The 57,671-nt window shown below is 69.9% G+C and carries 46 protein-coding genes (1 of these 46 running past the window's edge); 20 read left to right on the forward strand and 26 right to left on the reverse strand.

The annotated features are described in order from the left end of the window. Positions 1-213: 213 nt before the first annotated feature. A complete protein-coding gene (locus VFK57_10555) occupies positions 214-2,427 on the forward strand; it encodes a DPP IV N-terminal domain-containing protein (protein HET7696138.1) in 2,214 nt (737 codons plus the stop codon). 35 nt (positions 2,428-2,462) lie between these two features. Here VFK57_10555 and VFK57_10560 read toward each other — a convergent pair whose 3' ends face one another. The 4 genes from VFK57_10560 to VFK57_10575 form a co-directional block, all read right to left on the reverse strand. After that, positions 2,463-5,021 carry a M14 metallopeptidase family protein gene (locus VFK57_10560; protein HET7696139.1) on the reverse strand — a complete coding sequence of 853 codons (2,559 nt, stop codon included), beginning with the start codon at positions 5,019-5,021 and terminating at the stop codon, positions 2,463-2,465. Positions 5,022-5,145: 124 nt separating this feature from the next. Then, the gene (locus tag VFK57_10565; protein ID HET7696140.1) at positions 5,146-6,096 is read right to left on the reverse strand and encodes a cyanophycinase; all 951 of its coding nucleotides are present in this window, start codon (positions 6,094-6,096) and stop codon (positions 5,146-5,148) included. Between the two features lies 1 nt (position 6,097). Then, on the reverse strand, positions 6,098-6,628 hold the full coding sequence (locus tag VFK57_10570) for a DinB family protein (GenBank protein HET7696141.1): 531 nt from the start codon (positions 6,626-6,628) through the stop codon (positions 6,098-6,100). Then, positions 6,628-7,239 carry a YdeI/OmpD-associated family protein gene (locus VFK57_10575; GenBank protein HET7696142.1) on the reverse strand — a complete coding sequence of 204 codons (612 nt, stop codon included), beginning with the start codon at positions 7,237-7,239 and terminating at the stop codon, positions 6,628-6,630. The genes VFK57_10570 and VFK57_10575 overlap by 1 nt, the downstream gene beginning before the upstream one ends. Positions 7,240-7,301: 62 nt before the next feature. Here VFK57_10575 and VFK57_10580 point away from each other — a divergent pair, with 62 nt between their 5' ends. Further along, positions 7,302-9,803, forward strand: a complete 2,502-nt coding sequence (locus VFK57_10580) for an ABC transporter permease (GenBank protein ID HET7696143.1) — start codon at positions 7,302-7,304, stop codon at positions 9,801-9,803. Positions 9,804-9,825: 22 nt separating this feature from the next. Here VFK57_10580 and VFK57_10585 read toward each other — a convergent pair whose 3' ends face one another. Together VFK57_10585 and VFK57_10590 are read right to left on the reverse strand one after the other, a co-directional pair. Further along, on the reverse strand, positions 9,826-12,549 hold the full coding sequence (locus tag VFK57_10585) for a prolyl oligopeptidase family serine peptidase (protein HET7696144.1): 2,724 nt from the start codon (positions 12,547-12,549) through the stop codon (positions 9,826-9,828). 106 nt (positions 12,550-12,655) lie between these two features. After that, positions 12,656-15,127: an ABC transporter permease gene (locus tag VFK57_10590; GenBank protein HET7696145.1), complete on the reverse strand. Its 2,472-nt coding sequence runs from the start codon at positions 15,125-15,127 to the stop codon at positions 12,656-12,658. Positions 15,128-15,197: 70 nt separating this feature from the next. On the opposite strand from VFK57_10590, the gene VFK57_10595 reads away from it, so the two are divergent. Both VFK57_10595 and VFK57_10600 read left to right on the forward strand, forming a co-directional pair. After that, positions 15,198-15,542, forward strand: a complete 345-nt coding sequence (locus VFK57_10595) for a helix-turn-helix transcriptional regulator (GenBank protein HET7696146.1) — start codon at positions 15,198-15,200, stop codon at positions 15,540-15,542. Further along, positions 15,539-15,916 carry a hypothetical protein gene (locus VFK57_10600; protein HET7696147.1) on the forward strand — a complete coding sequence of 126 codons (378 nt, stop codon included), beginning with the start codon at positions 15,539-15,541 and terminating at the stop codon, positions 15,914-15,916. Before VFK57_10595 ends, VFK57_10600 begins: the two co-directional genes overlap by 4 nt. 27 nt (positions 15,917-15,943) lie before the next feature. Here the strand turns inward: VFK57_10600 and VFK57_10605 are convergent, their stop codons facing one another. From VFK57_10605 to VFK57_10615, 3 genes are all read right to left on the reverse strand, one after another. Further along, positions 15,944-17,383: a serine hydrolase domain-containing protein gene (locus tag VFK57_10605; protein HET7696148.1), complete on the reverse strand. Its 1,440-nt coding sequence runs from the start codon at positions 17,381-17,383 to the stop codon at positions 15,944-15,946. After that, positions 17,380-18,267, reverse strand: coding sequence for a DMT family transporter (locus VFK57_10610; GenBank protein HET7696149.1), 888 nt, complete (start codon positions 18,265-18,267; stop codon positions 17,380-17,382). Before VFK57_10610 ends, VFK57_10605 begins: the two co-directional genes overlap by 4 nt. A gap of 111 nt (positions 18,268-18,378) precedes the next feature. After that, a complete protein-coding gene (locus VFK57_10615) occupies positions 18,379-21,846 on the reverse strand; it encodes a PDZ domain-containing protein (GenBank protein ID HET7696150.1) in 3,468 nt (1,155 codons plus the stop codon). A 45-nt stretch (positions 21,847-21,891) separates the two neighbouring features. On the opposite strand from VFK57_10615, the gene VFK57_10620 reads away from it, so the two are divergent. The 5 genes from VFK57_10620 (at position 21,892) to VFK57_10640 (ending at position 28,098) form a co-directional block, all read left to right on the forward strand. After that, the gene (locus VFK57_10620; protein ID HET7696151.1) at positions 21,892-22,728 is read left to right on the forward strand and encodes an alpha/beta fold hydrolase; all 837 of its coding nucleotides are present in this window, start codon (positions 21,892-21,894) and stop codon (positions 22,726-22,728) included. After that, positions 22,725-25,307, forward strand: coding sequence for a phosphoenolpyruvate carboxylase (gene ppc / locus VFK57_10625; GenBank protein ID HET7696152.1), 2,583 nt, complete (start codon positions 22,725-22,727; stop codon positions 25,305-25,307). Before VFK57_10620 ends, ppc begins: the two co-directional genes overlap by 4 nt. Before the next feature lie 6 nt (positions 25,308-25,313). Then, positions 25,314-25,736: an alternative ribosome rescue aminoacyl-tRNA hydrolase ArfB gene (gene arfB, locus VFK57_10630; protein HET7696153.1), complete on the forward strand. Its 423-nt coding sequence runs from the start codon at positions 25,314-25,316 to the stop codon at positions 25,734-25,736. A gap of 189 nt (positions 25,737-25,925) precedes the next feature. Then, on the forward strand, positions 25,926-26,354 hold the full coding sequence (locus VFK57_10635; GenBank protein ID HET7696154.1) for a plastocyanin/azurin family copper-binding protein: 429 nt from the start codon (positions 25,926-25,928) through the stop codon (positions 26,352-26,354). Between the two features lie 295 nt (positions 26,355-26,649). Continuing rightward, positions 26,650-28,098: an aldehyde dehydrogenase family protein gene (locus tag VFK57_10640; GenBank protein HET7696155.1), complete on the forward strand. Its 1,449-nt coding sequence runs from the start codon at positions 26,650-26,652 to the stop codon at positions 28,096-28,098. 10 nt (positions 28,099-28,108) lie between these two features. Here the strand turns inward: VFK57_10640 and VFK57_10645 are convergent, their stop codons facing one another. Genes VFK57_10645 through VFK57_10655 form a run of 3 tightly spaced genes read right to left on the reverse strand, consistent with a single transcriptional unit; the run spans position 28,109 to position 30,858 of the window. Beyond that, positions 28,109-28,687 (reverse strand): DinB family protein, encoded by a 579-nt coding sequence (locus VFK57_10645; GenBank protein HET7696156.1) that lies wholly within the window; start codon positions 28,685-28,687, stop codon positions 28,109-28,111. Between the two features lie 11 nt (positions 28,688-28,698). Beyond that, entirely contained in the window at positions 28,699-29,538 is an 840-nt protein-coding gene (locus tag VFK57_10650) for a hypothetical protein (protein ID HET7696157.1), read from the reverse strand. A 42-nt stretch (positions 29,539-29,580) separates the two neighbouring features. Continuing rightward, positions 29,581-30,858: a M20/M25/M40 family metallo-hydrolase gene (locus VFK57_10655; GenBank protein ID HET7696158.1), complete on the reverse strand. Its 1,278-nt coding sequence runs from the start codon at positions 30,856-30,858 to the stop codon at positions 29,581-29,583. 30 nt (positions 30,859-30,888) lie between these two features. Here VFK57_10655 and VFK57_10660 point away from each other — a divergent pair, with 30 nt between their 5' ends. From VFK57_10660 to VFK57_10685, 6 genes are all read left to right on the forward strand, one after another. Then, positions 30,889-31,800 (forward strand): VWA domain-containing protein, encoded by a 912-nt coding sequence (locus VFK57_10660; GenBank protein HET7696159.1) that lies wholly within the window; start codon positions 30,889-30,891, stop codon positions 31,798-31,800. Between the two features lie 82 nt (positions 31,801-31,882). Then, entirely contained in the window at positions 31,883-33,253 is a 1,371-nt protein-coding gene (gene argG, locus VFK57_10665) for an argininosuccinate synthase (GenBank protein HET7696160.1), read from the forward strand. Positions 33,254-33,388: 135 nt separating this feature from the next. Beyond that, positions 33,389-33,889, forward strand: coding sequence for a hypothetical protein (locus VFK57_10670; GenBank protein ID HET7696161.1), 501 nt, complete (start codon positions 33,389-33,391; stop codon positions 33,887-33,889). After that, the gene (locus VFK57_10675; GenBank protein HET7696162.1) at positions 33,886-34,524 is read left to right on the forward strand and encodes a hypothetical protein; all 639 of its coding nucleotides are present in this window, start codon (positions 33,886-33,888) and stop codon (positions 34,522-34,524) included. Before VFK57_10670 ends, VFK57_10675 begins: the two co-directional genes overlap by 4 nt. Before the next feature lie 335 nt (positions 34,525-34,859). After that, positions 34,860-39,050, forward strand: coding sequence for a DEAD/DEAH box helicase (locus VFK57_10680; GenBank protein ID HET7696163.1), 4,191 nt, complete (start codon positions 34,860-34,862; stop codon positions 39,048-39,050). Continuing rightward, a complete protein-coding gene (locus VFK57_10685) occupies positions 39,047-39,472 on the forward strand; it encodes a CBS domain-containing protein (GenBank protein HET7696164.1) in 426 nt (141 codons plus the stop codon). Before VFK57_10680 ends, VFK57_10685 begins: the two co-directional genes overlap by 4 nt. A 39-nt stretch (positions 39,473-39,511) precedes the next feature. Here the strand turns inward: VFK57_10685 and VFK57_10690 are convergent, their stop codons facing one another. Genes VFK57_10690 through VFK57_10700 form a run of 3 tightly spaced genes read right to left on the reverse strand, consistent with a single transcriptional unit; the run spans position 39,512 to position 42,177 of the window. Beyond that, complete coding sequence (locus VFK57_10690) at positions 39,512-41,110, reverse strand: hypothetical protein (GenBank protein ID HET7696165.1); 1,599 nt, start codon at positions 41,108-41,110, stop codon at positions 39,512-39,514. 4 nt (positions 41,111-41,114) lie between these two features. Then, positions 41,115-41,723, reverse strand: coding sequence for a helix-hairpin-helix domain-containing protein (locus tag VFK57_10695; GenBank protein ID HET7696166.1), 609 nt, complete (start codon positions 41,721-41,723; stop codon positions 41,115-41,117). 34 nt (positions 41,724-41,757) lie between these two features. Further along, complete coding sequence (locus VFK57_10700) at positions 41,758-42,177, reverse strand: hypothetical protein (GenBank protein HET7696167.1); 420 nt, start codon at positions 42,175-42,177, stop codon at positions 41,758-41,760. 53 nt (positions 42,178-42,230) lie between these two features. Between VFK57_10700 and VFK57_10705 the strand changes: the two genes are divergently transcribed. Then, complete coding sequence (locus tag VFK57_10705) at positions 42,231-43,133, forward strand: NAD(P)-binding domain-containing protein (GenBank protein ID HET7696168.1); 903 nt, start codon at positions 42,231-42,233, stop codon at positions 43,131-43,133. On the opposite strand, the gene VFK57_10710 is transcribed toward VFK57_10705, so the two are convergent. Further along, positions 43,090-44,508: an AsmA-like C-terminal region-containing protein gene (locus VFK57_10710; protein HET7696169.1), complete on the reverse strand. Its 1,419-nt coding sequence runs from the start codon at positions 44,506-44,508 to the stop codon at positions 43,090-43,092. The genes VFK57_10705 and VFK57_10710 overlap by 44 nt on opposite strands. A 52-nt stretch (positions 44,509-44,560) precedes the next feature. After that, positions 44,561-45,526 (reverse strand): threonine dehydratase, encoded by a 966-nt coding sequence (locus VFK57_10715; protein ID HET7696170.1) that lies wholly within the window; start codon positions 45,524-45,526, stop codon positions 44,561-44,563. 30 nt (positions 45,527-45,556) lie between these two features. Between VFK57_10715 and VFK57_10720 the strand changes: the two genes are divergently transcribed. After that, positions 45,557-46,741 carry a hypothetical protein gene (locus tag VFK57_10720; GenBank protein HET7696171.1) on the forward strand — a complete coding sequence of 395 codons (1,185 nt, stop codon included), beginning with the start codon at positions 45,557-45,559 and terminating at the stop codon, positions 46,739-46,741. Further along, a complete protein-coding gene (locus VFK57_10725; protein ID HET7696172.1) occupies positions 46,738-48,159 on the forward strand; it encodes a M24 family metallopeptidase in 1,422 nt (473 codons plus the stop codon). Before VFK57_10720 ends, VFK57_10725 begins: the two co-directional genes overlap by 4 nt. 3 nt (positions 48,160-48,162) lie before the next feature. Here VFK57_10725 and VFK57_10730 read toward each other — a convergent pair whose 3' ends face one another. After that, entirely contained in the window at positions 48,163-48,309 is a 147-nt protein-coding gene (locus VFK57_10730) for a hypothetical protein (protein ID HET7696173.1), read from the reverse strand. A 57-nt stretch (positions 48,310-48,366) separates the two neighbouring features. After that, positions 48,367-48,576: a cold shock domain-containing protein gene (locus VFK57_10735; GenBank protein ID HET7696174.1), complete on the reverse strand. Its 210-nt coding sequence runs from the start codon at positions 48,574-48,576 to the stop codon at positions 48,367-48,369. 127 nt (positions 48,577-48,703) lie between these two features. On the opposite strand from VFK57_10735, the gene VFK57_10740 reads away from it, so the two are divergent. Then, positions 48,704-50,224 (forward strand): phospholipase D-like domain-containing protein, encoded by a 1,521-nt coding sequence (locus VFK57_10740; GenBank protein ID HET7696175.1) that lies wholly within the window; start codon positions 48,704-48,706, stop codon positions 50,222-50,224. A gap of 6 nt (positions 50,225-50,230) precedes the next feature. Here the strand turns inward: VFK57_10740 and VFK57_10745 are convergent, their stop codons facing one another. The 5 genes from VFK57_10745 to VFK57_10765 form a co-directional block, all read right to left on the reverse strand. Then, complete coding sequence (locus VFK57_10745) at positions 50,231-50,743, reverse strand: VOC family protein (GenBank protein HET7696176.1); 513 nt, start codon at positions 50,741-50,743, stop codon at positions 50,231-50,233. Continuing rightward, on the reverse strand, positions 50,740-52,281 hold the full coding sequence (locus VFK57_10750) for a GMC family oxidoreductase (GenBank protein HET7696177.1): 1,542 nt from the start codon (positions 52,279-52,281) through the stop codon (positions 50,740-50,742). Before VFK57_10750 ends, VFK57_10745 begins: the two co-directional genes overlap by 4 nt. Beyond that, a complete protein-coding gene (locus VFK57_10755; protein ID HET7696178.1) occupies positions 52,278-53,243 on the reverse strand; it encodes a Gfo/Idh/MocA family oxidoreductase in 966 nt (321 codons plus the stop codon). The genes VFK57_10750 and VFK57_10755 overlap by 4 nt, the downstream gene beginning before the upstream one ends. Next, a complete protein-coding gene (locus tag VFK57_10760) occupies positions 53,244-53,588 on the reverse strand; it encodes a hypothetical protein (protein HET7696179.1) in 345 nt (114 codons plus the stop codon). A 117-nt stretch (positions 53,589-53,705) separates the two neighbouring features. Continuing rightward, positions 53,706-54,500 (reverse strand): SDR family oxidoreductase, encoded by a 795-nt coding sequence (locus tag VFK57_10765; protein HET7696180.1) that lies wholly within the window; start codon positions 54,498-54,500, stop codon positions 53,706-53,708. A 182-nt stretch (positions 54,501-54,682) separates the two neighbouring features. Here VFK57_10765 and VFK57_10770 point away from each other — a divergent pair, with 182 nt between their 5' ends. Further along, positions 54,683-55,831: a hypothetical protein gene (locus VFK57_10770; protein ID HET7696181.1), complete on the forward strand. Its 1,149-nt coding sequence runs from the start codon at positions 54,683-54,685 to the stop codon at positions 55,829-55,831. On the opposite strand, the gene VFK57_10775 is transcribed toward VFK57_10770, so the two are convergent. Next, positions 55,756-57,345 carry a HAMP domain-containing sensor histidine kinase gene (locus tag VFK57_10775; protein ID HET7696182.1) on the reverse strand — a complete coding sequence of 530 codons (1,590 nt, stop codon included), beginning with the start codon at positions 57,343-57,345 and terminating at the stop codon, positions 55,756-55,758. The two genes, VFK57_10770 and VFK57_10775, sit on opposite strands and share 76 nt — an antisense overlap. Then, a protein-coding gene (locus VFK57_10780) for a S8 family peptidase (GenBank protein HET7696183.1) crosses the window boundary here: on the reverse strand, positions 57,342-57,671 show its end. 1,506 nt of this gene lie beyond the right edge of the window; the window shows 330 of its 1,836 coding nt (coding positions 1,507-1,836); its start codon lies beyond the right edge, outside the window; its stop codon occupies positions 57,342-57,344. The genes VFK57_10775 and VFK57_10780 overlap by 4 nt, the downstream gene beginning before the upstream one ends.

Here is a 57,671-nt window from a genome sequence, read left to right on the forward strand (position 1 = left end):
GCGTCCGGGACGGTGCCGCCGCCGCGGCCGAGAGCAGCAGCGCCGCGACACAGATTCTGACTCGTAACATCGGCGAGCTCCTGGTGAGCCCCGAGTATAGGCCCAGAGCCGGCTCGCCGAATACAGCCAACGGCTCGCGCCGCCGGAGCGACGGCCGTGGGCCGTCTCAGCCATCGCCGCTGTTGATCAATACTCGGACCCGGAGGATCCCGGATGAGAAGGGTTGCATTCATCTGTGCAGCGGCCGTGCTGTCGGTGTGCGCCGTGCTGCCGGTGACGGCGCAGCGTGCGGCGATGACCAACGCCGACTACGCCCGCGCCGAGAAGTTCATGGGCTACAACGTCACCCCGCTGGTCTACCGGTCGGGCGTGCGCGGCAACTGGTTGCCCGACGATCGCGTGTGGTACCGCGTCACGACGGCCACCGGAAGCGTCGCCACCCTGGTCGATCCGGTGACCGGCACGAAGACGGTGTGCGACCTTCCGGCCTGCGCGGCCGGCGCCGGCGGCCGCGGCGGTCAGGGCGGCCGCGGCGGTCAGGGCGGCGGACGCGGCGCCGCGCGCACCGACGTGCCGTCGCCCGACGGGAAGCGCACCGCGTTCATCCGGGACTGGAACCTGTGGGTGCGCGACGTCGCCACCGGCAGAGAAACGCCGCTCACCACCGACGGCGTCAAGGACTTCGGCTACGCGACCGACAACGCCGGGTGGGCGAAGAGCGACCGCGCGATCCTGCTGTGGTCCCCCGACTCGAGGAAGATTGCGACCTTTCAGCAGGACCAGCGCAAGGTCGGCGAGATGTATCTCGTCAGCACCGAGGCCGGCCATCCGCGGCTCGAGGCGTGGAAGTATCCGCTGCCCGGCGACGAGCACGTCGCCTTGATCCACCGGGTCGTCATCGACGTCGACACCGGCAGGATCACGCGGTTGAAGAAGGGCCCCGATCAGCACCGCTCGACGCTGTGCGACAACATCGCCTGCCGCGGCGGCGACTGGGCCGACGTCTACTGGAGCCCCGACTCGCGGAAACTGGCGTTCGTCTCGACGTCTCGCGATCATCGGCAGGAGCAGCTGCGCGAAGCGGACGTCGCCAGCGGCGAAGTCAGCGACATCCTCGCCGAGGAGGTGCCCACCTTCTTCGAGTCCGGCAACGGCGCGGTGAACTGGCGCTACCTCCCGGCGTCCAACGAGATCATCTGGTTCTCCGAGAAGACGAACTGGGGCCAGCTGTACCTGCACGACATGCGCGGCCGGTTGAAGAACGCGATCACGACCGGCGAAGGAAACGTCACGCAGGTGCTCAGGGTCGACGAAAAGAGCCGCACCATTCATTTCCTCGCCGTCGGACGCGAGCAGGGGCGCGACCCCTACTTCGTGCACCTCTATCGCGTCGGTTTCGACGGCACGAACCTGCAGCTGCTCACGCCGGAAGACGCGACGCACGACGTTTCGCTGTCACCGTCCGGGAAGTACTTCACCGACAGCTACTCGCGCCCCGACGTGCCGCCGGTCGCCGTGCTGCGCGATGCGGTCACCGGCAAGCTGATCGCCGAGCTGGAGACCGCGGACATCTCCAGGCTCACCGCCGCCGGATGGAAGCCGCCCACGCCGATCACCGTCAAGGCGCGCGACGGCCGCACCGATTTGTACGGGTTGATGTACACGCCGGCGAATCTGGATCCCGCGAAGAAGTATCCGATCGTCAATCACATCTATCCCGGGCCGCAGACCGGCAGCGTCGGCGGCCGCAGTTTCAATCCGGCGCGCAGCGACAACCACGCCCTCGCCGAGCTCGGGTTCGTCGTCGTCGAGATCGACGGCATGGGAACGCCGTGGCGATCGAAGAAATTCCACGAGGCCTATTACGGCAACATGGGAGACAACACGCTGCCCGACCAGATCGCCGGCATGAAGCAGCTGGCCGAGAAGTATCCGTACATCGATCTCGATCGCGCCGGCATCTGGGGGCACTCCGGCGGCGGCTATGCGGCGGCGGCGGCGATGTTCCGCCACCCCGACTTCTTCAAGGTCGGCATCGCCGAGTCCGGCAATCACGACAACCGCGCCTACGAGGACGACTGGGCGGAGAAGTGGATGCCGCTGCTCACCGACGCATCGAAGGCGGCCTACGAGGACCAGGCCAACCAGACGCACGCGAAGAACCTGAAGGGCAAGCTGCTGCTCGCCCACGGCATGATGGACAACAACGTGCCGCCCTACAACACGCTGCTGGTCGTGGACGCGCTGGTGAAGGCGAACAAGGACTTCGATCTGATCATGTTCCCGCAGGCGCGGCACGGCTTCGGCGACGCGTCGAACTACATGACGCGCCGCCGCTGGGACTATTTCGTCACGCACCTGCTCCACATGGATCCGCCGAAGGAATACCAGCTCCAGAGCGCCGGACGCGGAGGATCTCAGGACTGATCGCAGCCGGGGATGTGGGAGTGAAGCCCCTGAGGCTACCGCGTGCCGAACGCAGACGCGGGCACGCGCTGCGACGGACCGTGGAAGATCGCGTTGAACAGGAGCTTGAACGTCCCGCGCGGCTGGGTGCGGAAATCGATCTGGCTGCCGAGCGTGACGACGTAGCCGCTGCCGACGCGGAAGGCGACGGCGTTCGCCTGATCGCGGAGGAACTCTTCGCCGAGGAGCCATCCGCTCTGCAGGATCGGTCCCTTCGCCGGATACCGTGAGACGACTTCGCTCTGGATGGCGAACCCCGGCTTCAGCCGGTAGGCCTGATCCCCTTCGAAGAAGACCGGCCACGCGTCCGGCATGCCGAACGCAACCGGATGGGCGACGTTGAACTCGTTCTGCAGCAGCGATCCGGGACAGAAGAAGGCCAGCGGCGCGTTTGCCTGGCCGCGGCGCTGACGGGCGTCGGGCAACGCCGCTTCGATCGGCAGATCGAGCAGCGCCCGCGCGGTCTCGACCGCGGACCCGATCGCGACGAGCGTCCCGCCGCCGCGGACCCAGTCGCCGAGCTTCTTCCAGCCTGCGTCGCCGACGCCGTAGGCCCACGCCCATTCCTTGCCGTTGCGCTCGGCATTCAGGCCGCTGACGATCGTCGCGCGGCTCGTTCCGTCAGGCAGCACGATCGCGTCGTACTGCGAGGCCAGATCCTGCTCGAAGTCCTGCGCGGCAATCGCCTTGTGGTTGAAGCCGTACTGCTCGAACAGCCACTTCAGCCAACCCGCCGGCATGTTGTTGGCGCCGCGCCACAGGCCGATGCGGGTGTGCGGCTTCAACCGGTACAACTCGCCGCCCATCCGATCCGCGCCCTCGACGATCAAGCCGGTATCCTGCGCCAGCCCGGTGAGGATTCTGGTCGACTCGGCAGCAACCGGCACCACCCACGTCCCGGGCGTGACGGTCGTGCCGCCCGCCACCCGGAACACCGGAACGTTCGCTGCCTGCAGCCGCGCGACAGCCATGAACGCGGCGTTCTGCGCCGGCGGCATGATGTAGGCGCTCCGGGCCTGCGCCGGCAGCGGCGTCACGACCGGGCGCGGCGCCTTCACCGGCTCCAATGCGGCGTCGAATGGCTGATCGATCTGATCGACGTCGACGCCCATCAGCATGCCGAGCGTGTGTCCGGTCACGTCGTACGGCGGCTTGGGCGGACCGCCCGGGTAGAGACGCAAATCCGGATACTTCTGCCGCTCCAGCATCGTCTTCGCGAACGCGCCGTACGGCTGCGCGGTCCTGATCACCCATGAGCCGGCGCCGTAGTCCTTTCCGCCTGCCTTGAACGGGGCCTGCGCCTGGTGGATCTCCACCTCGGCGATGCGGAGGATGTCGAGCAGCTCGAACGTCTCGAACGGATCGCGCTGGGCGGCGGGCACGACGAAGGCGTAGGGTGCCTCCGTCCGGTTCACCCAGTCGGCGTGCACCTTGTAGAAGTTCTCGAGCCACGTCGTGCGGTACTTCGCCACGTGCGCCATGCCGGCGAACGCGACGGTGTTGCCGTAGTCGACGATGTCGCGCAGCCGCCAGTCGCTGCGGCGGTAGGGAAGCGGGAAGTTCCAGCGCGTCTCCTGCGGCCCCATCGGCGCGCCGTTCTGGTTGACGAGCGGATCGGCGAGATTGACGCTGGCGATCTCGGTGAGGATGCGCGGCTGGCCGTGGTAGACCATGTACTGCCGCGCCGGCGCCCACAGGTCGTAGCGCGACAGCCACTCGACGCCCCCCTTGCCTTCCGAGACCAGCGCGGACGCCATCGCCTGCCCCACGGTGCTGATCCCGGCGCGCAGGATCGCGTGCACGTTGGGATCGTAGGGATCGTCGAACGGCGGCACGAAGATTCGCGCGCCGCCCGATCCCATCTGGTGCATGTCGTGGGTGATGATCGGCTTGTAGCGGTTCTGGATCTGCACCGCCAGGCGCGTCTCTTTCTGCGTGAACATGAACCAGTCGCGGTTGTCGTCGTGCCCGACATACTTGTGGTACAGGTCCGGATACGTCCGGTTGAACGGCGTGCCGCGGGTCTTGTACCAGTGATCCACCACGAGATACTGGCCGTCGGGATTCTGAGACGGCACGAGCAGGACGACGACGTTGTCGAGAATCTGGCGCACGTCGGCGCCGTTGTCGGTCGCCAGCCGGTGCGCGATCTCGATCAGCGACTGCGTGTTGCCCACTTCGGTCGAGTGGATCGTGCCGTAGACGAAGTAGAACGCCCGCCCTTCCTGCGCCAGCTTCCGCGCCTCGGCCCCGCTGAGCCCGCGCGGATCGGCGAGCCGCCGGTTGATCTCGACCAGCCGGTTCAGCTTCGCCAGGTTCTCCGGCGCGCTGATCGTCGCCAGCACGTACGGATTACCCATCGTCGTCTTGCCGATCTCCTCGAACCTGACGCGATTGGTCGTCTTCGCCAGGTGCTGGAGGTACTCGACGATCTTCGGATACCGCGCCAGCTCGCCGTCGGCGCCGATCTTGATCCCGAAGTACGGGTCAGGCGCGATCGGACCCGCGGCCTGGAGCGTGAGCGCGACGACAGCGGCAACCAGCATGCTCTTCATACTGTCCCTTTCGCTACCTGCGGAAACGGCCCGACGGTCCACGCTCCGGCCGAAGATCACGGCGATGACGGGATTCCTTCGGTGACCTTTGTGGTCTTTGCGCCGGAGCTCGAGCCGTGCCGTCTCAGCGACTGCCGCGCTCGACGGGTCCGCCGGAGCCGCCGCCCCGTTGCGCGGGACGGGCGCCGATCCCGTATTTCTCGACGCGGCGGGTCTTCATGTTGTAGACGTCGCCGGCCGAGAGCACGAAGTACGGCTTCTCCCACGGCTGATACAGCCGCGTGTTGTCGTGCACGGCGACTTTCCAGGCGCCGATCACCTCGAAGCGATCCTGAGTGACGACAATCGCGGTGGCTTCCGACAGGCCGATGCCGAGCAGCCGGGGGAACTTCTGAATCACGGGGATCAGATGGTCCCAGCGGTTCCGCGTGTTGATGTGCTGATCGATGGCGGTGTTGCGCAGGAACTTGAACGCCGATTGATGCCCCGGCTCCGCCGTCATCATCACGTCCGGCCCCGAGGTGTCGCCGCGGACGAGATACTCGCCCTGGATCGTGGCGCCCGCCGAGCTGCCGCCGATCACGCCGCCGCGCTCGAGCAGCTTGTGAAACTCCCGATACGTCAGGGTGTTCGCGTACGAGTCGACGATGTTCCACTGGCGCCCGCCGTTGAACCAGACCGCGTCGGCGTCGCGCAGCGCCGCGGCGAACGCCTCCGTGTCGGCGACCCTGGGATCGTGGGTGTGCAGCATCCGCACGTGCTTCAGCCCGAGCCGGACCCACGGCGCGATGATCCGCTGCTCGTCGTAGGCGATCGGCTCCCCCTGGCCGTTGCGGTTGCCGCCGGCGGTCGGGACGATGACGAACGTCTTGTCCGGTCCGCCGGCCAGCTCGATGAACTTCTCGCTGATGCCCGAGCCGTTCAGGTTTCCGCCGCCGACGATGACCAGCGTGCCTTTCGCGGGCCCGTATTCCGGTGCTTCGGATCCCGCCTGCCGCGCCTGCGGCATCGCGGCGGACGCCAGCAGGGCGAACAGAACGGCGACACGAGCGGCGAGCGGGGCGGTGGCGCGCACGTCAGCGGCGCGACGACGGCGGGACGATGCCGTTGATGCGGAAATAGGTCACGAGGTTGCCGTAGTGCTCGTTGACGTGGCCGAGCTCGGCGACCAGGACGCCGGCGCGCGGCGCCTGGCCTTCGCCGAACGGCTGCTGCACCATCTGCCCGGCGCTCGCGTCGGTCAGCGCCGAGAACGCGGCGTCACAGTAGGCGATCGACTCGGACGTGGCCTTGATGATCGCCGCGCGCGTCTTCGCCGCCTTCTCGAAATGGTCTTCGGCGAACGGCGTCTTCTCCCCTTTGGCGGCGGCGCAGAACACGTAGTTGGCGCCGGCGAGGTGCGCCAGGATCTCGCCGAAATTGCGGACGCCGTCCACCGGACGGTAGTCGTAGCCGCTCTCCGGCATCATCTCCGAGGACTGCTGCAGGTTGCGCTTGGCGCCGTTCCACTGGCTTCGAATGCCGTCGCTGATCGGGTTGGCCGATTGCGCGGCGGGAATCGCCGCCGCGATCGCGCAGGCGATCGCCGTACTCACGATGGTTCGCATCATCTTCTCCTCGCGCCGGCGGTGTATTTCCAGTTCCGGCTCTTCCCTTCCGACATCCATTCCACCGCGGTGGCCAGCCGCCGGGCGCGCGTCTCGCCGGTCTTCGCCTCGGTGATCCACTCGATGTATTCGCGCCTGCACGACGGACTGAACGCCTGATAGTGCCGCAGCGCCTGCTTGTTCTTCCTGATCGCGGCGAGCACGTAGGCCGGCGCTCTCGGCGGCGGCTTCGGCGCCCTGGTCTGCCGCGGCGCCTTCACGCCGGCGTCGGCCAGCGCCGCGGCCTCCTTCACCATCCGCACCAGGGCCGTCTCGCCGGGCAGATCGGCGACGGACTCGAACCGCCCGAACCGCCCCTTCGCCTGGCCTTCCTTCCCCTCCGGCACGCTCTTCATCAGCGCGCCTTTCCAGAACCCGAAGACGCAATGCGCCTTGAACGCCGCCATGCCGGCGAGGGGCCCCTTGTAGTCGAACGCCGGCACGCTCCACTTGATCGTCTCGGCCACGCCCGGGCAGCCGGCGTGAACGGCGGCGCGGATGCGCCGGAGGATGGGCTGCGCAAAAGGCCGAGCCTTCGCGATGTATGCGTCGACGCGCGGATCCGTGGGCATGACGATACCGGGGGGCATATTATCGCGTAAACTTCTCCGTCCCGCCTTCCGTCCAACTCCCCATGCGCAGCCTCAAGTACGCGTTCCGCACCCTGTTCAAGACGCCGTTCGTGACGATTGTCGCGATTGTCTCGCTGGCGCTCGGCATCGGGGCGAACGCCGCGATCTTCTCGACCTTCAACCAGATGCTGCTCGAGGCGCTTCCCGTGCCGCAGCCGGGCGAGCTGGTCAACCTGTCCGCGCCCGGCCCGAAGCCCGGCTCGCAGTCGTGCGGCCAGGCCGGAGACTGCGACGTCGTGTTCAGCTACGCGATGTTCCGCGATCTCCAGAAGGTGCAGACCTCCTTCACCGGCATCGCCGCGCACCTCCTCTTCGGCGCCAGCCTCGCCTTCGACGGGCAGACGATGAATGCCGAAGGGCTGATGGTGTCGGGCAACTATTTCCAGGTTCTGCAGGTGCAGCCGGCGCTCGGGCGCCTGTTCGATTCGAACGACGATCGCCTCGTCGGCGAGGCGCCGGTCGCGGTCCTCAGCTACGGCTTCTGGTCGTCGAGGTTCGGCGCGGATCCGGGCATCCTGAACCGCACCCTCATCGTCAACGGCCAGACGCTCACCATCGTCGGCGTCGCCGCCCGCGGCTTCGAGGGGACGACGCTCGGCTCGCGGCCCAGCGTGTTCGTGCCGATCACGCTCCGCGGCGGGATGAATCGCGGCTGGCGGCAATGGGCCAACCGTCAGAGCTACTCGTTCTATCTGTTCGCGCGTCTGCGTCCCGGCGTGACGATCGAGGCCGCGCGGGAGGCGTTGAACGCGCAATACCGCGCCATCATCAACGACGTCGAGGTGCCGCTGCAGCGCGGGATGAGCGACGCCACGATGGCGCGCTTCAAGGTCAAGCCGGTCCTGCTCGAGCCCGGCGGCCTCGGGCAGAGCTCGGCGCGCGGCGTGGCGACGCGGCCGCTCTACATGCTGCTCGGCGTCACCGGCTTCGTGCTCCTGATCGCCTGCGCCAACATCGCCAACCTCCTGCTGGCGCGATCGGCGGCGCGCGCCACCGAGATGGCGGTGCGGCTGTCGATCGGCGCCAGCCGGTCGCGCCTGATGGGCCAGCTCCTCACCGAATCGCTGCTGCTCGCCGTTCTCGGCGGGGTGGCCGGACTCGCGGTCGCCAAGGGGACGCTCGCCCTGATCCTGTCGCTGATGCCGGCGGAAGCGGCGCAGACGATGGCGTTTTCGCTGAGTCCGCGCGCGCTGCTCTTCGCCGCGGTGGTGACGATCGGCACCGGCGTCCTGTTCGGCCTGTTCCCGGCGCTGCACAGCACGCGGCCGGATCTGGTGTCGACGCTGAAGGCGCAGGCCGGACAGCCGTCCGGGGCGAAGGGGGCCGCGCGCTTCCGGCTGGTGCTGGCGACCACGCAGATCGCGCTGTCGATGCTGCTGCTCGCCGCCTCCGGCCTGTTCATCAAGAGTCTGTTGAAGGTGAGCCGCGTCGACCTCGGCATCAAGGTGGACAACGTGATCACCTTCCGGCTGTCGCCGCAGCGCAGCGGCTACACCGGGCCGCGCACCCGGTCGCTCTACGAGCGGCTCGAGGAACAGCTGCGCGGCGCGCCCGGCGTCACCGGCGTCGCGGTCTCGATGGTGCCGGCGCTCGGCGGCAGCAGCTGGGGCAGCGACGTCGCCGTGCAGGGCTTCCAGGCGGGACCCGACACCGATTCCAACTCGCGCTACAACGAGGTCAGTCCCGGCTACTTCTCGGTGATGGGGGTGCCGCTGATGTCGGGGCGCGAATTCACCGCGGCGGACGTCGAAGGCGCGCAGAACGTCGCCGTGGTGAACGAAGAGTTCGTCAAGAAGTTCAACCTCGGACGCGACGCCGTCGGCAAGCTGATCGGATCGGGCAGCGGCTACCGCAGCAAGCTCGATACGGTCATCGTCGGGGTGGCGCAGAACGCGAAGTACAGCGAAGTGAAGCGGCCGGTGCCGCCGCTCTTCTTCCGTCCCTACCGGCAGGACGCCGATCTCGCCTCCGTCTCCTTCTACGTGCGCACTGCCGGCGATCCGGCGCAGTCGGCATCCACGATCACCGCAACGGTCAAGCAGCTCGACCCCAATCTGCCGATCGAGAATCTGAAGACGCTGACGCGGCAGGTGCGGGACAACACCTTTCTCGATCGCATGATGACAACGCTCTCGTCGCTGTTCGCGGGCCTGGCGACGCTGCTGGCGGCGGTCGGTCTGTACGGCGTGCTCGCCTACACGGTCGCGCAGCGGACCCGCGAGATCGGGCTGCGCATGGCGCTCGGCGCCGCGCCGGGGCGCGTCCGCGGCATGGTGCTGCGGCAGGTGGCCTGGATGACGCTGATCGGCGGCGCCGTCGGACTCGCCGGAGCGGTGGCGCTCGGCAGACAGGCGGGATCGCTCCTCTTCGAGATGCAGGGAACGGATCCGCTCGTCCTCGTGCTGTCCGGCGTCTCGCTCGCTGCCGTGGCGCTGATGGCCGGCCTGATCCCGGCGCACCGCGCGTCACAGGTCGATCCGATGCACGCGCTGCGCGAGCAGTGAGACCGCGACGCCGGGCGCCCGGCTAACGGACCACCGACGGCTGCTCGTTGGTCGTGGTCTTCCTCGGATCCGCCTTCTGCGGGTTCTTCACGTACTTGTCGAGCCACGCCCCCCAGCGCGCCCACAGATCGAGCAGCGTCTCCCGGGTCGCCGGGCCATGGTCCTCGAGCGGATAGAGATAGAGCGCGGTCGGTTTGCCGAGCCCGTTCAGCGCGTGATACAGCCGGATCGAATTGGTCGGGTCGGTGCCGACGTTCTGGTCGGCGAGCCCGTGATACATCAGCAGCGCGCCGGTCAGGTTGTTCGCGTAGAGGAACGGCGACATGCCGAGGTAGACGTTCGGCGCTTCCCACAGGTCGCGGCGTTCGGTCTGGAACCCGATGGGGGTGAGCGTGCGGTTGTAGGCGCCGTCGCCGGCGATGCCGGCCTTGAAGAACGGCGTGTGCACCATGGCGTTGACGGTCGAGAACGCGCCGTAGCTGTGGCCGCCGATCGCGAGCCGCTGGCGGTCGATGATCTGCCGCCGATCCAGCTCGTCGATCGTCGCGGCGAGATTGTTGCGCAGATCGTTGATGTAGTTGTTGTTCATCTGCCCCTGCGGGCCGATGATCGGCGCGTCGTTCGACACCACGGCGTAGCCGAGGCGCACGAAGTACTCCATCGAGCGCTGGTTGAAGGCCGTGAAGTCGTTCTTGTTCGAGGTGCGATCCGGGCGGTCGTACTCCTCCTGGCTCGAGTACTCCCGCGGATAGAACCAGAACAGCGCCGGCAGCCGCGTGCCGGCGCGGTAGTCGGGCGGCAGCGTCACCTTGACGCGGAACCTGAAGCCGTCGGCGCGCTCGGCGACGAACTTCTCCACCTTCGCCATGGTGAGATCCTCGTGCGGATCGACGTTCTTCGTGAGCTGGACGCGGCGGCCGCCGTCGAGCAGATGGTTCTGCGGGACCTCCTTCGGGCTCTCGCGCGACAGCACGAATTTCCTGGCGTCCGGATCGATGACGACGGCGACGCGTTCGGCGATGCCGTTGTTCTCCCCCTCGAAGATGCGCTCCTTCTCACCGGTCCTGATCGAAATCCTGTCGACGAACGCCTTCGGCGCGACCTCGTTCGGGTTGCGGTCGTAGGCCGTGCCCATGAAGAACACGCTGGTGCCGTCGGCCGAGAGCTGCACGGGGCCGGTGCCGCCACCGCCGCCGCGTCCGCCGGCGCCGCCGGCGCGTCCGCCGCCGCCGCCCGTGCCGCGCGTCGACACCAGGGTGCCGGGATTGGCGTAGACGTCGTCCGCGCGGTAGCGCGCCAGCGTGTACTTCTTCGTCGTGTCGTTCAGGTAGACGGCGCTCTCGAGGGCGTTCTGGCCGGCACGCTCGCTGAAGAAGAGGATCTGCATGTCCGGCGAGTAGCGGTGGCCGCTGATGCGCGTCGGGTTCTCGTAGACGACCTTCTGGCTCGCGGCGTCGAACGGCGGCAGCCACTGGTAGACGCGGTCCTTGCGCGGCGGCGCCTGATCGCCGCCGCCGGCGCCGCGGCGTCCGCCTGCGGGCGGCTGATCGTCCGCGGGAGCGGGCGCGCCGCCGCGGTTTGCCTGCCCGGCCGGCGACCGTGCGGCGGCGGGCTCCTGCTCGACGAACGTGAGCCCCTGGCCGTCGGTCCGCCAGGCGACTTCGCGCTTCCCGGTCTGCTGCCCGCCGCGGCCGCCGCCTCCGCCCTGCGGCGGCGCCTGCGGATCCGGGTTGGGCGCGTCGTCCTGCACCCCGAGATTGATCGGACGATCGCTCACCTTCGCGAGCACCTTGCCCGAGTCGTCCCAGATCTCTTCGATCTGGCCGAAGTTCGCGACCGGTACGTCGTATGAGAACGGCCGCAGCATGCGGGTGACGCGCGCGTACCTGCCGTCCGGCGCGAGGTCGATGGCGCGGATCATCGCCGGCGCGCCGATCTTCCTGACGCTGCCCTTGGCCACGTCGACGAGCGCCAGCTGCCCGGTCGCGTGCCACTCGAGGAGCTGCTCTTCGTACGGCGTCGACATCAGGCTGGGGAACGTGCGCAGCCGGTTCTTGTCGGACTCCATCGCCAGCTTGACGGTCGGTCCGGGCGGCGCCGCAGGCATCTGCGGCATCGCCGCGCGCGCGTCCGGCACGAGCACGGTGCCGATCTGCCTGCCGTCCTGCGTGAACTCGAAGGTGGTGACGAGCGTCGCGAGCACGGGCGTCTTCGTCGCCTGCCGCGCCGCGCCGGTCGCAGCGTCGGCGACCCAGATGTGCGTCGCGTCCTCGCCGTGGACGAAGAACGCCACGCTCTTGCTGTCCGGCGACCACGTGGCGTTCGACACGCGCGCCCCGGCGGGGACCTGGATCGGCTTCCTGGTGCCGTCGGCGGCGGAGATCAGCTGGATGCCGACGTTGTTGCGAATCGTCAACGTCCGCGAGCGGTTCGCCTTGTGGTCGACGAACAGGCCGCCGAGCTCGTGAAACGGCTTCGCGAAGGTCTTCATCAGGACGGGACCGTCGCCGATCTCGTCGACGAACCATTTCTTGTCGGGGCTCGGCGAGGTCAGCGACACGTTGAGATAGCGCTTCGCGGTGACGGCATCCGCCAGTTCGCCCGGCGGCGTCTGGTAGCCTTGCGCCTTCAGAATGTCGTCCGGTGTCCGCTGCGCGCCGCTCTGCGCGGCCAGCGACAGCGGCAGCACCGCCAGTGCGACCGGCACCACCAGCCGCCACACCATCGCGTTCGTTCGTGGCGTCATCCCCTGCTTCCCTCCCCGGAGAACTCTCGGTGGCGGGATTATATGCGCTCCGGCCGGGGCCCACGAAGCGTCCCCGGCGGCGTGGCGAGGGGCGGCGCCCCTCGAGTCACGAATCCCGCAGCGTCACCATCGGATCGACGCGGGTGGCGCGCTGGGCGGGCACGTAGCAGGCGACGAACGCGACCATGGCGATGAATGCGGTGACCGCGCTCAGCGTCAGCGGATCGGTCGGGCGCACGTTGAACAACTGCGCCTGCAGCAGCCGCGTCAAGCCGAACGACGCGATCAGCCCGGCCACCAGTCCGACGATGGTGAGGCGCATTCCCTGCCCGAGGATCATGCCCAGGACGCTGCCGCGGGTGGCGCCGAGCGCCATGTGGATCCCGATCTCCTTCGTCCGCTCGCTCACCGAATACGAGAGGATGCCGTAGGTGCCGATGGCGGCGAGGACGAGCGCGAGCGCGGCGAAGATCCCGAGCAGCGTCGCGAGGAATCGCGGGCGCGCCGCCGAATCGGCGAACACCTGTTCCATCGTCCGGAACCGGACGACGGGCAGCGTCGCATCCTGCTCGCGGACGGCGCGCTGAATCTCCTGCGCGATCGTCTGCTCGGGCAGCGACGAGCGCACGACGAAGTTCATGCTGGTGGCGGCGGTGTTCAACAGGCGCGGCGACTGCTCGTTGAGGAAGTAGAGCTCGGTGCCGGTCTTCTTCCCCATCCCGCCCTGCTTCACGTCGCGGACGACGCCGACGATCGTGAACGGCGTGCTGGCGCCGGGTCCGGTGAAGACGTTGATCCGCTGCCCCACGGCTTCGAGCTTGCGGAATGTGAAGAACGTCTTCTCGAGCGTCTCGTTCACCACGGCCACCGCCGCGCCATTGACGTCCGCCGGCTCGAAGCCCCGCCCCTTGACGATCGGGATCCCCATCGTCTGGAGGTAGTCGACGTTGACGGTCTGGTAGTAATCGACGTTCTCCGCCGGTTGATCCGGGCCGGTGGGCGTGTAGCCCTCGAAGTCGGTATCGTTCGCGTTGACGGGCCGGTTCGGTGGAAGGCCGCTCATGCGCGCGACCCCGCTGACGCCCGCCACTTGCTTGAGGCGCGCGCCGAGGCGGTCGAAGAACGCGACGCGCTGGTCGGCGCGCTGGTATGCCGCCGCGGGCAGCACCAGGCCGAACGTCACCAGGCGGTCGCGGTTGAAACCGGCGTCCACCGTCATCAGCTTCTGAAAGCTGCGCAGCAGGAGCCCGGCGCCGACGACGAGCACCACGGCGAGGGCGACTTCGGCCATGACGAGTCCGCTGCGCAGGCGCGCACGGGCGGTGCCGGCGGTCGTTCGCTGGCCGCCTTCCTTGAGCGAGATCGTGACGACGTCCTCACGCAGATGGAGCAGCGGCGCCATCCCGAAGATCAAGCCGGTCAGGATCGAGATCCCGAGCGTGAACAGCAGCACCTTCCAGTCGAGCGCGATCTCGAGGGCGCGGGGGATGCTGTCGGGATTGGCGGCGAGCATGGCGCGCAGGCCGCCGAACCCGAGGGCCGCGCCAAGGGCGCCGCCGATCAGCGCGAGCAGCACGCCTTCGGTCAGGAACTGGCGGAGGAGGCGCCAGCGGCCGGCGCCGAGCGCGGAGCGGATGGCGAACTCCTTCTGACGCGACTCGGCGCGGGCGAGGATGAGATTCGCCAGATTGGCGCACGCGATCAGCAGCACGAAGCCCACCGCCCCCTGCAGCACCCACAGCGCCGCGCCGATGCCGCCGACCATGTCGGACTTCATCGGCTGCATCTGCAGGAGGTGCGTCTGGTTGGGGAGCGCGCTCGGCGCGTGGCGGTTGCCGCTCAATTGCCGCCACTGCTCGATCATCGTCTTGAGATCCGCCTCCGCCTGCCCCTGGGTCACGCCGTCCTTCAGGCGGCCGATCAGATAGAGGAAGTGGCCGCCGCGGCGATTGGGAAAGGTCGACGGGTCGATCGTCAGCGGCAGGAACACTTCGACGCGCTGGTCGTGGATGTCGAAGCCGGGCGGCATGATGCCCACGATCCGCGTCGGCGTGCCGTCGATCTGGATCACGCGGCCGAGCACCGTTTCGTCGCCGCCGAAGTCGCTCTGCCAGGTGCCGTAGGCGAGAATGCCGACGTCTTCGGCGCCGACCGGCGAGTCGTCCTGCTTGAACAGCCGCCCGCGGAGCGGCGGCACGCCGAGCACGTCGAGCAGCTCGGGCGTGACCACGACCGAGTTCACGCGCCGCGGCCGCTCGGGGGAGCCGAGATTCACCGCGCCTTCCCGGTAGGCGCCGACGCCGCTGAACGAGCGGTTCCGCTCCTTGAACTCGGCCCATTCGGGCAGCGACACCCAGAAGCGATCGAAGCCGAGGGCCGGAAACGTGCTGGTGATGAACATCAGCCGCTCGGGCTGCGGGTACGGCAGCGGCTTCAGCATCACGCCGTTGACGACGCTGAAGATGGCGGTGTTGGCGCCGATGCCGAGCGCGAGGGTGAGGATCGTGACCGCGGCGTAGGCCGGGCTCTTGGCCAGCGTGCGCAGCGCGTAGCGGAGGTCGGACGTCAGCGTCTGCATAGGGCTTCGTATCACCAATTAGTTTAAAAACGCAACGATTAGACGTTGACGCTCCGCGAATGGTTGCGGCATGATCGCCGGACCGATGGCGCGCACCGATCTCGGCGACCTGGAGCATCTCGTGCTGCTGGCGATTCTGCGGCTCGGGGCCGACGCCTACGGCATTCCCATCCTCGACGAAGTCGCGGCGCAGAGCGGGCGCGACGTCTCCCGCGCCACCGTCTACGTCGCGCTCAAACGGCTCGAGCAGAAGGGGCTGGTGAGCTCGCGCCTCGGCGACAGCACGCCCGAGCGCGGCGGGCGCGCCAAGCGCTTCTTCAGGCTGAAGCCCTCCGGACTCAAGGCGCTGCGCGAGTCGCGCGAGATGTTCCTCAACCTGTGGCGCGACTACGAATCGGTGCTGGACCGCGCATGAGCCACGACGACGTCTCGGGCGCGCTGCGCGTCCTGGTGCGCTGCCTGCCGCCGCGCGAGCGCGAGGCGATCGTCGGCGACCTGCTGGAAGAGGCGGCGCACCGGCAGGTCTCGGGCCCGCGGCGCGAGCTGTGGCTGGCGGCGGAATGCGGCGCGATCGCAGCCGGCCTCACCGTGACGCGCCTGCGCGACTGGCTCGTGGTCCCGCCGGTGCGCGAGCTGGCGGCCGGCCTGGCGCTCGACGGCAGCCGGGCGCTGCGCGGCGGCCACAGCGGCGCGCTGCTGCGCGTTCTGATCTTCTGCGGCTCGGTGGCGACGATCGCCCTCGGCGTCGAACTCCTGGTCGGCTCGCTCATGTCAGCCGCGGGATTCTGACGCGGCTGCACGCGCCCGGCTCTCCGCCTACCGCTTCGAGAAGACGATGCCGCGGACGCGTCCGGCGTCGATGGTGAAGCCGGTCACGGTCCGCGCCGAGTCGCGCACGAACTTCACCGTATAGCTGCGGAAGCCGAAGTGATCGGTCGGCCCCTCCAACCGCAGCACCGACGGCGCCACATCCGTTTCGCGCTGCATCCACAACTCGTCGCCGCGCGCCGTGACGGTGAAGGTGGCATCGAGCTCCTCGCTGTGGAACGTTCCCGCATACGCGCGGTTCGCGGCGGCCGTGGTCGCATCCGGGACGCGTCCGATGATGCTGCCCGCCGCGCCCGCCGGCAGGCGCGGCGCCTCCGTTCTGCCGTCGAGGACGAGCGCGGCCACTTGACGCGCCAGCGAGGCGGTCGACGCGGTCGCGGTGTTGCAGAGCAGCGCGACGGATGTCCGCGCCGCCGGCACGCGGAAGAGGTGGGCGCGATACCCGCCGAGCGAGCCGGAATGCTCGACGATCGCGCGTGCGCTCCATTCGCCGATCTGCAGGCCCCAGGCATAGGGCAGCGTCGTGCCGTCGTTCAGCGTGCCGCGGGTCTGGACCTGCGCGATCACGGCCGGGCCGCCGACCTTCGCCGTGTAGAAGTTCTCGTCCCACTTCAGCAGATCCGGAATGCTGGTGTACAGGCCGCCGGCGCCGGCGCGCTCGTTGATCGGCGTGTCCATCGTCCAGGCGCCGCTTCGTCCGCCGTAGCCGAGAGCGCGATGCGTGACGAGCCGGCGGGCGTCGGTATGGAAGTGCGAGCTGGTCATGCCGAGCGGCTTGAAGATCTGCTCATCGGCGTACGCCGCGAACGGCGTGCCGGTGGCGCGCTCCACGATGGTCGCGAGCAGCGTGTAACCGGTATTGGAGTACAGGTACTCCGAGCCGGGTTCGAAGTTGAGCGCGTGCTGCCGCGCCGTGATCCGCAGCACCGCGCGGTTGTCCCACGCATCCTCGTCGCGGCGGCCGGCGATCGCCAGCAGCGTGTTGTAATCACGCAGCCCGGCGGTGTGGTGCAGGAGATGCCGGATGCGGATCGCGTCGGCATAGGGCGGCAGCTCGGGCAGGTACTTCCGGATCGAGTCCTCGTAGGCCAGCTGCCCCCGGCTCATCGCCAGCGCCGCGGCGAACGCGGTGAACTGCTTCGATACCGATCCCGCGTAGAACACCGATTCGGGTGTGATCGGCACGCCGTGCTCGAGCGAAGCCAGTCCGTAGCCGTTCGCGAACGCCATCGCGCCGTTCCGGAACACGCCGACTGCGCACCCTGGTGATCCGCTCGCCGTCCACGGAGCGAAGATCGTGTCGATGGCCTCGCGCTGCTCGAGAACCGATGGCCGGCGTCCCGACTCCGAGGCGATCTGGCGCGCGACGGCAGAAGCCGACGTGGCCGCGACGACGGTGACGCCGAGGATCAGCGCGCGAAGGCTCATGGATGCTCTCCATCGCTCAGCGAGCGGCGGTCATCGCCGCGGTTCACCACGTAAATCCCCGCCAGCACCACCGCGCCGCCGGTGATCTGCGCCGGCGTCAATGGTTCGTCGAGCAGCAGCCAGGCGAGCGCCGCGGTGCAGGGCACCTGCGCCAGGAGCGCGACCGAGGTGATCGTGGCGGGCAGATGGCCGAGTGCGTAGACCAGCGCGAAGTAGGCGAACAACTGCGACACCAGACCGAGCGCGACCAGCACCGTCCACGTGCGCGGCGTGAACCCGCTGAGCGGCATCCCCATCGCCATGCAGACGGCGAGCAGCGACGCGACGCTGGCGGCGATGGTGACGGCGTTGAAGGTCAGCGTATCCATGGACGATCGCACGTGTTCGGTCACCACCATGTAGGCCGCGAAGAACGCACTCGCCGCGATGGCGAGCAGATTGCCGGAGAGCGAGCCGCGCGCGGACCCGGGGTTCAGGCTGGCGCCGAGCACGAGCAGACATCCGCCGAGCGCCAGCGCCAGCCCGATCCAGAACGCCGCCCCGGGACGCCGGCGGAAGACGAGCCAGGTCAGGATGCCGACGAAGATCGGCGTGTTGTTGCCGAGGATCGCCGCGACCGCCGCCTGCGAGCGCATGACCGCGGTGTTCCAGAGCGCCAGGTCGAGCGCGAAGAACACACCGCCGGCCACCGCGAACCAGAGCGCGCGGCGGCTCACCTGACGTGTCGACCCGCGCAGCGCCCGCCACGCGAACAGGACGAGCCCGGCCGTCAGCACGCGATAGAACGCCGACACCGGACCCGGCACGCCCGCCCAGCGAACGAAGATCGCGGACCACGCGATTCCCGACACCGCGAGCGCCAACGCGAAATAAGCGCGCAGCACTCAGAACTCAGACGTCAGCACTGCGCACTCGCACCGCGCACTCGCACTGCGCACTCGCACTGCGCACTGCGCACCGCGCACCGCGCACCGCGCACTGCGCACCGCGCACTGCTACCCCCCGCCCTTGCGCCTGCCGTGGGTCGGCGGCGGCGGCTCCGTCGTCATCCGCTGCACCGGCTTCTCCTTCAACAGGCGCATCGCTTCCGCGACGGCGCGTTCGAGCTGCGGATCGCGGCCGGCGATCACGTCCTTCGGCCAGTTCTCGACCTCGATGTCCGGCGGCACCCCTTCGTTCTCGAGCGCCCACTTGCCGCTGCGATCGAAGAAGCCGCCGCGCGGCGCGATCATCGATCCGCCGTCGATGAACGGCGGGGTGTCGGCCGTGTGCACCAGGCCGCCCCAGGTCCGCTTGCCGACCAGCGGCCCGATCTTGCGGCGGCTGAACATGTACGGCATCAAATCGCCGCCCGAGCCGGCCATTTCGTTGATGATCATCACCTTCGGCCCCCAGATCCCGGCCGCCGGACTGGTGAACGGAACGCGATCGCCGGCGACGTTGTTGAAGTAGCCGTCGAAGTCGCGCGCCAGCCCGTCGATGATGTAGTCGGCTGCCGACCCGCCGCCGTTGAACCGCTCGTCGATCACCGCGCCCTTCTTGTCCTGCTGCGCGAAGTAGTAGCGGTTGAAGCTCGCGTAGCCCGGTTGACCGGTATTCGGCAGGTGCACGTAGGCGAGCTGCCCGTCGGACAGCTTGTCCACCAGGCGCCGGTTGCTCTCGACCCACGCACGCGTGCGCAGTGTCTGCTCGTTCGCGACCGGGATGACCGTGACCTGCCGCGCCCCCTCGAGCGCCGGCCGGCTGTTCACCGCGAGCACCGTCTGGCGGTTCGCCGTGCCGTCGAGCAGGCGATAGATGTTGTCGGGCGCCTTCAACTCGATCCCGTTGATGGCGACGATGAAGTCGCCGGTGCTCACGTCGACGCCCGGCGCTGCGAGCGGCGCGCGCAGATCCGGGTTCCAGCTCTCGGTATCGTAGATGCGCGTGATCTTGTAGCGTCCCGACTCGATCGTGAAGTCGGCGCCGAGCAGGCCGCCGATCGACGGCGGCACGCCGGGCATCTCGCCGCCGCGGACGTAGGAATGCCCGACGGCGAGCTCGGCGCCCATGTTGTCGAGGAGATAGTTCAAATCGGCACGATGGTTCACGAACGGCAGGAAGGCGCCGTACATCTCCCTCGCCTTCTTCCAGTCGGCGCCGTGCGCGTTGGTGACGTAGAGATAGTCGCGCTGGTTGCGCCAGCCCTCGTGGAAGATCTGCCGGAACTCCTCTTTCGGCTCGAGGTACATCCGCAGCGTCACGTTCAAGCGGCCCGCGCCGGCCTGCGGCGGATTGCGGTCTGCATCGACGAGGAACAGCCCCGTCGTCCCGCCGCCCGCGCCGGGGGCGCCGCGCCCGCCGCCGCGGCCGCCGCCGCCGCCGGTTCGATACAGCAGCTTGCGGCCGTCGGCGCTGACCGCGTAGTCCGCCGCGTTGGGCACGAACGTCGCCGCACGGCGGTCGCTCAGGCGGTAGCGCACGATGCTGCTGCCGCTCGCCCCCTCGTCGTCGCCGCCGGCCGTCGACTGCAGGTAGAAGACCGTCCCCGCCACACCGGCCTCGAGCTTCGAGTACTCGCGCGCCGGCACGCCGGGAATGGCGAGGATGCGGCGCGGCAGTCCGTCGAAATCGATCTGCACGGTGACCGGTCCGCGCGGCGCGCGATCCGCCTGCGTCGTGGATGCCGGCGGCTGCGCGTCGGGTGCCGTGTCAGCCGGCGTGTCCGCCGGCGCGCCGCCTCGCCCCTGGCCCGAGCCGCGGCCGCCGCGCCCTTGTCCCTGGCCCGGCGGCACATCGCCGCGGCCCGGCGCGAAGGTGATGCCGGAGTCCTCGTCGCTCTCGGGCAGCAGCGGGCTCGGCTCTCCCTTCTTCAGCACCGCCAGATACAGGCCGAACGTGGTGGTGTGGTCGTACGACGTCATGTCGAGCCACTGCGAGCGCATGCCGAAGTCGGTCGAGGCGAAAAACCACAGGTATTTGCCGCTCGCGTCGAAGACGGGCCACGTCGTATCGGCCAGGCCGTCGGTGACCTGCCTGACCTCGCCGGTGTCGGCGTTGCTGATGAAGATCGCCTTGTAGAGCGAATTCAGGTGGCTGGCGTAGGCGATCCACTTCGAGTCGGGGCTCCACGTCGGGTTCATCGTCCGCTGGGGCACCATCCAGGGATCGCGGCCGACGACCTTCGCTTTGCCGCTCTCGACGTCGAGCACCCAGAGCTTCAGGTTGGTGTCGGTGTAGAGAATCTTCTTCGCATCGGGCGACCACGCCGGCGTGTAGTAATGGGTCGGATTCTCCAGCGCGATCTCGCGCGGCGGCGACAGCCCGTCCTGCGCTTCGATCACCAGCTTGTACTCGCCGGACTTGTCGCTGAAGTACGACACGTACTTGCCGTCGGGCGACCACGCCGGGTCGCGATCCGCGGAGCCGCTGGAGTTGGAAAGGTTCCGAACGTCGCCCTTTTCCGCCGGCACCGTGAAGATCTCTCCGCGCGCTTCGAGAACCACGCGCTTGCCGGTCGGCGAGAGGCCGAGGTTCGACATCCGGGCGGTCACGTCTTCCCAGCGCGGCATCATCCACGGAAAGTCGCCGTTGGCGGTGATGGTCACGGCTCTGGCGCGGCCGCTCTTCGGGTCGAGCTCGTGGATCACCCCGGCCTGCTCGAAGACTATCGTGCCGGCGCCGGCATCCATCGACTTGACGTCGAAGTCGGTGAACCTCGTCACCTGCGCGAGCTTCCTCGCTTTCGGGTCGAAGCTCCACACGTTCGACACGCCGTCGCGATCGGAGAGGAAGTAGACGACGTCGCCGACCCAGACCGGCTCCTTGTCGTTCGAATCACTCCACGGCGGAGACACGAGATCGTAGGTCTTCAGATCCACGATCCAGACCGGACGGTTCTGTCCGCCGCGGTAATTGCGCCGCTCTTCGTCCCACGAGTTGTTCATCCGGTAGGCGACGTGCGTGCCGGACGGCGAGATCTTTCCCTGGTAGGCGCGCGGCAGCACCATCGGCTCCTCGACGCCGCCCTCCGCCGGCACCGTCCAGAAGCGCGGCGCGGCGCTCGGCGCCGCCGTCGCGCGTCCCGACGCGAACACGATCGACCTGCCGTCCGGCATCCAGCCCTGAACGTTGTCGGCACCCGGATGCCACGTCAGCCGCTTCGGTTCGCCGCCGTCGGCGGCGACGACGTAGACGTCGGTGTTGCCGGCGTACTCGCCGCTGAAGGCAATCAGCCGTCCGTCCGGCGAGAAGTGCGGGTTCGTGGTCTGCCCCTGGAAGCTGGTGAGGCGGCGGGCCATCCCGCCGGTCCGTTCGACCGTCCAGATGTTGTTGGCGTACGCGAACGCGATGTGGGACGCGCTGACCGTCGGCATGCGCAGCAGCTTGGTCGGACCGCCGTTGGCCGCGGGCCGGCCGGCGAACGCCGTGACGACGAGCATGCCCGCCGCGCACACGGCGAGCAGCCGGGTCTCTTTCTTCATGACCATCCTCCCCAGGGCCGGGGATGGTACCATTCTTTGGTCACGATGAAACGACTGCTGGCCGGCGCGGCATTCATCGCGATCGCGGCGTACGGCGGCGCGATCGCCTGGCTCGTCGCCAACGAGACGGCGCTGATCTTCGAGAACCGCCACGCGCTCGGCGATCTGCGGCCGGCGAAACCCTACGAGGAGATCGACGCGCCGGTCGAGGGTGCGCAGCAGTCCCGCGCGCGCGCCTGGTTGATGCCGGGCACCGGCGCCGCGCCGGCGGCGCCGTGGGTGATCTTCCTGCACGGCAACAGCGCCACCATCGCGAGCCGGATGAACATCCACCATTACGAGCGGCTGCGCGCGCTTGGCCTCAACGTGATGGCGCCCGAGTATCGCGGCTATGGCGGTCTCGGCGGCGAGCCGACCGAAGCGGGGCTGGCGGAGGACGCGCGCAACGCCTACGAACTGCTGCGGCGGCAGAAGAACGTCGCACCGGATCGCATCGTCATCTACGGCTGGTCCCTCGGGTCCGCCGTCGCCGTGACGCTGGCGTCGCAGGTCGACGAGGGGGCGGTGGTGCTCGAAGGGGCGCCGGCGTCGATCGTCGACATCGGGTCGCAGCGCTATCCGTTCTTTCCGATCCGCTGGCTGATTCGCAACCCGTTCGAGTCGATCGCCCGCATCGCCCGCGTCGGCTCGCCGCTGCTGTTCCTGCACAGCCCCGAAGACGGCATCATTCCGATCGCCGAGGGACGGCGGCTGTTCGACGCCGCGCCGCCGCCGAAGCAGTTCGTCGAGGTCGCCGGCGGTCACATCTACGCCAGCGAGAAGGATCCCCGGTTCTTCACCGCCGTCGGCGCCTTTCTCCGCGCGCACCGGTTGCTGCCGTGACGGCGGACGACCCGCACCGCGCGCTCCGCGACGACGTGTCGATGCTGGGCGGCATGCTCGGCGACACGCTGAAGGCGCGTGAAGGGGACGCCGTGTTCGAAACGGTGGAAGCGGTGCGGCGGCTGGCGAAGGCGGCGCGCCAGCGCGACGATCACGCGGTCGGCGCGCTCGAAGCGCCGCTCCACGCGCTGCCGCTCTCGATGGCGGTGCCGGTCGCCCGCGCGTTCGCGCACTTCCTCTCGCTCGCCAACATCGCCGAGCAGCACCACCGCGTGCGGCGCCGGCGCGACTACCTCCGCGATCCGCGCCAACCGGCGCAGCCCGCGTCGTTCGCCGACGCGTTCGCGCGCCTCCGCGCGTCGGGCATCCCCGCCGGCGCGCTCTACGACGCGATCACGTCGATGCGCGTCGAGCTCGTGCTCACGGCCCATCCGACGACGATCACGCGGCGCACGCTGGCGGCGCTGCACACGCGGATCGCCGACGCGCTGGCGCGGCAGGACCGGCCCGATCTCACGGTTCCCGAGCGGCAGGAGGTCGAGAACGATCTGCGCCGCGAGATCCTCGCGATGTGGGGCACGGAGGACCTCCGGGCGCGGCGTCCGACGCCGATGGAGGAGGTGCGGAGCGGGCTGTACATCTTCGAGCAGACGCTGTGGGAGGCGGTGCCGCGGTGCCTGCGCGCGCTCGACGCGGCGCTGCGCCAGGCCACCGGGCGCAGCCTGCCGCTCGACGCGGCGCCGTTGACGTTCGGCTCGTGGATCGGCGGCGATCGCGACGGCAATCCGTCGATCACCCCCGACGTCACCCGGCAGGCGTGCCGCAGCGCCCGCGAGATCACCCTGGGACTCTACGCGCGCGACCTGGACGCGCTGCACGCCGAACTGCCGGTCACCGACGCCTCGCCGGAGCTGCGCGCGCACGCCGGGGACGCGCGCGAACCGTATCGCGAGGTGCTGCGGACGCTGCGCGTCGCGCTGCGCGCCGCCAGAACCGGCGGGAGCGCCGAGATCGATCTGGCGGGGCCGCTGCTCCTCTGCCATCGCTCGCTCGTGGACACGGGACAGGAGGCGCTCGCCGCCGGGCGGCTCACCGACGTGCTGCGCCGCGTCAGCGCGTTCGGTCCGTCGATCGTGCGGCTCGACATCCGTCAGCACGCCGCCCGCCATGCCGCCGCGATCGACGCCATCGCGCGCGCCCGCGGCGACGGGCCGTACCGCGAGTGGCCCGAAGCCGGGCGGCAGCAGTATCTCAGGCGCGCGATCGACACGCGCATGCCGATCCCCGACGGCATCGGGGATGCGGAGGTGCGCGAGGTGCTGGCCACCTTCGCGGCGATCGCCGGGATTCCCGCCAGCTCGCTCGGCGCCTACATCGTCTCGATGACCGAAGCGCCGTCCGATCTGCTCGCGGTCGAATACCTGCAGGGCGCCTTTGGCGCCGCGCTCCCGGTCGTCCCCTTGTTCGAGGAGGTCGCCACGCTCGAACGCGCCGGCGAGACCATGCGCGAGGTGCTCGCCGGCCGGCGCGGCACGCAGCCGATCCAGGTGATGATCGGCTACTCGGACTCGGCCAAGGACGGCGGCCGTCTCGCCGCGAACTGGCAGTTGTACAAGGCGCAGGAGGGGGTGGTCGCGGCGGCGAACGAGGCGGGCGTCCCGCTGACGATCTTCCACGGCCGCGGCGGCAGCATCGGACGCGGCGGCGGACCGACGCGGCTGGCGATGGAGTCGCAGCCGCCCGGGTCGGTGAACGGCCGGCTGCGCGTGACGGTGCAGGGAGAAATGATCCAGGCGCAGTTCGGCCTGGCGGAGATCGCGCAGCGGACGCTCGAGGTCTACGCGACGTCGGCGCTCGAGGCGACGCTCGCGCCGCCGGCGCCGGTGCCGCCGGAATGGCGCGAGGCGATGCAACGGCTCGCCGATACCGCGCACGGCGTGTATCGCGAGGTGGTGTACGACGATCCGCGGTTCATCGACTATTTCCGCGCCGCCACACCGCAGCGCGAGGTCGGGCTGGCGCCGATCGGCAGCCGTCCGGCGCGGCGCGGCGGCGACGGGGGCGTCGAATCGCTCCGCGCGATTCCGTGGGTGTTCGCCTGGACGCAGACGCGCCTGCTGCTGCCCTCGTGGCTGGGCACCGGCGAGGCGCTGGACGCCGCGTTCGCGCGCGGCGAGCGCGAGCTGATCCGGCGCATGGCGCGCGAGTGGCCGTTCGCCCGCGCGACCCTTCGCCTGATCGAGACGGCGCTGGCGGAAGCCGAGCCGGCGATCGCGGAAGCGTACGACCGCCGGCTGGTGCCGGACGATCTGAAGCCGCTGGGGGAACGTCTCCGGCAGCGCCTGGAACTGGCGACCGGGCGCGTGCTCGAGGCGCTCGGCGCACGCGAGCTGCTCGAGAACAACCAGGTGCTGCGGCGATCCATCGAGGTGCGCAATCCGTACGTCGACCCGATCAACGTCGTGCAGATCGCGCTCCTCGCCCGTCTGCGCGGCAGCGACGTCGTCCGCCGCGAGCTGTGGGACGCGTTTCTGGTGACGGTGAACGGAATCGCCGCGGGGATGCGGAACGTGGGATGAACGCTGATGCCGCTTGAAATCACGCCGTCGTTTGCCGTCGCCGACGCCGAGATCGACGAACGCTTCGTCCGCGCCTCCGGGCCCGGCGGACAGAACGTGAACAAGGTCGCCACGGCGGTGCAGTTGCGCTACGACCTCGCGCGATCGTCGCTGCCGGCCGACGCCCGCCAGCGGCTGCGCGCGCTCGCCGGCAGCCGCGTCACCGACGACGACGTGCTCGTGATCGACGCGCGGGCGCACCGGACGCAGCTGCAGAACCGCGAGGACGCGCGCCGGCGGCTCTCGGATCTGATCCGCCGCGCGCTCGTCCGCCCGAAGAAGCGGCAGAAGACTCGTCCGTCACGGGCGGCGAAAGAGCGGCGGATCCAGTCGAAGAAGCGCCGGGGGGAAACCAAGCGCGGGCGCGGACGCCTCAGCGGCGACGAGTAGCCGACCGCGGCCGCTGTCGGCTCACCGCTCGCCGCCTGCCGCTCACCCCGGCTTCCGTGTTCCGTCGTGTTTTTCGCGGGTCGTAAAACGTCTCGCGTAAATCGCTGAAATCTCGCGCATTTTTCGCCGTCTTCTCCGGGCAGCCGCTTTGCTCTGGGTCGAGCGCCGGTTCCCTGGAGGATCACGTCGATGGAACGATCCCGAACGATGGCGTTCGTCTGTGCGGGCGCTCTCGCGGTTGCGAGCTGCGGCGGCGGTTCGCCGACCTCCCCCTCAAACCCGCCTCCCGGCGGCGGACCGTCGCAGCCGTCGACCGTCACCGTCACGATCACCGGCCAGGGCGGCCGGCTCGCGTTCTTCCCGAACCCCGCGACGGTCGCCGCCGGGCAGCTCGTCGTGTTCAAGAACAACGACGTCGTCGCGCATCGCGTGACGCTGGACGACTTCTCGGTGCAGACGCCCTTGATTCCGGCGGGAGGCACGAGCGCGCCGGTGGCGATGGGAGTGAATGGCTCGAAGACCTACCACTGCACGATCCACCCTGGGATGGTGGGCGGGTTCAATGGCGCGGAGGCCGAGCCGCCCCCGGGCTGCAACCAGGCCTACTGCGGCGGCTAGCGCGGCACGCGGCCGGCGGCGGCGTCTCTCTCGCGGGTCACCGCTCGCTGCCGTGGGTGTTGATTTCTTCGTATTCCACCCGGCCGCGCTCGGGGGAAACGGACGCGTCGGAATTCCGGCCACGTTCGCCGGGAGCTGGTTCGAAATTACCTGGCTCAGCACCAGCCTGACGCGGGTGGGTGTCCCTATCCGGCTGCATCGGCGCGGGTTTCCAGGTCTTTGTCGGCATCGGCTCCACCTCCGGCGGCCCGTGGTTGCAACCATGCTGCCGGACGCGCGGCGGTACAATCCGCCTATGGCTGAAGCACAGCTCACCGCCGCGCTCGGGGAGTACGGCGTCCTGATCGGCGGCGGCGCGAAACGCACCGGCGACACCCTCGAGGTGCGCAGCCCGTTCGATCGCACGCTGGTGGCGGTCGTGCACAACGCGCGCGGGCCCGAGATCGAGCAGGCGATCGCCAACGCGGCGAAGGGCTTCGCCGCGACGCGGACGCTGCCGTCGTGGAAGCGCTCCGCCATTCTCGATGCGGTCGCGGACGGCGTGGCCGCACGGCGGGAAGAGTTCGCGCGGACGATCGCGCTGGAGGCCGGCAAGCCGATCCGCACCGCGCGGCTCGAGGTCGATCGCGCGATCTTCGTGTTTCGCGTCGGGGCCGAGGAGGCGCGGCGGATCCACGGGGAGATCCTTCCCCTCGACTGGCTGCCCGGCACCGAGAACCGCGAGGCGCACATCCGCCGCGTGCCGCTCGGTCCAATCGCCGGCATCACGCCGTTCAACTTTCCGCTGCTGCTCGTCGCGCACAAGGCGGCGCCGGCGATGGCCGCGGGAGATCCGATCGTGCTCCGCCCCGGTCCGCGCACGCCGGTGTCGGCACTGAAGCTCGGACAGCTGATCCTCGATGCCGGCTGGCCCGCCGACGCGCTGGCCGTGTTCACGTGCAGCAACGAGGACACGGCGCGCCTGGTCGAGGACGAACGGATCAAGCTGCTCAGTTTCACCGGCAGCGCGGCGGTCGGCTGGCAGCTGAAGGCGCGCGCCGGCCGCAAACGGGTGACGCTGGAGCTCGGCGGCAACGCCGCGGTGATCGTCCATCGGGACGCCGACGTCGCGTATGCGGCCGAGCGCGTCGCGCTCGGCGGCTACAGCTACGCCGGGCAGTCGTGCATCTCGGCGCAGCGCATCTACGTCCACACCGCGGTGTACGACGCGTTCACGGCGGATCTCGTGCGGCGCGCGAACCAGCTCGTCGCCGGCGATCCGCTGCGCGAGGACGCCGACCTCGGTCCGGTCATCGACGCGGCTGCCGCCGACCGGATCGGCGCCTGGATCCAGGAAGCCACGGCGGCGGGCGCGCGGGTGCTCGCCGGCGGCACGCGGGACGGCGCCGTCTGGCGTCCCACCGTCATCGAGGGAGCGCCGCAGACGGCGCGCGTGAACTGCGCCGAAGTGTTCGCGCCCTTGGTGTCGCTGACGCGCTATGACGACGTGCACGCCGCGATCGCCGCGGCGAACGCCGGGGACTTCGGGCTCCAGGCGGGCATCTTCACGCACGACGATCGGATCATCACCGCCGCCATCGACGGCATCGACGCCGGCGGCATCATGATCAACGACACGTCGACCTTCCGTGTCGATCACATGCCGTACGGCGGCGTGAAGCAGTCGGGATTCGGCCGCGAAGGCGTGCGCTACGCCATCGAGGAGATGACCGAGCTGAAGCTGGTGGCGTTCAACCGCCGGTGATTCCCAACGCCTACTGCACCCGCGGCTGCGATGACGGCGGCACGAGATTGTTCAGCCGCATGTAGGTCGCGATGTTGCCGTAGTGCTCGTTGGTGTGGCTGGTGTTGTAGATCAGCGTGAAGAACTTGGAGCGCCGGCCGTTGGGGCCGTTGCGCTCGCCCATGTTGGCCTCGTTGACGTTGGCGAACGCCTTGGTGCAGCGCTCCACCGACGCCTTGAGCCCCTTCACCAGATCGCTCTTCGACAGCTTGTTGGCCGGCGAGTCCTGGCTGTCGGTCGGGTCGACGCGCGGCGGCGCCTGCGCCTCGCCGGCGAGCAGCCAGCACGACACGTTGTTGTCGTCGGTGATGTGGCCGATCAGGCGGGCCCACGAGCGCACGGCCGGCGTCGGCTGCCACGTCAACTTGTCCTCGGGAAACTGCTCCGCCGCCTTGACGATGTTGCTCTGGATCGTCGTGTAGGCGTTCTTCACTTCCGCCACGATGCCCGGCAGCGGCGCCGGCGGCTGCTGGGCCGCCGGCTGCTGGGCGCGAGCGGCGGCCGACAACGCCATGGCGGCCATGGCGACCAGGACGACGGTCTGCTTCATCTGTCGCTCCCCTACTGTTTGATGACCTGGTAGCCCTCGGGCACCTTGAACAGATCGTCGCTCAGCGCCTCGGTGGTGATCGAGTTCACCTTGTTCGTGACCTTCATCGCTCCCATCTGTTTCATCATGTCGGCGAACTGGCCGGTGCCCTCGATGTTGATCGTCATCTCGGTCAGATAGGTCAGGCCCTGCATCTCGGCCATCGCCTTCATCAGCTTTTCCATCCCGGGAATGCTGACGCCGGACGCGCTCATCGCCGCCGTCGCCATCTCGCCGGACGCGGCCGACTTCTGGAAGGCCATGTATTCCGACGCGCCGGGCACGTCCTTGGCGACCCATATCGACCCGTTCATCAGCATGGTGACGCCCTGCATCATCGCCGCCGCCTCCGGCGGCACCTGGCGTCCGGTCATCTCGCCCATGTTCATGCGCGAGGTGAACGTGTACTCGTCGCACTTGACGCCGTCGATCACCTGCGACTTCCCGGTCGGCGTCAGGCTCCCGTCGACCTTGGCCACGGGCACCGGCGGTGCGGCGGCGCCGCCCGCGGGAAGCGCCGGCGGCACGGCGGACACGACCGTGGCGGTTTTCTGATCCGGGCGCAGGATGATCATCTGCTTGGACGTCAGATCGAGGATCGTCACCATGGTGACGGGGCCGGTCTCGACGTCGGTGCGCAGCTTCAACCCCTTCAACCGCGATGTCAGCTTCGGCGACATGCCGCCGCCGGCCTGCGCCGCCATTGCCGCCATGCCTCCCTCGACCGTCGTCGTCTGGACGATGGTGACGTCGGCGCCGAGCGCCGCGGAGCACAGGAGCACGCCCAGGGTCGTCACGAGCCAGCGTTTCATTGGGCCTCCATTAGGGGAACCGCCAAAGCAACCGCGATCGTATCACCGCCCGCCCGCCACCGCGAGGACGAGCGCGAGCGCGCGCTGCACGTTGACGACGTTGGCGCGCGGTTCGACGTCCGTCCACTCGTCGAGGGAGTGCGTGCGATCGCCGGGGCCGCCGCGGCCGATCGTGATTGCCGGGATGCCGAGACTCATCGGGATGTTGGCGTCGGTGCTGCTGAAGGAATAGCGCGGCGTCAGGCCGAATGCCGCAATCGCGGCGGCCGCGGTCTGCACGATCGGCGCGGTGCGCGGAGTCTCGCCGCACGGCCGCTCGCCGATCACCTTCGGATCGGCGTGAATCGCCCCCTGCCTGGTCGAGCGCGCGGCGTTTTCCTCCGCCACCGCGTCGCGCACGACGGCGAGGAACTGGTCGTCCACCTTCTTCAGCTCCGCGCAGGATTCGGACCGCATGTCCACGTCCATGCTGACTTCGAAGGGAATCGAATTGACCGACGTGCCGCCGCGGACGACGCCGATGCTGTAGGTGGTGCGCGGGGCGGCCGGAACCTTGATCGCCGCGAAGCGCGCGATCGCGCCCGCCATGGCGTAGGCGGGGTTGACCAGACCGAACGCACTATAGCTGTGCCCGCCGGGTCCTTTGAAGGTCACGCGATACCGCTTGCTGCCGACCCCGCCGCTCGTGATGACGTTCGACTCGTTGCCGTCGATGACGAGCATCTGCCGGATGCGCTCCTTGTACTTGCCTTTGTGAAGGAGGAACTTGATGCCGCGGAGGTCCCCCTCCCCTTCCTCGCCGACGTTGCCGACGAAGAGGATGTCGTACTCGGTGCGGAACCTGCCCGCGTCGAGGGCGCGGACGATGGCGAGCAGGAGCGCGAGGCCGCGGGTGTCGTCGCCGACGCCCGGCGCGGACAGGCGCGTGCCTTCCCGCTTCACCCTGACGTCCGTTCCCTCGGGGAACACGGTGTCGAGATGCGCCGAGACGACGAGCAGGCCGGCAGTGCCCGCGCCGGCCCCGCGCCGAAGACCCATGACGTTCCCTTCGCCGTCCATCTCGACGTCGGCGAGGCCGTGCTGCTGGAGCATGGTCATGAACGCTTTCGCGCGGGCGGTTTCCTTGAACGGCGGCGCCGGGATCTCGGTCAACGCAATCAGCTCGCGGACGAACCGGTCCTGGTCCGATTCGATGAACGCGGTCGCGTGCTGGAACGACGGGGACGCGATGATCTCGCGCACCCGTGCCTCGGGCGTCTGTGCCGGGACGGCCGTGGGGGCGAGCAGGGCAAGGGCGAGCAGGGCGAGCCGGTGGCGCATCGGGTTTATCTTACCGGCTACACTGGCGGGATGAAGACGCTGCTCGCGGCGGGACTCGCGGCCGGCGCGGCCGTCCTGCTGGGCGCCCAGGAGCCGCGGCCGCGGCCGCTGCGCTCCAGCGTCGAGCTGACGGTCGTCACCGCCACGGTCCGCGACGCGGAGGGTCGACTGGCGCCGAACCTTCCCCGCGAGGCGTTCGAGATCTTCGAGGACGGCGCGCCGGTGCCGGTCGCGCAGTTCACGCACGAGCGCGTGCCGCTCGGGCTCGGGCTGCTGCTCGACGTCAGCGACAGCATGTTCGGCCGCAAGATCCGCGACGCGCAGGACGCGGTGGAGCGCTTCCTGCTGAAGCTGCTGGCGCCGGCCGACGCGTTCTTCGTGATGGCCTTCAACCATCAGCCGCGCCTGCTGTTCGGCTGGAAGGAATCGCCCGATGGCGTGCACGACGCGCTGGCGCGGCTGAAGCCGACGGGCAGCACCGCGATCTACGACGCGATCGCCGCGTCGATGCCGTTCATCGAGCATCGCCCGCGCGAGCGCGCCGCGCTGGTGCTGATCACCGACGGCGAGGACAGCGCCAGCGACGTCTCGCTGCACGATCTGCGTCCGGCGCTCCTGCGCAGCGACGCCTTCGTCTACGCCGTGGCCATCGACTCGCGCGAGACGCAGGCCATCGCCAACAAGCTCAACGTCGGCGCCCTGAACGAGATCACCAGCCAGAGCGGCGGGCGCACCGAAGTGGTCCGCTCGAGCGCCGATCTCGACGCCGCCACGGCGAGCATTGCCGACGAGCTGAACAACCAGTACGTGCTCGGCTACTCCTCGCCGACGCCCGGCGACGGGAAGTACCACAGCATCCGCGTGCGGGTGAAGCAGGAGGGGTATCGTGTCCGCGCGCGCAACGGCTACGTCGCCGTCCGTCGCGGCGTCAGCCCGCGCTGACCGGCAGGCACGGATCCGCGCGCGACGGCCCGGCGCGGCGTGGAAGTCGCGGCGCGCAGTCGTGGGATACTGACGCTCAGCCGTGAGCACCATTCTTCAGAAGCTTCCTGCCGGACAGAAAGTCGGGATCGCATTCTCCGGCGGCCTGGACACCAGCGCCGCGCTGCACTGGATGCGGGCGAAGGGGGCCATCCCTTACGCCTACACCGCGAACCTGGGTCAGCCGGACGAACCCGACTACGACGAGATTCCCCGCAAAGCGATGCAGTACGGCGCCGAGAAGGCCCGGCTGATCGACTGCCGCGCGCCGCTGGTCGCCGAAGGGATCGCCGCGCTCCAGTGCGGCGCCTTCCACATCTCCACCGCCGGCGTGCCGTACTTCAACACCACGCCGATCGGGCGCGCCGTCACCGGCACGATGCTGGTCGCCGCGATGCGCGAGGACGACGTCAACATCTGGGGGGACGGCAGCACGTTCAAGGGGAACGACATCGAGCGGTTCTACCGCTACGGCCTGCTGGCCAATCCGTCGCTGAAGATCTACAAGCCGTGGCTCGACCAGCAGTTCATCGACGAGCTCGGCGGCCGGGCGGAGATGTCCGCCTACATGACCGCGAACGGCTTCGGCTACAAGATGAGCGCCGAAAAGGCCTACTCCACCGATTCGAACATGCTCGGGGCGACGCACGAGGCGAAGGATCTCGAGCGGCTCGATACCGGCATCACCATCGTCGAGCCGATCATGGGGGCCGCCTTCTGGCGCGACGACGTCGCCGTCAAGCGCGAGGCGGTGGCGGTGCGGTTCGACGAGGGGCATCCGGTGGCGCTGAACGGGATCGAGTTCCGCGATGCGGTGCAGCTGCTGCTGGAGGCGAACCGCATCGGCGGCCGCCACGGGCTGGGGATGAGCGATCAGATCGAGAACCGCATCATCGAGGCGAAGAGCCGCGGCATCTACGAGGCGCCCGGCCTGGCGCTGCTGTTCATCGCCTACGAGCGCCTGATCACCGGCATCCACAACGAAGACACCATCGAGCAGTATCGCGATCAGGGGCGCCGGCTCGGGCGGCTGCTCTATCAGGGCCGCTGGTTCGATCCGCAGGCGATGATGCTGCGCGAGACGGCGCAGCGCTGGGTGGCGCGCGCGGTGACCGGCGAGGTGACGATCGAGCTGCGCCGCGGCAACGACTACTCGATTCTGAACACGGTTTCGCCGAACCTCACCTACAAGCCCGAACGGCTGACGATGGAGAAGGGGGCGTCGATGTTCACGCCGCAGGATCGCATCGGGCAGCTGACGATGCGCAACCTGGACATCACCGACACGCGCGAGAAGCTCTTCACCTACGTGAAGGCCGGCGTCCTGGCCCCGTGGACGGGCACGGCGCTGCCGGCCCTGAGCGGCGTCGAAGGCCCGCACCCGCCCGACCCCACCACCCCGGACGACGAATAACGGGGACAGTCCCCATTTCCCGAAAAAGGGGACAGTCCCCATTTCCGGAAACGGGGGCAGTCGCCGTTCGGAAAAGGGGACTGTCCCCGTTTCCAGAAATGGGGACTGTCCCCGTTTTTCCGTAAGATCGGGGCTGTGAAGGAGACGGCGATCCGTGGGGCGGGGCTGACGGCGGCGGTCGCGTACGCGGCCGCGATCGGCTGGCTGTACGCGACGCAGCCGCAGACGGTCGCGCAAGTCGCCGGAGGACTGACCGCGGCCATCGGCGCATACCGCGTCGACCAGCAGGCGTTCGACGACGGGCTGCGGTTCTTCCGCGCCGGTCAGTACCCGGAAGCGCGCGCCGCCTTCGGCCGCGCCGACGCCGCCGAGCGCGACGCGCGGACGCAGTTCTACATCGCCTACTCGTACTACCGACAGGGCTGGGGACGGGTGTACAACGACGACACGCTGTTCGCGCAGGGGCTGGCGCGCGTCGACAAGGCGATCGCGCTCGCACCCGGCGGGCGGCTCGTGATCGACGACCCGGACCTGCAGATGCGGTCGGCGGACGAGCTGCGGGCCGAACTGCAGCGCGGACTGACGCGCGACGCGTCGGACCTCAATCCGCTCCGGCTGTTCAAGGCGCGCAAATGACCCCGGTGCGCGAAGCGGTCGTCCTGCCGCTGCTGCTGTTGACGATCGCGCTGGCCGGAGGGCTGCGGCCCGGCGCGCGCGTCGAACTGGCGCCGCCGACGCTCTTCGCGCTGATGCTCGCGTCGCTGCTGCTGGCGGCGCTCGTGCGCAGCGGCGCGCTCGCCACCGATCGCCTGCTGCACGCGTCGCGCGGCGCGCTGGCCAACGCGAACGGCGCGGTGGTGCTGTTCGCGCTGTTCGCGGCCACCGCGCAGGTGCTGACGATGCTGACGCCGGGCAGCGGACTGCCGCTGCTCTTCGTCGACGTGTTCCTGTTCGTGCTGCTGCTGAACACGCTGGCCGCGGTGCCGGACCGCACGCGACTCCTGCGCAGCCTCGCCATCACGCTCGGCTCCGCGCTGGCGATCAAATTCATCGTCCTCGCGGCGGTGTCGGGCCCGGCCGACACCCGCCTCGCGCGCGTGGTCATGGCGCTGTTCGACGTCGCGACGTTCGGCGGCGTGGCGCAGGAGCCGCAGCCGGCCTCTGCCGGTTACCTCGCGTTCGCCACCGTCGCGGCGTACCTCGTCGCCGTCGCCCTGCTGCCGCACGCGCGCGTCCGGGTGGTCTATACGACCGAGCTTGCGCGAAGATGAGGTGAACGCGGCATCGCGAATGCAAACCGTACGGATATGGGGCGCGTGAAACGTACCAAGGATGGGGTCGAAGCCGTCGAACACGCGCTCCGCGGCGTGCACACGTCGGAAAATCACGAGCGAATCGTCAGTTTCGAGCGGCGCCCCGGTTTTCTCACCACGAGCTCGACGGTTGAAGTGGATGTCGTCGACGACTCACCCACGGAACGAGAAGTGATCGTTCGGCTCCCCCGAGGGACAGGCGGCGAGCGCGACTGACCTCGACGGTATCCCGATTTTCCCGCCCGACTGCGTTATCCTGAACGCTTCCCGCGCCGCTCGCGAGAGGCCTTCAGATGTCCTTCTCCCGCTTTCATCCGTTCGTGCAGCAGTGGTTCCGGACCGCCCTCGGCGAGCCGACGGCGGCGCAGTCGCGCGGCTGGGATGCCATCGCCGCCGGACGGCACACGCTCATTGCGGCGCCGACCGGGTCGGGCAAGACGCTCGCCGCCTTCCTCGCCGCCATCGACGACCTGACGCGCGAGGCGCTCGGCGGCGCGCTCCCCGACGAAGTCCGCGTCGTCTACGTGTCGCCACTGAAGGCGCTCAGCACCGACATCCACAAGAACCTCGCCGAGCCGCTGCGCGGCATCCAGGCACTGGCCGCGCGCGCCGGATCCCCGCCCCCCGCCATCACTGCGGCAGTGCGGACCGGCGACACCACCGCGGCGGAGCGCGCCGCCATGCTCCGGACGGCGCCGCACATCCTCGTCACCACACCGGAGTCGCTGTATCTGCTGCTGACGTCGGACCGCAGCCGCACGATGCTGCGGACGGCGAGGACGGTGATCGTCGACGAGATTCACGCGGTGATCGGCACGCGGCGCGGCGCGCACCTCGCCCTCTCGCTCGAACGCCTGCAGCAGGCCGCCGGGCGGCCGCTGCTCCGCGTCGGACTGTCGGCGACGCAGAAGCCGATCGAGGACGTCGCGCGGTTCCTGACCGGCGGCGCCCCGTGTGACATCGTGGACGCCGGCCATCGCCGCGCGATGGACCTGCGCATCGAGCTGCCGCGATCGCCGCTCGAAGCGGTGATGGCGCACGAGGTGTGGGAGGAGTACTACGATCGGCTCGCGGCGCTGATCCGCGAGCATCGCACGACGCTCGTCTTCGTCAACACGCGCCGGATGGCGGAGCGCGTCGCTCGCCACCTCACGGACCGGCTCGGCGCCGACGCCGTCACCGCGCATCACGGCAGCCTCGCCAGGGAGACCCGCCTCGACGCGGAGCACCGCTTGAAGACGGGGGCGCTCTCCGCGATCGTCGCGACGGCGTCGCTGGAGCTCGGCATCGACATCGGGCATGTCGACCTCGTCTGCCAGATCGGTTCGCCGCAGCGCATCGCCACGCTGCTGCAGCGCGTCGGCCGTTCCGGCCATACCATCGGCGGCACGCCAAAGGGACGGCTGTTCCCGACGACGCGCGACGACCTCGTCGAATGCGCCGCGCTGCTGCGCGCGATCCGGCGCGGCGAGCTGGACGCGATCGTGCCGCAGGATCGGGCGCTCGACGTGCTCGCCCAGCAGATCGTCGCCGAGTGCGCCAGCCGCGAGTATGCCGAGGACGAGCTGTTCGGGCTGGTGCGCCGGGCGTGGCCGTACCGAGACCTGCCGCGCACCGACTTCGACGCCGTGCTGAAGATGACGGCGGACGGATTCTCCACCCGGCGAGGGCGCCGCGCCGCGCTGGTGCACCGCGACGAGGTCAACGGCAGCGTCCGCGGCCGCCGCGGCTCGCGCCTGCTCGCGCTCACCTCCGGCGGCGCCATCCCCGAAGTGGCCGACTACCGCGTCGTCCTCGATCCCGGCGAGACGTTCGTCGGCACGCTGAACGAGGACTTCGCCATCGAGTCGCATGCCGGCGACATCTTCCAGCTGGGCAACGCCTCGTGGCGCATCCTGCAGGTCGCCGGCGGGACGGTCCGGGTCGCGGACGCGCACGGCATGCCGCCGACCATCCCGTTCTGGCTCGGCGAAGCGCCGGCGCGGAGCGACGAGCTGTCGCGCGCGGTGAGCGACCTGCGCGGCGACGTCGACCGGCACCTCGCGTCAGGCGCGGACGATCCGCTCTGCGGGCTGGACGAGTTGCGCGACGAGGCGATGGCCGTCGAGCAGGTGCGCGCCTACCTCGCCGAAGCGCGCCGCGTGCTCGGCGTGCTGCCGACGCAGGAGACGCTCGTCCTCGAGCGGTTCTTCGACGAGTCGGGCGGCATGCAGCTGGTGCTGCACGCCCCCTTCGGCAGCCGGATCAACAAGGCCTGGGCGCTCGCGCTGCGGAAGCGGTTCTGCCGCCAGTTCAACTTCGAGCTGCAGGCGGCGGCGACCGAAGACGCGCTGATGCTCTCGCTCGGACCGCTGCACTCGTTCCCGCTGTCGGACGTGTTCCGCTACCTGCATCCCGAGACGACGCGCGACGTGCTGGTCCAGGCGTTCCTCGACGCGCCGGTCTTCGAGACGCGCTGGCGCTGGAACGCGACGCTGTCGCTGGCGGTGCCGCGGCGCCGCGGGTCCCGCAAGGTGGCGCCGCAGGTGCAGCGCATGCTCGCCGAGGATCTGCTCGCGTCGGTCTTCCCGGACGCCGCCGCATGCCTCGAGAACATTCCAGGCGATCGCCAGATTCCGGATCATCCGCTGGTGACCCAGGCGGTGCGCGACTGCCTGGAAGAGGCGATGGACTTCGCAGGGCTGCGCGCCGTCCTGACCCGGATCCACGCCGGGGATCTCCGGCTCGTCGCGCGTGACACTCCGCAGCCGTCCGTGCTCGCCTACGAGATCCTCGACGCGCGTCCTTACGCGTTCCTGGACGATGCGCCGCTCGAGGAACGCCGCAGCCACGCCGTTCAGACCAGGCGCGGCGCGCAGACGGCCGACGATCTCGGCGCGCTCGATCCCGCGGCGATCGCGCGGGTGAGGGAAGAAGAGCGGCCGGATCCGCGCGACGCGGACGAGCTGCACGACGCCCTGATGACGGCGGGCGTCCTCACCGCGGCGGAGATCGGCGGACGCCAGGACCTCGTCGACGCGCTCCGGGGCACGCGTCGCGCGTCGATGACGCGCCTCGGCCTGGTGGCCGCCGAGCGATCGCCGGAACTGCGCGCCGTCCATCCGGACCTGCGGTTCGAGCCGGACGTGGCGCCGCCGCCGTCGCGCGCCCGCGTCTGGAGCCGCGAAGAAGCGCTCGTCGAGCTGTTTCGCGGACGCCTCACGGTCACCGGGCCGGCGACCGCCGAGGCGCTGGCGCGTGGGCTCGAGGTCTCACCGCGCGATGCAGACCTCGCGCTGCTGACGCTCGAAGGGGAGGGCGTGATTCTCCGCGGCCACTTCACGCCGGGCGCGGACCGGCGCGCTCTGGAATGGTGCGACCGCGCGCTGCTCGCGCGCATCCATCGCTATACCGTGTCGCGGCTGCGCGCCGAAATCGAGCCGGTCAGCCCCGCCGATTTCATGCGGTTCCTGTTCAAGTGGCAGCACGTCGATCCGGCGGACCGACTGACCGGACTCGACGGCCTGCGCGAAGCGGTCGCGATGCTCGACGGCTGCGAGCTGCCCGCCGCCGCGTGGGAGCGATCCATCCTGCCGGCGCGCGTCGACGGCTTCGACGGCGCGATGCTCGACATGCTCTGCCTCGCCGGCGAAGCCGCGTGGTGCCGCCTGTCGCCGCCGGCGGCCGAGATCACGGATCCGCCGCGCCTCGGTCCCGCGACGCCGGTCGCGATCTTCCTGCGCGAGCATGCGGATGCGTGGCTGGCCCTGCGCGAGTCCGCCGCCGCCCGCGAGGCCCGGCTCGACGACAATGCGCGACGCGTGCTCGATCGGCTGCGCGAGCGCGGCGCGTCGTTCTACGGCGACCTGCGCCAGGGCACCGGGCTGGACGACGACGCGGCGCGGAGCGCGGTGGGATCGCTGGTCGCAGCCGGTCTCGCGGCGTCGGACGGATTCTCCGGGCTGCGCGCGCTCCTCTGGAGCGCGCAGGGGCGTCCGGTCACCCTCGATCGCCGCGCCAGCTTCGCCGGCCGCTGGAGCGCGATCCCGACCGGTGTCTCCGCGGCTGCGTACGACGCCGCCGTCGAGACGCAGGCCTGGACGCTGCTCCGCCGCTACGGGGTGCTGTTCCGCCGGCTCCTCGCCCGCGAAGCCGCGGCGGCGCCGTGGCGCGATCTCGCGCGCGTCTGCCGCCGCCTCGAGGCGCGCGGCGAGATCCGCGGCGGCCGCTTCGTCTCGGGCATGTCGGGCGAGCAATTCGCGCTGCCGCGCGCGGTCGAACGGCTGCGCGAAGTGCGCCGCACGCCGCCGGCGGGCCGCTCGCTGACGATCAGCGCCGCCGACCCGCTCAACCTCGCCGGGATCGTCACCGCGGGCGAGCGCATCCGCGCCGCGGGACGCGCGACGATCGTCTACCGGGACGGCGTGCTGCAGCCCTCGGCTGAGCTCGCGCCGATGGGCATCGGGTATGCAGTTTCATCGGCCGAGGAGGCAAACAGCCGATGAAAGTGAAGGAAATCATGACGGCCGTTCCCGCGGTGTGCGGTCCCGATACGCCGCTCGAGGAAGTGGCGCGGACGATGGTCGGCCGCGACTGCGGCGCCATCCCGGTGGTCGGCCGCAGCGACGACCGCGTCGCCGGCATCATCACCGATCGCGACATCGTCGTCCGCGCGGTGGCGGAGGGGCGCAATCCGCTGACGCTGACCGCGTCGGCGTGCATGACCTCGCCGGTGTTCACGATCGGAGAGGATGCGAGCCTGGACGACTGCACCGACCTCATGGAGTCGAAGAAGGTGCGCCGCGTGCCGGTGGTCTCGGCGAACGGCGCGCTGGTCGGCATCGTCGCGCAGGCGGACGTGGCGCGGCACGCGTCGCGCAAGGATGCGGGCGAGCTGGTGCGCGACGTCTCCGCGCCGGGGCGCTAGCCTGGCGCGCGTCCGGCACGGAGCTGGCGCGGTTCGCGGTTAGCGCCGCCGAGAGGCGCGACGGGCCGATTCGAGTTCCGGACGGCCCGGCGCGTCGCCGCGCTCGCAGATCTTGAGGAGCTGCGCGTTCAATTTGCGCGCGAGCGCCGCATCGCCGCTCTGTGACGCCGCCGCCGCGGCGCCGGCGACGGCGCGGAAACGGTTCGGCTCCTTGACCATCACCTTCTGGAACTCCGCGAGCGCCTCCCTGGGCTGTTTCACCTGCAGCAGCATTTCCCCGAGCAGTTCGCGCGCCGGGGCGAGCGGGCCCGGTGTGACCGCCGCCTTCTCGGTCTTGTCTTCGCGATCCGCCGCCTCGCGCATCAGGGTCAGCGCCTCGCGTTCCTTCCCGTCCGCGAGCGCGAGCCAGGCGGATGCGCCGATCTTCTGAATCGTGACCTGTTCGCTCCAGTAGGTCTCCCGTTCCGCGTTCAGGCGATCCACCGCCTTCTGCAGTTCGTCCACCGCGGATCGCGCGCCGGCGGCGTCGCCGCTGCGCGACGCGCCGATCGCGCGGGCAAACCACGTCAGCGCGTCCGCGTAGGCGACGCGGGTCGCGTGCGGTTCGAGCCTGGCCGCCGCCGCCCAGTCGCCGCGTTCGAGCGCGTAGCGCGCGGGGATGGCGGCGAGGGCGTATGCGCCCGCGCTCGGCGGCGCGGCGCCCGCTCGCGTCTCGGCCTGACCGACCCGTCCGGCGGCGAGGTCGACCAGCTTGCGCGCTGCCGCATCCTGCCCGGTCTGCAGGTAAGCGTAGACCTGGTAATCGGTCGCGTGCATCTCTTCGTAGACGGAGTTCACCTTGCGGGCGGCGTCCGCCGACTGGATGTTCGTGTCGATCGAATCCTGCCAGTAGCCGAGCCGCGTGAACGTGTGCGACGGCATGTGCAGCGCGTGCGGCGCGTCGGGCGCGATTTTCGCGTAGCGCCGCGCCGCGGCGACAGCCTTCGGCGCGAGTGCCGGGACGTCGTAGCTGTGAATGATGTAGTGCGCCAGCCCGGGATGTTCGGGGTGCTCGCGCCACAGCTTCTCGAGCATCCCCCCCGCCTTGGTCTGATCGGCGTAGCTCTTGTCGGCGGGATCCGCGGCGCCGGCGATGGCGAGCGCGTAGAACGCGGTCGCTTCGATGTCGTTCGGGTACTTCGCGGCGAGCCGCGCCATCGCGTCGCGGTAGGCGCGGGTCCGGGTGCGCTGGTCGACCGTGTCGAAGCGGTCGTACAGCGGCGCCAGCGCGGCGATGTAGTCGCGCTCGCGCTCGGTCCTGGCGCCCGCCGCCGCGGCCTTCTCCAGCGTCGCCCGCGCCGCCTGCACCTGCGCGGCCGGCTTGATGCCGGCGGCGAACGGGTTCCCCCACTGCGCGAGGGCGGCGGCCCAGAAGGCGATTCCGCAGGAGGGATCCGTCTTCGTCACTTCCGTGAAGGCGTCGATGGCCGGCCCGAACTCGAACGAGTGCAGCTGCGCCATCCCGTGCGTGAAGGCCGACTGCACGCCGGGCGCGCAGGAGTTCTCGAATTTCACCGTGCCGAGATTGCCGCCGTGCTGATGCTCTTGCACCGGCAGGTGGACGGCGACGAGGATCGACAGCGCGATGGCGGCATGCATGGCGTCACTCCACGACGAAGAACCGCGCCTGACCGCGGCCCAGCGCCTTTTCGAGGTCGGCGGCGGACTTGTAGGGCCGCCCCTTCTTCAGCTTGTCGGCCCACGCCTGATTCGCGCCCGGGACCGTCAGCAGATCGGCATCGCTCGCGGTGTTGGCGTTCATCGGGATGAAGGTGTACTGCGCGAGCTTGCGCGCGTTCTCGGCGCCGCCGACGTACTTGCCGATCTCCTTGTCGAACTGCGCCCAGGAGCGCCAGGGGCGGTACTCGGCGAACTCACGCACCATGCGCCGTCCCGCGCCGGGGACGAGAAGAATCTCCTCCGGCGTCGCGGTGTTGAGATTGATGTGCACGAACGCTTTCGTGTACACCGCCATCGCCTGTTCGGCCGTCAGCCCCTGCGCGAGCAGCAGCGCATTCAGCTCGGTGATGCTGGCGAAGGGCCGCTTCGCCGCGATCGCCTTGGCGATCGCCGGCGTGACGCCTGGAATCGCCGCGAGCTCCGCTTCGCTGATCGAATTCGCGTCCTTCACGCCGAGCGAGGGGGCGACCTGCGCCGCGAGGCCAACCGCCGCGGCCGCGACCAGCATCCACACAGCAAGAAGCTTCTTCATAGATCGGGGCCTCCATCGCCCACCGTCGAATCGTTCATCGCTCTCTGTGCCTGTAAGTGTAAGCCAGCCCGACGAGCCCGAGCTGCAGCATGACCCCGGGCGCGAGCGCCGGCGGCACCGTCGCTTTGAGCGCGCGCCACACCAGCGCGCTGCCGGCGAGCGACGGGTCCCCTTCCTTCTGGAACTCGACGTTCGCATCGAAGTGGAAGTAGACCCCGGCCAGGCCGGCGGCGACGAACAGCACCATCAGGAGCCGGACCGCCGCCGCGCTCGGCGACGAACGGGTGAAGGCGTGCCAGCTCACGGCGGCGATGCCGCACGCGAGCAGGACGACGGGAATCAGCTGCAGCGCGTCCTCGACATGCCGCAGCAGCAGCAGTTCGGCGGTCGTTCCGCTCATGCCGATGAGCAGAACGGCCGCGAGCAGACGGCGCAGACCGCTCAGCGTGTCCATGCCGCGCAGCCCGCCCGGTTCGCGCGCGTGGCCATGAGTGTCAGAATACCCCAATGGCGGACGCCGTCGGATTCATCGGCCTGGGCGTCATGGGCAGACCCATGGCGCACAACCTGCTCAAACGCGGATTCCCGCTGGTGGTGCACAGCCGCAGTCCGGCGCCGGTCGACGAACTGGTCGAGGCGGGCGCCGCGCGGGCCGGCTCGCCGGCGGATGTCGCACGGCGCGCCACGCGCATCATCACGATGCTGCCCGACTCGCCCGACGTGGAGCTCGTGCTCGAAGGCCCGAACGGGATTCTCTCGGCCGTGCAGCCGGGCACGATCCTCATCGACAGCAGCAGCATCTCCCCCGCCGTGGCGCGGCGGCTCGCCGGGACGGCGGCCGAGCGCGGCGCGGTGATGCTGGATGCGCCGGTCAGCGGCGGAGAGATCGGCGCGATCGCCGGCACGCTGTCGATCATGGTCGGCGGCGACCCGGACGCCTTCCAGCTGGTGCGGCCGATTCTCGAAGCCATGGGCAACCCCGAGCGCATCGTCCGCATCGGCGACGCGGGCGCCGGGCAGATCTGCAAGGTGTGCAATCAGATGGTGATCGGCGGCACGCTCGCCGCCGTCAGCGAAGCGTTCGCGCTGGCGCAGAACGCCGGCGTCGACGCGGCGAAAGTGCGGGAGGCGCTGCTCGGCGGCTTCGCCGCCAGCCGCGTGCTGGACGTGCACGGCGAGCGCATCCTGACGCACAACTACAAGCCCGGGTTCCGCGCGCAGCTGTACGCGAAGGACTACCGCGTCGCGGCGGAGACGCTGGCCGCCACCGCCACTCCCGCCCCGATCGCGGCCGCGGTGCATCAACTCGTCACGGCGTTGATCGCGTCCGGACGCGGCGGGGACGACTACTCGGCGCTGGCGACGATCATCTTTGCGCTGGCGGGCCGCCCCCCTTCTTCTTCTTCTTGAACAGCCCGCCCAGGAAGTCGGTCGCGCGTCGCTTCAATTCGTTCGTCAGCGCGCGGCGTGTCGCGGCAGCCACGTCGATGAACACGGTCGGGCGGGTCAGCGTGCCGCCCACCGTCGCCGGCACCACGACGCGACCGTCTTCCTGCGCGTAGCGGCGGAGATCGGTGCCGGCCTGTGCGGTCAGCTCGCGCGAGAGCACGACGTCGACGCGCGCATCGACCGCGCCGCTCTCGACTGCCAGGCTGCCGCGCCCGCTCGCGTCGAAGTCGCGCGCGCGGAAACGCAGGTCGTCGCTGCGCAGCGTGCCGCGCGTCAGCGTGAAGTTTCCGGACAGGCGCTCGAACGAGGTGCCGGATCCCTGCGGCGCCGCACCCGACGGCTTGCCGAAGGCGAGCACCACGGTGCGCACGAGATCCAGGTGCGGCATCGTTCCGTCGACGAGCGTCGCCTGGATGGTGCCGTTGGCGGAACGCATCAAGGTCGCGCCGTCGGCGCCCGCGCCGGTCAGCGCCACGCGCGCGTCCAGACGCCCGGTCATCCCGCCGGCGGATCCCATCAGCCTGAGCAACTCGGCCGCGTCCACGTCGTCGAGCGTTCCGCTGAGATTCAGCAGCGGGGCGGCGCCGCGCGTGTCGGCGCGAATCGATCCCTCGAAGGTCCCGCCGAACAGGCCGAGCGTCAGCCGATCCAGGACGTAGCGCGAGGGGGCGGCGTCGATCGCCGTCGAGAGATTGCTGAACTCGTGGCCGGCAAAGCGCACGCGCGCGGCGGTCGTCTTCACGACGATGTGCATCGGCGCCGAGCGGGACGGCTGCGCGGGATTGCCGCCGCCGGACGAGGGCGGCGCGAGCGCCGTGCCGAGCGCGAACAGCTCGTTCAGGTCGAGGCGCTCCGCGGACACGTCGAAGGTGCCGTCGAGATTGGCGATGCTTTCCAGCACGCCGCGGCCGGTGATTGCGGACGTGGGCGTCTTGATCAGCAGCGAGTGGACGTCGAGCCTGTCGCCGAGCACGGCGGCCGAGAGATCGAACGTGAGCCCTGCCTGTGCTCCAACCGGCCGCCCCTCGGAGACCGCGATCTCGCGAATCTCGATCGTGTCGGCGAACAGCGCGCGAAGGCCGGTGAGGACCTTGATGCGGGCGAAATGGACGGCGCCCGGATCGCCGACGGTCACGTCGCCGAGGTCGACCGCCACGTCCGGGAACAGGGAGGCGCGCAGCGAGCCGATCCGCACCGGCTGCCCGAGACGCGCCGTGAGCTGTTGTTCGACCTGCGCCCGCACCGCGGCTGACGCGAGGATCCGGTCGGCCGCGAAGTACACCGCCAGGGCGCCGGCCAGCAGCACGGCCAGCGCCATCACCAGCCACTTTCGCATCGCCGCGATTGTAATCCCGCCGGAAGTACTTCACCGGAGCGCCGGCGGCGCCTCAGTCGAACACGGCCGCCGCCCCCAGCACCCCCGCGAAGGTGGACGCGTCCACGTTGGCGCCGGTCAGGACCACCGCCACTTCGCGTCCGCGCACGCGGTCCCGCTCCTGCAGCAGCGCCGCGACCGACGCGGCCGCGGCGCCTTCCGCGACGTTGTGCGTGTCGTCGTAAATCGCCCGCATCGCCGCCTCGATCTCGTCGTCCGTCACCTCGACCACGCGTTCGACGCCGGCGCGGATGATGTCGAGCGCCGCGGCGACCGGCGTCCGGCAGGCCATGCCGTCCGCGATGCGCGTCGCCGCCTCGTGCGAGACGAGTCGGCCCTGCGCGAGCGATCGCGCGTAGGCCGGGGCCGACGCGGCAACGACGCCGACGATCCGGGTCGCGCGCGACAGCGCGTCCCGCGCGGCGATCGCGCCGCAGATCCCCGATCCGAGCCCGATCGGCACGTACATCGTCTCGAGCGACGGCGCGGCGCGAAGAAGCTCGAGCGAATACGACGCCACTCCCGCGACCAGCCACTCGTGGAAGGACGGCACCATGTGCCAGCCGCGCGACTGCGCGATCCGCTCGGCCGCCTCCACCGACGCCTGGAAATCGCGCCCCTCGACGATCAGCTCCACCCCCAGCGCGCGCATCGCGGCATTCTTCCCCTCGCTGTTGCCGTGGGGCACGACGATCGCCGCGCGTATTCCGCGGCGGGCCGCGGCGAACCCGATCGACTGGCCATGGTTGCCGCGGGTGGCCGTCACCACACCGTTCACCGCCGCGCCGGACGCGAGCAGGCGGTTGAAGTAGACCAGCCCGCCGCGCACCTTGAACGCGCCGACCGGTGTCTGGTTCTCGTGCTTCACCCAGACCGCCGCGCCGGCGCGCTCGTCGAGGAGCGGCCATCGCTGCTGCGGCGTGGGGCGCATGCTGTCATAGACAATGGCCGCGGCGGATTCGAGATCGGTCAGGGTCATCACTCCATTACTTTCATATAGACTGCGCCGATGAAAAGAGTCCTTCTCGCCGGTGGCCTCGCGCTGGTCCCGCTCCTGCTGGCCCGCGCGGACCAGCGAGCCGGCGGCGGCGCGCAGTTCCCGGGAGGGACCAATCCGGACGGCTCGTTGCGGCCCGGCCCGCCGATCTCGCGCCTGTTTACGCAGGACGCCTACACCGAATACGCGCTGCTCGCGCCGGGCAGCGACGCGTTCCGCATCACCTTCCTGCCCGAGGAAAGCCGCGCCGGGGCGACCGAGCTGGTGAACGCGACCCGCGGCGGCAGCGAGGGGTCCGACATCGAGGTCTACGATCCGCGCACCGGAGCGCCATTGAAGTTCACGTACGCACAGTCGGCGACCGACCCTGACAGCCACGCCATCCGCGCCGCGCTGCCGCGCCCCGTGCCGGAAGGGGGCGTCGGCCGCGTGCTGATCTACAAGACCTACAAGGATCCGCGCACTTACATGATGAACGGCAAGGACATCGTCTGGGTGCGCAGCCTCTCGGGCTACCGGCTCGGCGTCATCCTGCCCAAAGGCTACGCCTTCACGTCCTCCAACGTCGCGGCGCACATGACGACGACCGCCGACGGACGATTGAAGCTGGCGTTCGCCAATCCGAGCGGACAGGCGAACCCGCTGACCATTCACGCGCATCCGACGACCGCCGCGTTCGCTCCGCCGGCGGCGAAGGTCGACGACGTGTTCTTCGACGACGTCAAGACGACCTACGACCTGGGCGATCCGGCGACGGGGCGCGTGACCGTCGAGCAGGTCTACAGCGACTACCGCAAGGGCGCGCGGGCGCGCCTCGATTCGCTGTCCTATCTGCCGCTGGACGGCGTCACGGTCGTCGATCTCGACACCGCGAAGCCGCTCGAGCCGGTCCGCGAGCGCGGCGGCACCTACGTGCCGCTCGACGTTCCCATCGTCGACGAGCGGCAGAGCGCGCATCTGAAGATTACCGGCACGATGAAGGCGAGCGGCTACACGCTGCTGCGCGACGGGCTCGTCTTCCATCGCGTGCTGAAGGGGCTGCGAAACACCGTGGTGCTGCCGGCCGGCTGGGAAGTCTCGTCCGTGTCGCAGGCGGCCACGATCGGGACCGATCGCACGGGGCGAGCGTTCGTGTCGCTGATCAACCTGAACGCGGAGAACAGCTACCGCGTGGCGATCAGAGGAGTGAAGAGATGAGAGGGTTCCGGGTGCTCGCGCTGATCGTGATGCTCGCGGCGCCGGGCGCGGCGCAGGCGCCGGAGCCGCCGCTCGACAGGCCCCGGCCGTTCGGCACGCTGCGCGAGCAGGCGGAGATGCAGCAGCGGTGGCTGAAGCAGCGCCTGGACACGATCCTGCCGCCGCTGATGCGCCGGCACGGCATCGACATGTGGGTCGTGCCGATGCGCGAATACAACGAAGACCCGGTGTTCACGGCGATCACCGCGCCGGAGACGTTCGCCGCGCGGCGGCGGACGATCTACGTCTTCTTCGACAAGTGCGCGGTGCACGAGGACCCGGGTTCGGCGGCGGCGGCTGCGCCGCCGTCCGCCGCCTGCGTGGAGCGCATCGCGCTGGGAGGGACGTCGCAGGGAGGCGTGTTCGACGCCCGCCGATCGTCGCAGGCGGCGGCCGGCAACGTGGGCCGCGGCCAGCAGGCGGAGCTGTGGGGCGACGAGCAGTGGCAGGCCCTCAAGACGGTGATCGAGGAGCGGAAGCCGCGGACGATCGGCATCAATCGATCGACGGTGTTCGCCTTCTCGGATGGCTTGTCGAGCGGCGAGCTCAAAGGCATGTCGGCGGCGCTCGGGGAGGCGTGGACGTCCCGCTTCAAGGACGCCGAGCTGCTGCCGCTCGAATTGATCGCGGCGCGGCTGCCCGACGAGGAGGTCTTCTTCCGCCGCATGCAGGAGCTGGTCTGGTCGATGACGCAGACGATGTTCTCGAGCGCGACGATCACGCCGGGCAGGACGCGCACGAGCGATCTGGTGTGGTGGTGGCGGCAGCGCGTGAACGATCAAGGGCTGGGCACGTGGTTCCAGCCGAGCGTGTCGGTGCAGCGCCGCGGCCGGACGGAAGCGGAGATCGGGGCCGATCCGATCATCCAGCGCGGCGACGTGCTGCACTGCGACGTCGGCATCACGGCGGCGCGGCTGAACACCGACACCCAGCACAACGCCTACGTGCTGCGGCCGGGAGAAACCGACGCCCCCGACGGCCTGCGGCGCGCGCTCGCCAGCGCCAACGCGCTGCAGGACATCGTCATGGAGGAGATCAGGCCGGGACGAAGCGGCAACGAGATCCTCCGCGCGTCGCTCGAGCGGATGAAGGCACAGGGGATCGACGGCACGGTGTACTCACACCCGATCGGGCTGCACGGGCATGGTGCCGGACCGTTGATTGGCTTGTGGGACTATCAGACGGGCGTGCCGGGACGCGGCGACGCGCCGGTCAGACCCGGAATGTGGTACTCCATCGAGCTGCAGGCGACGACACCCGTAGCCGAGTGGGGAAATCAGCCGGTGAGGATGGCGCAGGAAGAAGACGCCATCGTCGACGCCGACGGAAAGATCCGCTGGGCGCTGCGCCGCCAGGATCGCCTGTTCCTCGTGCGGTGATGCTCAGTCGCAGCCCGGATGGCGGCAGCCGCAGCGCAGCTCCGTGATCTGTCCCGCGTCCTTACAGTGCTCGCTGCAGTACTTCCCGTAGGGGCCATTCGCCTGCACGGTGCAGCTGCAGGCCGGATGGGCGCATTTCTGAAGAGCCATGTGCGACCTCCTGCCGCGATTGTAGCGCGGACGCCGCACCGCCGCCGACGCTTACGCTTATGCGACGCGAACGCTTTCCGCGCGCGGCCCCTTGGGACCCTGACCCTTTTCGAACGTCACGGACTGACCCTCGCGCAGCTGGTCGAACCGCGTGTCCCGGCACGCCGAATTGTGGAAGAAGTACTCCGTACCGTCCTCCGCCAGGATGAAGCCGAACCCCTTGTCGCTGACGAGCCGCTTGATGGTGCCGTTCATCGATGCTGCCATACCCTTCCTTCGAACAAACGAATAGTCGAGCGGCAAGTATATGCCGAGCACGGAAGCTGCGCATGGACGAAATCTTTTTCGTGCCGACCTCTACCGTCGGCGTGACGGTTGCATTGGAGCTCGGCTGATGGCCCGGAGCGCCCGCCGCAAGGACCTGCCGCTGCCCACCGCCGTCCTCGACCCGGTCCGGTTTCAACGAACCTTCGCCCGCCAGCGGCGCCCGATGGCCCAGTGGCGCGGGCACCGGCTGGCCCGGCGCTGGCGCTATCGCATGGCGCCGGACCCGCTGCACCGGAAGCCCAAGGGGGTGCTGCCGTTCTGGACGCGGATGCGGCGGCTGCTGTGGTCCTGGTACCCCTGGGCGGCCGTGTGCCTGTGGGCCCTCATCTACGACCAGTGGGCCTGGGCGTGGGGCACCGGCGCGATGGCCTTCGTCAGCTACCTGATCGCACCCGCGGAGACCCCGCCCCGTTACGGCCTCGATCACGAATTCGCCGTCGACGACGAAGAGTTCCTGCCGACCATGGCGGGGGCAACCGGCGTGCCGTTCCTGCCCGGCAACGCGCTGACGCTGCTGAACGACGGCGACGAGTTCTACCCGGCGATGCTGCGCGCGATCGACGAGGCCGAGTACTCGATCACGATCGAGGCCTACATCTACTGGGCGGGGGAGATCGGACGGCAGTTCGCGCAGGCGCTGGCGGCAAAGGCGGCGTCGGGCGTGCGGGTCAAGATTCTGCTCGACGCGGTGGGATCGTCGTCCATCGGCGAAGACATCCTCTCGACCCTCGAGCGGGGCTCGTGCCATCTCGCCTGGTACAACCCCTTCAGCTGGAAGCATCTCGGCCGCTACAACCACCGCACGCACCGCAAGTCGCTGATCATCGACGGCCGGATCGCGTTCACCGGGGGCGCCGGCATCGCCGATCACTGGCGGGGCCGGGCGCGCAACGCCTCGGAGTGGCGGGACCTGATGATCCGCCTCGAAGGACCGGCGGTGACGCCGCTGCAGACCGGCTTCGCGCAGAACTGGCTGCAGACCACCAGCGAGCTGGTGTCGGGACCGCTCTACTATCCGTACATCGAGCCCGCCGGGCCGCTGGCGCTGCAGACCATCCTCAGCTCGCCGGAGGTCGGCGCCTCGACGGTGCGCATCATGTACTACCTGTCGATCATCTCGGCGCGGCGATCCATCTTCATCGCCAACCCCTACTTCGTGCCCGACGCGGCCGGGCGCGACGCACTGATCGAAGCCCAGCGCCGCGGCGTCGACGTGCGGATCATGGTGGCGGCGCGCTACAACGACAACTGGCTGGCGCACCAGAACAGCGTCCGCGTCTACGGCCGGCTGCTCGAGGCCGGCATCCAGATCCTCGAATACAACCGGACGATGCTGCACCACAAGACGATGGTGGTCGACGGACGGTGGTTCACGATCGGCACCACCAACTTCGACAACCGCTCCTTCGCGCACAACGAGGAGAACAACGTCTGCGGCTACGACGAAACGGTGGCGCGCCAGCTGCACGCCATGTTCGAGCGCGACACCGGCGGCTGCGATCGGCTCACGCTCGACCAATGGAAGCAGCGCGGCCTGTGGCGCAGGGCGCAGGAGGTGGCGGCGGCGTTCCTCGAAGAGCAGATCTGACGTCCGCTACTCGTAATACTTCCGGTACATCCCGCGGCGGAAGACCCAGCCGCCCAGCGGCCCGAGCCAGTTCAGCACGTGGTACATGTAGCCGAGGTCGGTGATCTCGATCAGGTTGCCGTCGAAGTCCTTGACGAAGAACAGCCAGTGGCCGCGCGGCGACTGCTCGGGGGGGCAGACGATCTCCACCCCCTTGCGCGCCAGGTAGTCGTGCCAGCGGCGGATGCCGCGCACGTTCAGGCAGATGTGGGTGAAGCCGATGCGGCTCCACGCCACCGGCTGCGGCGGCAGCGCCGGCTCGAAGTGGAAGATCTCGACGACGGCGCCGCCGGGGATGCGGATCCAGCCGATCTTGCAGGCCGCGCCGGGCACGTCGACGCCGAAGAAGCCGCGCACGCGCTCGGGCGGCGCGTCGGCGACGCCCACCAGCGGGCAGCCGAACACGTCCCACCAGAAGCGGACCGCGCGGTTGAAGTCGGATACGGTGATGCCGGTGTGACTGAACGATCGAGCCTTCATAAATCGTGCGCCTTGATGTGATCGGCGACGCGCAGCGCCTGCGCCGCAATCGTCAGCCCCGGGTTCACCGCCGCCGAAGACGGGAAGAACGACGCGTCGACGACGAACAGGTTCTCGACGTCATGGGTGCGGCAGAACGGATCGAGCACGGAGTCTCGCGGATTGGTGCCGAACACCAGCGTTCCGCACTGGTGCGTCGTGTTCTTGGCGCCGGCGGAATGCGCGAAGATGCGCGGCGACCAGTAGCCGAGGGCGGCGAGCATCGCGCGCAGCTCCTCGACCAGCCGCGCGTGCGCGGCGGTGTTGTTGGGGCGGTATTCGAGCACGATGCTGCCGTCGGGCGCGAGGCGGACGCGGTTCTCGGGATCGGGCAGGTCCTCGGTCATCGCCAGCCAGTCGGTCGCGCGCGACACCCACATCTCGTAGGCCCACTCCGGGATGAAGCGCATCTGGATGCCGCGCCACGCCCAGGTGTCGCCGGTCACCTTCGCCATGATCGCGTGCGTGCGTCCCTGCGACTGGATTTGCCCGAGCGGGTACGGCGTGCGCGCACCCGCGAGGTAGAAGTCGTTGATCGCCAGCGTCTTCTGGAATTCGTCCGCGTTCGTCCTCCAGTGCACCCCCTCGAGCATGGTCGCCAGGTGCGCCATGTAACGGCGGCCGACGAGGCCGGAGGAGTTCGCCAGGCCGCGGGGATGGCGGCCGCACGCGGAGCGGAGCAGCAGCGCCGCGGAATTGATCGCGCCGCACGCCACCACGATCGTCGATGCGGCAACGCGCTCGACGGCGCCGTTGCGCTCGACCTCGATCGCCTCCACCCTGCGCCCCGACGGATCGGCGATGAGGCGCCGCGCGCACGCGTTGGTCCACAGCGTGACGTTGGCGTGCGCGATGGCCGGGCGCACCGCGATCACGTCGGCGTCGCTCTTGGCGTGCACCTGGCAGACGAACGAGTTGCAGGTGTTGCAGAGGCGGCAGCCGTCCGGATCGCCGGGGTTCAGGATGCCGAGCGGCAGCGGCGAGGGATGCAGGCCCTGCGCGCGGAGCCGCGCCGCGATGCGGGCCATCCCCGGCGCGTGCGGCACCGGCGGGAACGGATACGGGCCGTGCGGCGGCTCCGTCGGGTCGTCGCCGACCGCGCCGCGCACCCGATACAGCCGCTCGGCCCGCTCGTAATAGGGCGCGAGCGTGTCGTAGTCGATCGGCCATTCCGGCGAGACGCCGTCGGCGTGCTGGACCGCCTGGAAGTCTTCGCGCCGCAGCCGGTACAGCACGGCGCCCCAGAACTTGGTGTTGCCGCCGACGTTGTAGTGGGTGTAGGGCCGGAACGGGCGGCCGTCGGCGTCGAGCCACTGCTCGCGGCTGCGGTAGCGGAGCTGCCGCCAGACCGCCTCCGGACTCCAGTTCTCCGCTTCCTGCGGGACGAAGTCGCCGCGCTCGACGATGAGGATCCGGGCGCCGGTGGGGGCGAGCGCGTGCGCGAGCGTGCCGCCGCCGGCGCCGCTGCCGATGATGATGGCGTCGAAGCGTTCGCTCACAGGCTGGCGTAGACCTGGTCCATCAGGCGGTGATCTTCGATGGCGCGCTCCAGGCTCATCTCCGGCGTGCTGCCGCTGGTAATCGCGCGCCGGAAGTCACGATACATCGCCCGGTAGCCGCGGATGTCGCGGAACCCGGGGAACACCACGCGCGGCAGGCCGCGCCCGCGGGCCACCACCACGACGCCGTTCGACTCGAAGCTGATGATCCCCTCGCGCCCGTACAGCTTCGACAGCCGCAGACCGCGGAACAGCGACGGGATCTCGCGGGAATAGAACAGCGAGCCGACCGCGCCGTTGTCGTAGCGGAACGCGATCATCATGCTCTTGGCGCGGCGGTCGGGGCCGTCCGCCGACAGCGACGGACGATAGCCGTGAATCGCCGCGATGCGCGGCCCGAGACTGCCGGCCACGTGCAGCCAGTGAATCCCTTCCTCGAAAAAAGCGTCGCCGCCCGCCATGAACTCGTCGTTGCGCCAGTCGTCCGCGCTCTTCAGCCGCCTGACAATGGTGGTGAAATGCGCGAACACCATGTCGCCGATCGCGCCCTCGCGGAGCAGCGCCCGCAGCCGGACCGCGAGCGGCTTGTAATGATCGTTCTCGCCGACCAGCACCACGCGCTGTGCGGCGTCGCGCGCGGCGATGGCGGTGGCGTAGTCGTCCAGCCGCGGAAACGCCGGCTTCTCGACCAGCACGTGCTTGCCGGCCGCCAGCGCCTGCAGCACGAGCTCGAGGTGGAAGCGCGGCGGCACCGCCACCACCACCGCGTCGACCCGCGGATCCGCGATCGCCGACGCGTAATCGGGATAGCTGGCGAAGCCGCTGTAGCGGCTGCGGAACGCCTCGGCACGCTGCGCATCGCGGCTCGCGTAGCCGCACACCACGTCGGGCCGCAATGTCCGGAGGTGGCGGCTGTGCACGCGCGTGATGAAGCCGCAGCCGAGAAAAGCGATCCGCAGCACTCAGCCCTTGACCTGGAAGCCCCTGGCGATCAGCAGTGCGCGCACGCGCTCGCGCAGATCCCCCTGCAGCTCGACGCCCTCGTTCGTGGCGGTGCCGCCGGTGCCGCACGCCTTCTTCAGGTCCGCCGCGAGATCCTTCAGAAATGCCGCATTGTTCGGCAGCCCGTACACGACGGTGACGGTCTTGCCGCCGCGCCCCGCCTTCTCCATGCGCAGCTTCGCGACCGGGCGCGACGGCACCGCGTCCGCCGGGGCGCTGCCGCATCGGCAACCGCGCTCCGGCTGGCCGCAGCCCTTGCAGATCCGCCCGGCGGCGGACGAGTACACCAGCTTCCCCTCGGCCACTGCCAATACTGTAGTTCGAATCGTTGCCGGTTACCGGTTGCCGGTTGCCGGTTACCAGTTGCCGGTTGCCGGTTGCCGGTTACCGGTTACCGGTTACCGGTTACCGGTTACCGGTGATTACAGTGGCGTCTGGCCGCCGGTCGCACCGTAGACCTCGCCGGTGACGAAGCGGGCCTCGTTCGAGGCGAGGAACACGAACAGCGGCGCGATCTCCACCGGCTGCGCGGCGCGGCCGAAGGCGGTGTCCTGGCCGAACGTGCGCGTCTTCGCCTCCGGCATGGTCGACGGGATCAACGGCGTCCACACCGGGCCGGGGGCGACGGCGTTGACGCGCACCCCCTTCTTCATCGCCAGCTGCGACAGCGCCTTCGTGAAGTTCACGATCGCCGCCTTCGTCGGGGCGTAGGCGAGCAGGTTGGGGCTGGGATCGAACGCCTGGATCGACGCGGTGTTGATGATCGTGGCGCCGGCGGCCATCCGCGGCAGCGCGGCGCGGCACAGCCAGAACATCGCGTACACGTTGGTCTTGAAGGTGGCGTCGAACTCCTCGGTCGTGAACGCCTCGATCGTGTCGTGCGTTCGCTGGAACGCGGCGTTGTTGACGAGGATGTCCAGCTTGCCGAACTCGTCGAAGGCGCGATCGATCAGCGCGGCGCAGTGGCGCTCGTCGCGGATATCGCCGCCGGCGAGGATCGCCCTGCGTCCGGCGTTCGTCACCCACTCGGCCGACTCGCGCGCATCGCGCTCCTCTTCGGGCAGATAGCTCAGAAGCACGTCCGCCCCTTCGCGCGCGAAGGCAATCGCCACTGCCCGGCCGATGCCGCTGTCGCCGCCGGTGATCAGCGCCGCACGATCGGTGAGACGGCCGAGCCCCTTGTAGCTGGTCTCGCCGTGATCCGCCCGGGGCGTCATCTCCGCGTCCGAGCCCGGCGGCTCGATTGGTTTCTGCGGGTACTCGGGCTTAGCGCCTTTCTCTTTCGGATCCGATGGCCGTTCATGCTGCAGAGTTCGAGAGGTCGACATGCGGTGTGCTCCTTCCACCGGTTCCTGCAAAGGGCATGCAGGCCGCCGATCGCTGTGTAAGATGAGGCGCGATGCGGATGCTGCTGATCGCCGCGTGCGCGGCGCTCGCCAACGCGGCCAGCGCCGCACCCTGGCCGCCGCAGACGACCGCTTCCGTGGTCGGCGTCACGATCGACGCGTCGGTGGTCGACGCGCAGGGTCGGCCGATACCCGGGCTCGCGGCGTCCGACTTCGCCGTCCAGCTGGACGGCCAGCCCCGGCGCGTCGTCGCCGCGACGTTCCATCCGTCGGGAGCTCCGCTGGCCGGCGCGGTCGGCCCCGTGTTCGACGCGGTCACCGCGGCAGCGCCGGTGTACCGCCTCGTCGTGCAGCCGCCCGACGGCACACAGCCGGGCCAGGAATTCGCCCTCAGCCTGACCGTCAGCCGCGCCGGCGCGAGCGCCGACGCACCGCGGCGCGTCGCCGCCGCACTCGTCTCGGTCAGCGGCATGCTGACGCCGGCGGCGTCCTCATCCGCGGCATCCGCGTCTGAACGCCTTCGCGCCGCGATCGCGTCGGGACGCCGGCAGACGGGCCTCGCGATCCTGATCGGCCGCGCGATCCGCCGCGGCGGCGGTGCGGCGCCGCTTGCGCTCGACGTCCAGATCGACGTGCAGGGATCTCCCAGCGAGCCGTTGAGCGCCCTGCTCGCGCTGGTGGACGCTCGCGGCGCCGTGCGGACAGCCACGCCGCCGCTCGAGGCGCGGCCCGACGGCACGCACGGCACGAACCTGTCGCTGCCGCTCGATGCGGGCGTCTATACGCTGCGCGTCGCCGTCACCGACTCGGCAGGCGCGATCGGCGCGATCGACGCCCCCGTGAGCGCACGGCTGACGGCGCTCGGACCGCTGGCCGCAAGCGATCTGCTCCGCTGGACGGCGGACGGGCGCGGGCGCAGACCGCTGCTGGTGGACGTGCTTTCGCCTGCCGTCGCGACGATAGGCGCCACACTCGAGCTGTATCCGGCGCCAACCGCCGCAATGCCGGACGATCTGCTGGTGAAGGTGGAATTCGCCGGCATCGAGCGGATCGTCACGCCCGAGCCGCGCGACGGCGTGCTGCTGGCGGAGGCGGAGTTTCCGCTGGACCGCCTGCCCGCCGGCGCCTACACGATGCGCGCGACGGTGACGTCCGCGGCAACGGTGCTCGGCACCGTGTCCGCCGCCGTCGTCAAACGCTGACCCGCGACCCCGGCGACGGGCAGCCTCACGGTGAACGTGGCGCCCTGCCCGAGCCCTCCGCTCTCGGCGGAGATCGTTCCGCCGTGCGCGTCCACGACCTGCTTGGCGATCGCGAGGCCCAGCCCGAGGCCGTCGTACTCGCGGGTCGGACTCGCGTCAGCCTGGCAGAACGGCTCGAACACCGACGACAGGAACCCGGCAGGAATGCCGACACCCGAGTCGGCGACGACGATCTCGCCGAGATCTCCGGTACGCCGGATCGCCAGACGGACGACGCCGCCGGCGGGTGTGAACTTCACCGCGTTCGCCAGGAGATTCCACACCACCTGCTGCAGACGCGGACCGTCCGCATGGAACGAGCCCAGCCCGTCGGCGATGTCGACGTCGACGCGGATGCCCTTGGCGTCGGCGGCGATCTGGATGATCTCCAGCGCGGCCTGCGCAATCTCTCGCGGATCCACGTCGGCGCGCTCCAGCTGCAGCTTGCCCGCCATGATCCGCGCCATGTCGAGCAGCTCGTCGATCAGGCGCGCCTGCCGCATCGCATTGTTGAAGACCGCTTCGCACGCGCGCTCCCGGCGCTCGGGGGGCAGCGTGCCGAGCCGCAGCATGTCGGCCCAGCCGAGAATGGCGTTCATCGGCGTGCGCAGCTCGTGCGAGACGGTGGCGAGGAACTGATCCTTCAAGCGGTTCGCCGCCTCGGCGCTGGCGCGCGCGGCGCGCTCGCGTTCGAGCAGGTCGCCGCGCTCCTTCTGCAGCCGCGTCATCTCGTCGAGGTGCCGCTTCTGGTCCTGAAGCCGGGCGATGAAGAGCCGGTAGGTCTGATACGCGAGATAGACCGGCGCCAGCAGGACGACCGCTTTCCAGATCTCGCCGCGCGAAATCACCACGGCGGCCAGCGCGCCCGCGGATCCGGCGACGACGAAGCTCGTGGCGCTCCACAGGAACTCCTCGCGCCACACCGCGACGATCGAGCGGCAGGTCGACAGGCCGATGGCGATCGCCACCAGCGCGGTGTTGCACAGGAAGTACGCCGCGATGGCGCCGACGACCGGCTTCAGCAGCGCCGGCACGTCGAACGGCGGATCGCCGCCGCCGAGCGCCCGATACGCCGCGCCCGTCACCGCCATCGTCAATACCTCGGCCGCGATGCTGAACGCCGTGCGGTAGAGCGGGTACCGGCGCTTGACGTTGACGGTGCACTGCACCCACACGCCCACGGCCGCGATCGCGACCGCGACGCGCGGTCCGAGCAGCAGGAGCGCCATCAGGTTCGCGGCGTAGGACACCGAGAGCGTCGAGCCGCTCGAGAGCGAGATCGGGAGGTTGACCTTCCACGCGGACGTGACGCAGACGGTGAGCAGCAGGAACAGGAACAGCGCCGGGTCCGGTACCGCTGTCGGGACCGCTGCACCCAGCACGATCGCGCCCGCAATGGTGACGGCGGCGACGTACGCCCTGGCGGCGCGCGGCTGCGCTCGCCAGGCGAGCTCGCTGTCGGACGTGATCGTCACCGCCGATTCCACACGACGGGTTCGCACGCGGGGTCGCGGCAGCTTGTGCCCCAGACCACCGTATCTCCTTCGGTGTCACTGGTGCCCCACACCACGGTGTCGGCCTCCGGATCGCTCGTCGCCGTGACCGTGGACGCGCTCCAGGGCACCGGACAGTCGAGCCCCGCACACAGCGCGCCCCACACGACGTTGGGCGACTGCGCGGCGTCGCCGCCGAGCGCCGAGCACAACAGATCGGCGCACACCGTCTGCCACGGCTTGCTGAACAGCGCGTCGCACGTCGCGGTGGTGCAGGTCAGGCCCCACCGGATCCTGTCGCCGGTCGC

The sequence above is a fragment of the Vicinamibacterales bacterium genome, assembly GCA_035699745.1.
Taxonomy (GTDB): Bacteria; Acidobacteriota; Vicinamibacteria; order Vicinamibacterales; family 2-12-FULL-66-21; genus JAICSD01.

What these genes read in the sequence shown, in the direction of transcription:
- VFK57_10650 (HET7696157.1), bottom strand. Translation starts at nt 29,538, where the DNA reads ATGAAACGCTGGCTCGTGACGACCCTGGGCGTGCTCCTGTGCTCCGCG.
- VFK57_10595 (HET7696146.1), top strand. Translation starts at nt 15,198, where the DNA reads ATGATCGCCGGACCGATGGCGCGCACCGATCTCGGCGACCTGGAGCAT.
- VFK57_10770 (HET7696181.1), top strand. Translation starts at nt 54,683, where the DNA reads ATGCGGATGCTGCTGATCGCCGCGTGCGCGGCGCTCGCCAACGCGGCC.
- VFK57_10570 (HET7696141.1), bottom strand. Translation starts at nt 6,628, where the DNA reads ATGCGAACCATCGTGAGTACGGCGATCGCCTGCGCGATCGCGGCGGCG.
- arfB (HET7696153.1), top strand. Translation starts at nt 25,314, where the DNA reads ATGCCGCTTGAAATCACGCCGTCGTTTGCCGTCGCCGACGCCGAGATC.
- VFK57_10740 (HET7696175.1), top strand. Translation starts at nt 48,704, where the DNA reads ATGGCCCGGAGCGCCCGCCGCAAGGACCTGCCGCTGCCCACCGCCGTC.
- VFK57_10555 (HET7696138.1), top strand. Translation starts at nt 214, where the DNA reads ATGAGAAGGGTTGCATTCATCTGTGCAGCGGCCGTGCTGTCGGTGTGC.
- VFK57_10705 (HET7696168.1), top strand. Translation starts at nt 42,231, where the DNA reads ATGGCGGACGCCGTCGGATTCATCGGCCTGGGCGTCATGGGCAGACCC.
- VFK57_10640 (HET7696155.1), top strand. Translation starts at nt 26,650, where the DNA reads ATGGCTGAAGCACAGCTCACCGCCGCGCTCGGGGAGTACGGCGTCCTG.
- VFK57_10735 (HET7696174.1), bottom strand. Translation starts at nt 48,576, where the DNA reads ATGGCAGCATCGATGAACGGCACCATCAAGCGGCTCGTCAGCGACAAG.
- VFK57_10615 (HET7696150.1), bottom strand. Translation starts at nt 21,846, where the DNA reads ATGAAGAAAGAGACCCGGCTGCTCGCCGTGTGCGCGGCGGGCATGCTC.
- VFK57_10720 (HET7696171.1), top strand. Translation starts at nt 45,557, where the DNA reads ATGAAAAGAGTCCTTCTCGCCGGTGGCCTCGCGCTGGTCCCGCTCCTG.
- VFK57_10700 (HET7696167.1), bottom strand. Translation starts at nt 42,177, where the DNA reads ATGGACACGCTGAGCGGTCTGCGCCGTCTGCTCGCGGCCGTTCTGCTC.
- VFK57_10585 (HET7696144.1), bottom strand. Translation starts at nt 12,549, where the DNA reads ATGACGCCACGAACGAACGCGATGGTGTGGCGGCTGGTGGTGCCGGTC.
- VFK57_10690 (HET7696165.1), bottom strand. Translation starts at nt 41,110, where the DNA reads ATGCATGCCGCCATCGCGCTGTCGATCCTCGTCGCCGTCCACCTGCCG.
- VFK57_10710 (HET7696169.1), bottom strand. Translation starts at nt 44,508, where the DNA reads ATGCGAAAGTGGCTGGTGATGGCGCTGGCCGTGCTGCTGGCCGGCGCC.
- VFK57_10660 (HET7696159.1), top strand. Translation starts at nt 30,889, where the DNA reads ATGAAGACGCTGCTCGCGGCGGGACTCGCGGCCGGCGCGGCCGTCCTG.
- VFK57_10605 (HET7696148.1), bottom strand. Translation starts at nt 17,383, where the DNA reads ATGAGCCTTCGCGCGCTGATCCTCGGCGTCACCGTCGTCGCGGCCACG.
- VFK57_10725 (HET7696172.1), top strand. Translation starts at nt 46,738, where the DNA reads ATGAGAGGGTTCCGGGTGCTCGCGCTGATCGTGATGCTCGCGGCGCCG.
- VFK57_10560 (HET7696139.1), bottom strand. Translation starts at nt 5,021, where the DNA reads ATGAAGAGCATGCTGGTTGCCGCTGTCGTCGCGCTCACGCTCCAGGCC.
- VFK57_10580 (HET7696143.1), top strand. Translation starts at nt 7,302, where the DNA reads ATGCGCAGCCTCAAGTACGCGTTCCGCACCCTGTTCAAGACGCCGTTC.
- VFK57_10620 (HET7696151.1), top strand. Translation starts at nt 21,892, where the DNA reads ATGAAACGACTGCTGGCCGGCGCGGCATTCATCGCGATCGCGGCGTAC.
- VFK57_10685 (HET7696164.1), top strand. Translation starts at nt 39,047, where the DNA reads ATGAAAGTGAAGGAAATCATGACGGCCGTTCCCGCGGTGTGCGGTCCC.
- VFK57_10655 (HET7696158.1), bottom strand. Translation starts at nt 30,858, where the DNA reads ATGCGCCACCGGCTCGCCCTGCTCGCCCTTGCCCTGCTCGCCCCCACG.
- VFK57_10575 (HET7696142.1), bottom strand. Translation starts at nt 7,239, where the DNA reads ATGCCCACGGATCCGCGCGTCGACGCATACATCGCGAAGGCTCGGCCT.
- VFK57_10635 (HET7696154.1), top strand. Translation starts at nt 25,926, where the DNA reads ATGGAACGATCCCGAACGATGGCGTTCGTCTGTGCGGGCGCTCTCGCG.
- VFK57_10645 (HET7696156.1), bottom strand. Translation starts at nt 28,687, where the DNA reads ATGAAGCAGACCGTCGTCCTGGTCGCCATGGCCGCCATGGCGTTGTCG.
- VFK57_10680 (HET7696163.1), top strand. Translation starts at nt 34,860, where the DNA reads ATGTCCTTCTCCCGCTTTCATCCGTTCGTGCAGCAGTGGTTCCGGACC.
- VFK57_10675 (HET7696162.1), top strand. Translation starts at nt 33,886, where the DNA reads ATGACCCCGGTGCGCGAAGCGGTCGTCCTGCCGCTGCTGCTGTTGACG.
- VFK57_10695 (HET7696166.1), bottom strand. Translation starts at nt 41,723, where the DNA reads ATGAAGAAGCTTCTTGCTGTGTGGATGCTGGTCGCGGCCGCGGCGGTT.
- VFK57_10600 (HET7696147.1), top strand. Translation starts at nt 15,539, where the DNA reads ATGAGCCACGACGACGTCTCGGGCGCGCTGCGCGTCCTGGTGCGCTGC.
- VFK57_10765 (HET7696180.1), bottom strand. Translation starts at nt 54,500, where the DNA reads ATGACGCCCCGGGCGGATCACGGCGAGACCAGCTACAAGGGGCTCGGC.
- VFK57_10715 (HET7696170.1), bottom strand. Translation starts at nt 45,526, where the DNA reads ATGACCCTGACCGATCTCGAATCCGCCGCGGCCATTGTCTATGACAGC.
- VFK57_10590 (HET7696145.1), bottom strand. Translation starts at nt 15,127, where the DNA reads ATGCAGACGCTGACGTCCGACCTCCGCTACGCGCTGCGCACGCTGGCC.
- VFK57_10745 (HET7696176.1), bottom strand. Translation starts at nt 50,743, where the DNA reads ATGAAGGCTCGATCGTTCAGTCACACCGGCATCACCGTATCCGACTTC.
- VFK57_10730 (HET7696173.1), bottom strand. Translation starts at nt 48,309, where the DNA reads ATGGCTCTTCAGAAATGCGCCCATCCGGCCTGCAGCTGCACCGTGCAG.